Origin of the sequence: Shewanella vaxholmensis (assembly GCF_031932135.1) — a bacterium.
In the GTDB taxonomy this organism is placed as follows: Bacteria; Pseudomonadota; Gammaproteobacteria; order Enterobacterales; family Shewanellaceae; genus Shewanella; species Shewanella hafniensis.
This window is the reverse complement of the sequence record NZ_JAUOEV010000003.1, coordinates 227,498-285,168: the sequence shown is the minus strand read 5'-3', so window position 1 is coordinate 285,168 and position 57,671 is coordinate 227,498. Positions and strand designations below refer to the sequence as shown.

General features: G+C 46.5%; 51 protein-coding genes, 8 tRNA genes, 1 pseudogene and 1 riboswitch (2 of these 61 running past the window's edge). Of the genes and pseudogenes, 31 read left to right on the top strand and 29 right to left on the bottom strand.

The annotated features are described in order from the left end of the window. From alaS to Q4Q46_RS04925, 11 genes are all read left to right on the top strand, one after another. Positions 1-757, top strand: the 3' portion of a protein-coding gene (gene alaS, locus Q4Q46_RS04975; protein ID WP_311905368.1) for an alanine--tRNA ligase. The gene continues 1,868 nt to the left of window position 1, outside the view; the window shows 757 of its 2,625 coding nt (coding positions 1,869-2,625); its start codon lies off the left edge, out of view; its stop codon occupies positions 755-757. A gap of 9 nt (positions 758-766) precedes the next feature. Next, complete coding sequence (locus tag Q4Q46_RS04970; RefSeq protein WP_311891867.1) at positions 767-2,023, top strand: aspartate kinase; 1,257 nt, start codon at positions 767-769, stop codon at positions 2,021-2,023. Between the two features lie 118 nt (positions 2,024-2,141). Continuing rightward, a complete protein-coding gene (gene csrA / locus Q4Q46_RS04965) occupies positions 2,142-2,339 on the top strand; it encodes a carbon storage regulator CsrA (RefSeq protein WP_006082602.1) in 198 nt (65 codons plus the stop codon). A gap of 205 nt (positions 2,340-2,544) precedes the next feature. Next, positions 2,545-2,636 (top strand) — tRNA-Ser (locus Q4Q46_RS04960). Between the two features lie 22 nt (positions 2,637-2,658). Then, a tRNA-Arg gene (locus tag Q4Q46_RS04955) sits at positions 2,659-2,735 on the top strand. 35 nt (positions 2,736-2,770) lie between these two features. Beyond that, positions 2,771-2,847, top strand: a tRNA-Arg gene (locus Q4Q46_RS04950). Positions 2,848-2,934: 87 nt separating this feature from the next. Further along, positions 2,935-3,011: transfer RNA gene (locus Q4Q46_RS04945), tRNA-Arg, on the top strand. 48 nt (positions 3,012-3,059) lie between these two features. Next, a tRNA-Arg gene (locus tag Q4Q46_RS04940) sits at positions 3,060-3,136 on the top strand. Positions 3,137-3,194: 58 nt separating this feature from the next. Beyond that, positions 3,195-3,271, top strand: a tRNA-Arg gene (locus Q4Q46_RS04935). A gap of 45 nt (positions 3,272-3,316) precedes the next feature. After that, a tRNA-Ser gene (locus tag Q4Q46_RS04930) sits at positions 3,317-3,408 on the top strand. A gap of 103 nt (positions 3,409-3,511) precedes the next feature. Next, positions 3,512-3,588, top strand: a tRNA-Arg gene (locus Q4Q46_RS04925). Between the two features lie 625 nt (positions 3,589-4,213). Here Q4Q46_RS04925 and Q4Q46_RS04920 read toward each other — a convergent pair. From Q4Q46_RS04920 to pepA, 3 genes are all read right to left on the bottom strand, one after another. Further along, positions 4,214-7,105 carry a valine--tRNA ligase gene (locus tag Q4Q46_RS04920; protein WP_311905367.1) on the bottom strand — a complete coding sequence of 964 codons (2,892 nt, stop codon included), beginning with the start codon at positions 7,103-7,105 and terminating at the stop codon, positions 4,214-4,216. A gap of 20 nt (positions 7,106-7,125) precedes the next feature. Beyond that, on the bottom strand, positions 7,126-7,629 hold the full coding sequence (locus tag Q4Q46_RS04915) for a DNA polymerase III subunit chi (protein WP_311905366.1): 504 nt from the start codon (positions 7,627-7,629) through the stop codon (positions 7,126-7,128). A gap of 343 nt (positions 7,630-7,972) precedes the next feature. Then, positions 7,973-9,481, bottom strand: a complete 1,509-nt coding sequence (gene pepA / locus Q4Q46_RS04910; RefSeq protein WP_006082597.1) for a leucyl aminopeptidase — start codon at positions 9,479-9,481, stop codon at positions 7,973-7,975. Positions 9,482-9,724: 243 nt separating this feature from the next. On the opposite strand from pepA, the gene lptF reads away from it, so the two are divergent. Further along, the gene (gene lptF, locus Q4Q46_RS04905) at positions 9,725-10,837 is read left to right on the top strand and encodes an LPS export ABC transporter permease LptF (protein WP_220592352.1); all 1,113 of its coding nucleotides are present in this window, start codon (positions 9,725-9,727) and stop codon (positions 10,835-10,837) included. After that, positions 10,834-11,892 carry an LPS export ABC transporter permease LptG gene (gene lptG / locus Q4Q46_RS04900; protein WP_220592353.1) on the top strand — a complete coding sequence of 353 codons (1,059 nt, stop codon included), beginning with the start codon at positions 10,834-10,836 and terminating at the stop codon, positions 11,890-11,892. The genes lptF and lptG overlap by 4 nt, the downstream gene beginning before the upstream one ends. A 121-nt stretch (positions 11,893-12,013) precedes the next feature. On the opposite strand, the gene Q4Q46_RS04895 is transcribed toward lptG, so the two are convergent. From Q4Q46_RS04895 to Q4Q46_RS04875, 5 genes are all read right to left on the bottom strand, one after another. After that, positions 12,014-12,523, bottom strand: a complete 510-nt coding sequence (locus tag Q4Q46_RS04895; RefSeq protein ID WP_311905365.1) for an RDD family protein — start codon at positions 12,521-12,523, stop codon at positions 12,014-12,016. A gap of 53 nt (positions 12,524-12,576) precedes the next feature. Further along, entirely contained in the window at positions 12,577-12,834 is a 258-nt protein-coding gene (locus Q4Q46_RS04890) for a DUF2960 domain-containing protein (protein WP_259527021.1), read from the bottom strand. A 29-nt stretch (positions 12,835-12,863) separates the two neighbouring features. After that, positions 12,864-13,214, bottom strand: coding sequence for a DMT family protein (locus tag Q4Q46_RS04885; RefSeq protein WP_006082592.1), 351 nt, complete (start codon positions 13,212-13,214; stop codon positions 12,864-12,866). Continuing rightward, the gene (locus tag Q4Q46_RS04880; RefSeq protein ID WP_006082591.1) at positions 13,211-13,708 is read right to left on the bottom strand and encodes a GNAT family N-acetyltransferase; all 498 of its coding nucleotides are present in this window, start codon (positions 13,706-13,708) and stop codon (positions 13,211-13,213) included. Before Q4Q46_RS04880 ends, Q4Q46_RS04885 begins: the two co-directional genes overlap by 4 nt. A gap of 180 nt (positions 13,709-13,888) precedes the next feature. After that, entirely contained in the window at positions 13,889-15,394 is a 1,506-nt protein-coding gene (locus Q4Q46_RS04875) for a carboxypeptidase M32 (RefSeq protein WP_311905364.1), read from the bottom strand. 63 nt (positions 15,395-15,457) lie between these two features. Between Q4Q46_RS04875 and Q4Q46_RS04870 the strand changes: the two genes are divergently transcribed. The 3 genes from Q4Q46_RS04870 (at position 15,458) to Q4Q46_RS04860 (ending at position 18,581) form a co-directional block, all read left to right on the top strand. After that, positions 15,458-16,024, top strand: coding sequence for a DsrE family protein (locus tag Q4Q46_RS04870; RefSeq protein ID WP_259589636.1), 567 nt, complete (start codon positions 15,458-15,460; stop codon positions 16,022-16,024). Positions 16,025-16,130: 106 nt separating this feature from the next. Next, entirely contained in the window at positions 16,131-16,766 is a 636-nt protein-coding gene (locus Q4Q46_RS04865; protein ID WP_006085764.1) for a YqiJ family protein, read from the top strand. Between the two features lie 36 nt (positions 16,767-16,802). Continuing rightward, positions 16,803-18,581, top strand: coding sequence for a flotillin family protein (locus Q4Q46_RS04860; RefSeq protein WP_107402360.1), 1,779 nt, complete (start codon positions 16,803-16,805; stop codon positions 18,579-18,581). A 200-nt stretch (positions 18,582-18,781) separates the two neighbouring features. On the opposite strand, the pseudogene Q4Q46_RS04855 reads toward Q4Q46_RS04860, so the two are convergent. The 4 genes and pseudogenes from Q4Q46_RS04855 to Q4Q46_RS04840 form a co-directional block, all read right to left on the bottom strand. Continuing rightward, positions 18,782-18,967 (bottom strand): annotated as a pseudogene (locus tag Q4Q46_RS04855) (multiheme c-type cytochrome); the annotation flags it as partial. 10 nt (positions 18,968-18,977) lie between these two features. Then, a complete protein-coding gene (locus Q4Q46_RS04850; protein ID WP_311905363.1) occupies positions 18,978-19,730 on the bottom strand; it encodes a substrate-binding periplasmic protein in 753 nt (250 codons plus the stop codon). A gap of 159 nt (positions 19,731-19,889) precedes the next feature. Continuing rightward, positions 19,890-20,525: a DUF2913 family protein gene (locus Q4Q46_RS04845; RefSeq protein WP_012197426.1), complete on the bottom strand. Its 636-nt coding sequence runs from the start codon at positions 20,523-20,525 to the stop codon at positions 19,890-19,892. A gap of 99 nt (positions 20,526-20,624) precedes the next feature. Beyond that, the gene (locus Q4Q46_RS04840; RefSeq protein WP_311905362.1) at positions 20,625-21,272 is read right to left on the bottom strand and encodes a peroxiredoxin-like family protein; all 648 of its coding nucleotides are present in this window, start codon (positions 21,270-21,272) and stop codon (positions 20,625-20,627) included. 347 nt (positions 21,273-21,619) lie between these two features. Here Q4Q46_RS04840 and Q4Q46_RS04835 point away from each other — a divergent pair, with 347 nt between their 5' ends. Further along, positions 21,620-22,510, top strand: a complete 891-nt coding sequence (locus tag Q4Q46_RS04835; protein ID WP_311899179.1) for a hypothetical protein — start codon at positions 21,620-21,622, stop codon at positions 22,508-22,510. 232 nt (positions 22,511-22,742) lie between these two features. On the opposite strand, the gene Q4Q46_RS04830 is transcribed toward Q4Q46_RS04835, so the two are convergent. Then, a complete protein-coding gene (locus Q4Q46_RS04830; RefSeq protein WP_011847413.1) occupies positions 22,743-24,044 on the bottom strand; it encodes a DEAD/DEAH box helicase in 1,302 nt (433 codons plus the stop codon). Between the two features lie 406 nt (positions 24,045-24,450). Next, positions 24,451-26,019 (bottom strand): methyl-accepting chemotaxis protein, encoded by a 1,569-nt coding sequence (locus tag Q4Q46_RS04825; protein ID WP_259562213.1) that lies wholly within the window; start codon positions 26,017-26,019, stop codon positions 24,451-24,453. A 594-nt stretch (positions 26,020-26,613) separates the two neighbouring features. On the opposite strand from Q4Q46_RS04825, the gene Q4Q46_RS04820 reads away from it, so the two are divergent. After that, on the top strand, positions 26,614-27,879 hold the full coding sequence (locus Q4Q46_RS04820; RefSeq protein ID WP_311905361.1) for an HD-GYP domain-containing protein: 1,266 nt from the start codon (positions 26,614-26,616) through the stop codon (positions 27,877-27,879). 261 nt (positions 27,880-28,140) lie between these two features. On the opposite strand, the gene Q4Q46_RS04815 is transcribed toward Q4Q46_RS04820, so the two are convergent. Then, complete coding sequence (locus Q4Q46_RS04815; protein WP_311905360.1) at positions 28,141-29,928, bottom strand: aminopeptidase P family protein; 1,788 nt, start codon at positions 29,926-29,928, stop codon at positions 28,141-28,143. A 407-nt stretch (positions 29,929-30,335) separates the two neighbouring features. Here Q4Q46_RS04815 and Q4Q46_RS04810 point away from each other — a divergent pair, with 407 nt between their 5' ends. Further along, the gene (locus Q4Q46_RS04810) at positions 30,336-31,121 is read left to right on the top strand and encodes an ROK family protein (protein ID WP_311905359.1); all 786 of its coding nucleotides are present in this window, start codon (positions 30,336-30,338) and stop codon (positions 31,119-31,121) included. 312 nt (positions 31,122-31,433) lie between these two features. Continuing rightward, a riboswitch (cyclic di-GMP riboswitch) is annotated at positions 31,434-31,522 on the top strand. A 112-nt stretch (positions 31,523-31,634) separates the two neighbouring features. Further along, positions 31,635-34,241: a glycosyl hydrolase family 18 protein gene (locus tag Q4Q46_RS04805; protein WP_311905358.1), complete on the top strand. Its 2,607-nt coding sequence runs from the start codon at positions 31,635-31,637 to the stop codon at positions 34,239-34,241. A 102-nt stretch (positions 34,242-34,343) separates the two neighbouring features. On the opposite strand, the gene bamJ is transcribed toward Q4Q46_RS04805, so the two are convergent. Then, positions 34,344-34,814, bottom strand: coding sequence for a BamJ family beta-barrel-assembly machinery protein (gene bamJ, locus Q4Q46_RS04800; protein ID WP_106649891.1), 471 nt, complete (start codon positions 34,812-34,814; stop codon positions 34,344-34,346). A 235-nt stretch (positions 34,815-35,049) separates the two neighbouring features. On the opposite strand from bamJ, the gene Q4Q46_RS04795 reads away from it, so the two are divergent. Further along, on the top strand, positions 35,050-36,405 hold the full coding sequence (locus Q4Q46_RS04795; protein WP_311905357.1) for a short-chain fatty acid transporter: 1,356 nt from the start codon (positions 35,050-35,052) through the stop codon (positions 36,403-36,405). 80 nt (positions 36,406-36,485) lie between these two features. Here the strand turns inward: Q4Q46_RS04795 and Q4Q46_RS04790 are convergent, their stop codons facing one another. Further along, a complete protein-coding gene (locus tag Q4Q46_RS04790) occupies positions 36,486-36,965 on the bottom strand; it encodes an HPP family protein (protein ID WP_263142423.1) in 480 nt (159 codons plus the stop codon). Positions 36,966-37,279: 314 nt separating this feature from the next. Here Q4Q46_RS04790 and Q4Q46_RS04785 point away from each other — a divergent pair, with 314 nt between their 5' ends. Further along, positions 37,280-37,891, top strand: coding sequence for a TetR/AcrR family transcriptional regulator (locus tag Q4Q46_RS04785; protein ID WP_311905356.1), 612 nt, complete (start codon positions 37,280-37,282; stop codon positions 37,889-37,891). On the opposite strand, the gene Q4Q46_RS04780 is transcribed toward Q4Q46_RS04785, so the two are convergent. The 4 genes from Q4Q46_RS04780 to Q4Q46_RS04765 form a co-directional block, all read right to left on the bottom strand. Continuing rightward, positions 37,888-38,349, bottom strand: coding sequence for a DUF1294 domain-containing protein (locus tag Q4Q46_RS04780; RefSeq protein ID WP_106649895.1), 462 nt, complete (start codon positions 38,347-38,349; stop codon positions 37,888-37,890). The two genes, Q4Q46_RS04785 and Q4Q46_RS04780, sit on opposite strands and share 4 nt — an antisense overlap. 29 nt (positions 38,350-38,378) lie before the next feature. Continuing rightward, entirely contained in the window at positions 38,379-39,584 is a 1,206-nt protein-coding gene (locus tag Q4Q46_RS04775; RefSeq protein WP_311905355.1) for a DUF418 domain-containing protein, read from the bottom strand. A gap of 168 nt (positions 39,585-39,752) precedes the next feature. Further along, entirely contained in the window at positions 39,753-40,190 is a 438-nt protein-coding gene (locus Q4Q46_RS04770) for a nucleoside deaminase (protein WP_071938312.1), read from the bottom strand. 65 nt (positions 40,191-40,255) lie between these two features. After that, the gene (locus tag Q4Q46_RS04765) at positions 40,256-41,173 is read right to left on the bottom strand and encodes a LysR family transcriptional regulator (protein WP_311905354.1); all 918 of its coding nucleotides are present in this window, start codon (positions 41,171-41,173) and stop codon (positions 40,256-40,258) included. 135 nt (positions 41,174-41,308) lie between these two features. Between Q4Q46_RS04765 and xapA the strand changes: the two genes are divergently transcribed. Then, a complete protein-coding gene (xapA, locus tag Q4Q46_RS04760) occupies positions 41,309-42,136 on the top strand; it encodes a xanthosine phosphorylase (RefSeq protein WP_311905353.1) in 828 nt (275 codons plus the stop codon). A 260-nt stretch (positions 42,137-42,396) separates the two neighbouring features. On the opposite strand, the gene Q4Q46_RS04755 is transcribed toward xapA, so the two are convergent. Next, positions 42,397-42,897, bottom strand: a complete 501-nt coding sequence (locus Q4Q46_RS04755; RefSeq protein ID WP_006085741.1) for a hotdog fold domain-containing protein — start codon at positions 42,895-42,897, stop codon at positions 42,397-42,399. A gap of 224 nt (positions 42,898-43,121) precedes the next feature. Between Q4Q46_RS04755 and Q4Q46_RS04750 the strand changes: the two genes are divergently transcribed. Both Q4Q46_RS04750 and Q4Q46_RS04745 read left to right on the top strand, forming a co-directional pair. After that, positions 43,122-44,036, top strand: a complete 915-nt coding sequence (locus Q4Q46_RS04750) for a polyprenyl-phosphate transporter (protein WP_311889359.1) — start codon at positions 43,122-43,124, stop codon at positions 44,034-44,036. A 203-nt stretch (positions 44,037-44,239) separates the two neighbouring features. Further along, entirely contained in the window at positions 44,240-45,829 is a 1,590-nt protein-coding gene (locus Q4Q46_RS04745) for an RCC1 domain-containing protein (protein ID WP_311889358.1), read from the top strand. Positions 45,830-45,880: 51 nt separating this feature from the next. Here the strand turns inward: Q4Q46_RS04745 and Q4Q46_RS04740 are convergent, their stop codons facing one another. The 3 genes from Q4Q46_RS04740 to Q4Q46_RS04730 are packed head-to-tail and all read right to left on the bottom strand — an operon-like array spanning position 45,881 to position 48,273. After that, positions 45,881-46,540: a helix-turn-helix transcriptional regulator gene (locus Q4Q46_RS04740; protein WP_311889357.1), complete on the bottom strand. Its 660-nt coding sequence runs from the start codon at positions 46,538-46,540 to the stop codon at positions 45,881-45,883. Positions 46,541-46,590: 50 nt separating this feature from the next. Further along, the gene (locus Q4Q46_RS04735) at positions 46,591-47,865 is read right to left on the bottom strand and encodes an L-cysteine desulfidase family protein (RefSeq protein ID WP_311905352.1); all 1,275 of its coding nucleotides are present in this window, start codon (positions 47,863-47,865) and stop codon (positions 46,591-46,593) included. Between the two features lie 24 nt (positions 47,866-47,889). Beyond that, positions 47,890-48,273 carry a RidA family protein gene (locus Q4Q46_RS04730; protein ID WP_220592380.1) on the bottom strand — a complete coding sequence of 128 codons (384 nt, stop codon included), beginning with the start codon at positions 48,271-48,273 and terminating at the stop codon, positions 47,890-47,892. A gap of 256 nt (positions 48,274-48,529) precedes the next feature. On the opposite strand from Q4Q46_RS04730, the gene Q4Q46_RS04725 reads away from it, so the two are divergent. Continuing rightward, on the top strand, positions 48,530-49,801 hold the full coding sequence (locus Q4Q46_RS04725; protein WP_311905351.1) for an SLC5/6 family protein: 1,272 nt from the start codon (positions 48,530-48,532) through the stop codon (positions 49,799-49,801). Positions 49,802-49,977: 176 nt separating this feature from the next. Here Q4Q46_RS04725 and Q4Q46_RS04720 read toward each other — a convergent pair whose 3' ends face one another. From Q4Q46_RS04720 to Q4Q46_RS04710, 3 genes are read right to left on the bottom strand one after another with little or no spacing between them, the layout of a single operon-like run. Then, positions 49,978-51,597, bottom strand: a complete 1,620-nt coding sequence (locus tag Q4Q46_RS04720) for a methyl-accepting chemotaxis protein (RefSeq protein WP_311905350.1) — start codon at positions 51,595-51,597, stop codon at positions 49,978-49,980. Positions 51,598-51,641: 44 nt separating this feature from the next. Further along, the gene (locus Q4Q46_RS04715) at positions 51,642-52,052 is read right to left on the bottom strand and encodes a type 2 periplasmic-binding domain-containing protein (protein WP_311905349.1); all 411 of its coding nucleotides are present in this window, start codon (positions 52,050-52,052) and stop codon (positions 51,642-51,644) included. Between the two features lie 9 nt (positions 52,053-52,061). Beyond that, complete coding sequence (locus tag Q4Q46_RS04710; RefSeq protein WP_311905348.1) at positions 52,062-53,138, bottom strand: porin; 1,077 nt, start codon at positions 53,136-53,138, stop codon at positions 52,062-52,064. A gap of 706 nt (positions 53,139-53,844) precedes the next feature. Between Q4Q46_RS04710 and Q4Q46_RS04705 the strand changes: the two genes are divergently transcribed. Genes Q4Q46_RS04705 through Q4Q46_RS04695 form a run of 3 tightly spaced genes read left to right on the top strand, consistent with a single transcriptional unit; the run spans position 53,845 to position 55,602 of the window. Next, complete coding sequence (locus Q4Q46_RS04705; RefSeq protein ID WP_259520082.1) at positions 53,845-54,987, top strand: transglutaminase-like domain-containing protein; 1,143 nt, start codon at positions 53,845-53,847, stop codon at positions 54,985-54,987. A 16-nt stretch (positions 54,988-55,003) separates the two neighbouring features. Next, a complete protein-coding gene (locus Q4Q46_RS04700; protein WP_011847392.1) occupies positions 55,004-55,321 on the top strand; it encodes a membrane protein in 318 nt (105 codons plus the stop codon). Then, a complete protein-coding gene (locus Q4Q46_RS04695) occupies positions 55,318-55,602 on the top strand; it encodes a heavy-metal-associated domain-containing protein (RefSeq protein ID WP_311905347.1) in 285 nt (94 codons plus the stop codon). Before Q4Q46_RS04700 ends, Q4Q46_RS04695 begins: the two co-directional genes overlap by 4 nt. Before the next feature lie 24 nt (positions 55,603-55,626). On the opposite strand, the gene Q4Q46_RS04690 is transcribed toward Q4Q46_RS04695, so the two are convergent. Beyond that, positions 55,627-56,133, bottom strand: coding sequence for a hypothetical protein (locus tag Q4Q46_RS04690; protein WP_259527803.1), 507 nt, complete (start codon positions 56,131-56,133; stop codon positions 55,627-55,629). A 301-nt stretch (positions 56,134-56,434) separates the two neighbouring features. Between Q4Q46_RS04690 and Q4Q46_RS04685 the strand changes: the two genes are divergently transcribed. Together Q4Q46_RS04685 and Q4Q46_RS04680 are read left to right on the top strand one after the other, a co-directional pair. After that, a complete protein-coding gene (locus Q4Q46_RS04685) occupies positions 56,435-57,388 on the top strand; it encodes a YbgA family protein (RefSeq protein WP_006082548.1) in 954 nt (317 codons plus the stop codon). Positions 57,389-57,448: 60 nt separating this feature from the next. Continuing rightward, on the top strand, positions 57,449-57,671 hold the 5' portion of the coding sequence (locus Q4Q46_RS04680; RefSeq protein WP_311905346.1) for a MerR family transcriptional regulator. The gene runs 788 nt beyond the window's last position; 223 of the gene's 1,011 nt are visible here — the first part of the coding sequence; it begins with the start codon at positions 57,449-57,451; its stop codon lies off the right edge, out of view.

Here is a 57,671-nt window from a genome sequence, read left to right as displayed (position 1 = left end):
GCTGAAAACCGCTGAAATGGGTATAGACGAAGCCAAAGAGAAAGGCGCAATGGCGCTCTTTGGTGAGAAATATGACTCACAAGTGCGTGTTGTGACTATGGGTGATTTCTCTATCGAATTGTGTGGTGGTACCCATGTGGGCCGTACGGGCGATATCGGCTTATTCAAAATCACCTCTGAAGCGGGTATTGCTGCAGGTGTACGTCGTATCGAAGCCGTTACTGGCGCTGCTGCTATGGCCTATGTGGCGCAGCAACAAGCTGAACTGGAAGAAGCTGCAGCCTTATTGAAAGGCGATGCCAACTCAGTCGTTGCTAAGTTAAAAGCCCAGCTCGATAAGATGAAGCAACTCGAAAAAGAAATGGCGCAGTTGAAAGATAAGCTAGCTGCCGCAGCGAGTGCTGATTTAGTTGGTGATGCTATAGTGGTTAATGGCGTTAACGTACTGATCAAAAAGTTAGACGGCGTTGAGGCAAGCTCGTTACGCGGTCTGCAAGATGAATTAAAACAAAAATTGAAATCGGCCATTATCGTTCTTGGCACTGCGCAGGAAGGGAAAGTTAACCTGATTGCCGGTGTGAGTAACGATCTGATCGGCAAAGTCAAAGCGGGTGAGCTAGTCGCTATGGTCGCTGCACAAGTGGGCGGTAAAGGCGGCGGTCGTCCTGATATGGCTCAAGCGGGCGGTAGCCAGCCAGAAAATCTGGATGCGGCATTGGCTCAAGTATTACCTTGGATTACTGAGCGTCTAGCTTAAGAGGTTGCTGTGCCCCAAAAACGAAAGCTTAGTGGTAGCAAGCTTTTTGTGAAAAAGTTCGGCGGCACTTCGGTGGGTTCTATTGAACGTATCGAAGCGGTCGCTGAGCAGATTACAAAGTCAGCTCACAATGGTGAGCAGCAAGTCTTAGTCTTATCTGCGATGGCGGGTGAGACTAATCGCCTATTTGCACTGGCAGCACAAATTAATCCGCGGGCCTCGGCGCGCGAATTAGATATGTTAGTGTCAACGGGTGAGCAAGTGAGCATTGCCTTGATGTCGATGGCGTTACAGCGCCGCGGTATTAAGGCGAAATCCCTTACGGGCGATCAAGTGCAAATTCATACTAATAGTCAATTCGGCCGTGCCAGCATCGAGCGCGTCGATACTGAGTATTTGCAATCCCTGCTAGCCGATGGTGTTGTGCCGATCGTTGCAGGGTTTCAAGGCATCGATCCTCAAGGCGAAGTCACAACCTTAGGACGCGGTGGTTCAGATACCACAGCTGTAGCCTTAGCGGCGGCGTTAGAAGCCGATGAATGCCAGATTTTTACCGATGTGGCAGGGGTATTCACCACAGATCCGAATATTGATAGCAGTGCTCGTCGCCTCGATGTGATTGGGTTTGATGTGATGCTCGAAATGGCAAAGTTAGGCGCTAAAGTACTGCATCCCGATTCTGTTGAATACGCCGAGCGTTTTCGTGTGCCATTGCGAGTCTTGTCGAGTTTTGAAGCAGGGCAGGGGACGTTAATCCAATTTGGCGACGAGTCTGAACTCACTATTGCCTCGTTAGTCCAAGGTATTGCGATTAATAAGGCGCTGGCAACGCTGACGATTGAAGGGCTGTTTACCACCAGTGAACGTTATCAAGCGCTGTTAGGCTGCTTAACGCGATTGGAGATCGATGTGGAATTTATTTCCCCATTGAGGATCCAAGAGGATGATCCTTCGGGTCGAGTTAGTTTTATTCTCGCTGAAGCTAAGGTTGATACTCTGCTTAATGAGCTCGAAGGCTTAAGCGAAAGCCTTGCTCTCGGACCATTGATTATCGAACGGCAACGTGCAAAAGTATCTTTAGTTGGCAAAGGTTTACAGGCAAAAATGGGATTATTGACTAAGATGTTAGAAGTCTTGGGTAATGAAACTATTCATGCTAAGTTACTCACGACGTCAGAGAGTAAATTGTCAACCGTTATCGATGAAAGGGACTTACACAAGGCGGTTCGGGCGTTACATCACGCTTTCGAGCTAAATAAGGTGTAATTAAATAACCGTTTGAGTATTGAATACTATTAATTTGTACTAAGCTGACCTTATAATAAGCCCATCTACCGGATGAGTGCCGTGTGTAAGCTGAATTAAGAAATAAAGGAGCTATCGAATGCTGATTTTGACTCGTCGTGTTGGCGAAACACTGATGATTGGTGATGAAGTCACAGTTACAGTGCTAGGGGTAAAAGGCAATCAAGTGCGTATTGGTGTGAATGCACCAAAAGAGGTTTCTGTTCACCGTGAAGAAATCTACCAACGCATTCAATCTGAAAAATCAGGTACACCATCGGAAGGTGGTAACTTTTAGTACCTTGTCTTGGCAAGAGTATTACGGCAACAGAAGAGTCAGTTTTTTAACTGGCTTTTTTATTTTTTAGACCGAAAGATTGGCGCAAATCAATACATTGGCTTGATATAACAGCAATGTGATTAAAAACAGTTCAAATGGAATCTGTTTCGGAAAAAGGGTTTGACTTATTTTCGTCAAACAGTAATATGTGCGCCAAGAAAACGGAGAGGTGGCCGAGTGGCCGAAGGCGCTCCCCTGCTAAGGGAGTATGGGCTTTAACTCCCATCGAGGGTTCGAATCCCTCCTTCTCCGCCATTTCTTATCGATAAAAAACAGTGCGCGTGTAGCTCAGCTGGATAGAGTACCTGGCTACGAACCAGGCGGTCGGAGGTTCGACTCCTTCCACGCGCACCATTTTTTTATTGAAAAAGTAAACTTAGATACAAGTCGCGCGTGTAGCTCAGCTGGATAGAGTACCTGGCTACGAACCAGGCGGTCGGAGGTTCGACTCCTTCCACGCGCACCATCTCTGCATTAGTTAATCTTTAACTCATCAGTTTTGAATTTCAGTTAGAAATTTTGTAGATAATTGCTTATAGCAAAATGTTAAAATGCGCGTGTAGCTCAGCTGGATAGAGTACCTGGCTACGAACCAGGCGGTCGGAGGTTCGACTCCTTCCACGCGCACCAATTTAAATTAATATGATTTCGGTCGTATTAATGTTTACCGTTTTAAATGCGCGTGTAGCTCAGCTGGATAGAGTACCTGGCTACGAACCAGGCGGTCGGAGGTTCGACTCCTTCCACGCGCACCAATTTAAGCTAATATGATTGCGATTGTTTCAATTAAATTAGTGTTTTACCGTTTAACATGCGCGTGTAGCTCAGCTGGATAGAGTACCTGGCTACGAACCAGGCGGTCGGAGGTTCGACTCCTTCCACGCGCACCAATATAGTTAACGAGACACGTCTTGTTGATTTAAAGCGTTAAACGCGGAGAGGTGGCCGAGTGGCCGAAGGCGCTCCCCTGCTAAGGGAGTATGGGCTTTAACTCCCATCGAGGGTTCGAATCCCTCCTTCTCCGCCATTTTATTCTCTTAGTCGAGGGGAATAGAATAAAGTTGCGAGATAAAAGTGCTTATCCTAGACTCAATCATGATTGGATCTGTTAGAAGTACAAAAACGAGTTTGCGCGTGTAGCTCAGCTGGATAGAGTACCTGGCTACGAACCAGGCGGTCGGAGGTTCGACTCCTTCCACGCGCACCATATAGATAAGCCCTGCAAGCAATTGCAGGGCTTTTTTATTTTTAGTCTGTAGTGGTTTAACTCATTATTGCTTTATCCGTTTAGGCTTACCTCTCTTTACCTCTCATCTCTTGGTTTACTTATCCTTCGGCTGATCATTCTATGGCTTAGCTATCTTCGGTTTAGCTTTCTTCAGTCATTTCGCTTTTAACACTTCTCTTTCTAGGTTCTACTCACTAAATAATCTGTTTTTGCCAGTGTCCAGAGTTTATGACGACATTGGATATCCATGTCAGCACTCAATATCAGCTCTCTCAGTGCTGCCTAGGGAGGTATTAGCTGCTCTTTGGTCTACATGTGTATTGTTTGCTCATGCAGGCAGTGATGGGCTACTTGTGAGCTTATGAGCGAGAGACCACGGTGTGATTAAGAAGAACGATGAAGTAGTTTCAATACAGTGCAGTAGGTTAAAGGGCAGTGTTTAGAATGGGTTTGGATTTAGTACTGCATCTGGCTCAAGAGCGTAGATGAAGGCTCATAATCGCTCATAGATTGCAGCGATATAGATACAAGAAGGGCAGCCTAGTGGCTGCCCTTCATTCCGTTAGAACCAATCATAACAAGTGAATCAGAGTAAATGAGAAGCTTAAGCTTCTAACTTAGCGAACTCTGATTTTTGTTCGTTGAGCTTGTCCATGTCACGCTTGAGATCGGTCATCTTAGCGCGCTCTTTGTCGATAACCTCGGCTGGAGCTTTTGCCACAAAACCTTGGTTCGACAATTTGCCTTCGATGCGAGCGATCTCTTGGCCGAGCTTTTCAAGCTGTTTATCGATACGGGCCATTTCGGCGGCGACATCGATCAAGCCTGCCATAGGGATCAGCAGCTCCATTTCGCCAATCAAACCTGTGGTCGACATAGGCGCAGTTTCGCCATCGGCTAAAATGGTCATGCTTTCTAAGCGGGCAAGTGTGGTGAAGAAGGTTTGGTTGGCTTCAACACGGGCTTTATCCTGCGCGCTAACACCACGAAGTAGGGCATTTAGTGGCTTAGATGGGGCAATGTTCAGTTCGGCGCGAATGTTACGCACAGCGACGATCACTTGCTTAACCCATTCTAAATCGGCCATTGCTGCGCTATCGACTTTAGCGGCATCAAATGTTGGGAACGGTGCCAGCATGATGGTATCACCAGCGACACCAGCTAACGGTTTAACGCGCTGCCAGATGGTTTCTGTGATATACGGCATCATAGGGTGCATCAGGCGTTGCATCGCTTCGAGTACTGTCACTAAGGTGTGACGGGTGCCGCGCATTTGTGCTTCAGTGCCGTTTTGCAATACCGGTTTAGTTAATTCTAAGTACCAGTCACAGAACTGGTTCCAAGTGAACTCATACAGGGTATTGGCTGCTAAGTCGAAACGGTAGGCTGTCATGTGATCGTCAAAGGTCTTAACGGTTTGATTGAACAAGCCAATAATCCAGCGATCGGCCAACGACAGTTCTAGCGCTTTATTACTAGATTGGCCGCCTTTGTGCTCTGGTGAGCCTGGGCCGCAATCTTGATCTTCTGTGTTCATCAGCACGTAGCGTGAGGCGTTCCATAACTTGTTACAGAAGCTACGGTAACCGTCTAAGCGCTTCATGTCCCAGTTGATGTCACGACCCGTTGATGCCATTGCCGCAAGCGTAAAGCGCAGTGCATCTGTGCCGTGGGCTTCGATACCGTCGGCAAATTCTTTGCGAGTGCTCTTTTCAATCTTGGCGGCCAGTTGTGGCTGCATCATGTTGCCGGTACGTTTTTCAACTAAATCTTCAAGTCCGATACCGTCGATCATGTCTAATGGATCGAGTACGTTACCCTTAGATTTTGACATCTTGTTACCCGCTTCATCGCGGATAAGGCCAGTCACGTAGACAGTTTTGAACGGGACTTGTGGCTTGCCGTCTTCATCTTTGATGAAGTGCATGGTCATCATGATCATACGGGCAACCCAGAAGAAGATGATGTCAAAGCCTGTCACCAACACGTCGGTTGGGTGGAAGGTTTTTAAATCTTCTAAATTGTCAGGCCAACCTAAGGTTGAGAACGTCCACAGGGCTGAGCTGAACCAAGTGTCCAGTACGTCTTCGTCTTGGCGCAGTGTTATTGAGTCAGCGATATTGTGCTTAGCACGCACTTCAGCTTCGTTGCGGCCGACATAAACTTTACCGTTTTCGTCGTACCATGCAGGGATGCGGTGACCCCACCACAATTGACGCGAAATACACCAGTCTTGAATGTCACGCATCCACGAGAAGTACATGTTCTCGTATTGCTGCGGCACAAATTTAATGCTGCCATTTTCAACGGCTTCGATAGCGGTTTTCGCCATTGGCGCAACAGCCACATACCATTGGTCGGTCAGCATAGGCTCGATAACTACACCTGAACGATCGCCGTAAGGCACTTTCAAAGCGTGCGGCGCGATTTTTTCGAGCAGCCCTAAAGTGTCAAATTCAGCGACGATAGCATCGCGCGCTTTAAAACGGTCAAGTCCGGCAAAACGTTCAGGCAGGCTGCCATCGAGCGTTTTGTTAAAGGTACCGTCAGAGTTCACCACTTCGGCGCTTGCACGAATGGCGGCATCTAAGGTCAGCACGTTGAACATTGGCAGGTTGTGACGTTTACCGACTTCATAGTCGTTAAAGTCATGGGCAGGGGTGATCTTCACACACCCTGTACCAAAGGCCATGTCGACGTAATCGTCGGCCACGATAGGAATGCGGCGGTTAACAATCGGCAATAGAATAAACTTACCGACTAGCGCTTGATAGCGTTCATCATCGGGATGCACTGCAACTGCACTGTCGCCGAGCATGGTTTCTGGACGCGTGGTAGCGACTTCTAAATAGTCTTTACCATCGGCAGTCAGTTCACCGTCGGCCAGTGGATAACGCAGATGCCACATGTGGCCCTGTTTTTCTTTGCTTTCCACTTCTAAATCAGAGATAGCTGTGTGCAGCTTTGGATCCCAGTTGACCAAACGCTTACCGCGATAAATCAACTCGTCTTCGTACAGACGTACAAACACTTCTTGCACGGCCTTAGATAAGCCTTCGTCCATAGTGAAACGCTCGCGGTCCCAATCAACAGAAGCGCCCATACGACGTAGCTGCTTAGTGATAGTGCCGCCCGATTGCGCTTTCCATTCCCACACTTTATCCATAAAGGCATCGCGACCTAGGTCATGGCGATTTTTGCCTTCTTCGGCTTCAAGCTTACGCTCAACCAACATTTGGGTGGCGATACCCGCATGGTCAGTACCGACTTGCCATAGGGTATTTTTGCCTTTCATCCGTTGGTAACGGGTCAAAGTATCCATAATGGTGTCTTGGAAGGCGTGGCCCATGTGCAAGCTGCCCGTCACGTTTGGTGGCGGGATCATGATGCAATAATTGCCTTGGGATTCATCGCCGTGTGGCTTGAAGTAACCTTGCTCTTCCCAGTTTTGGTAAAGAGTTTGCTCGATGGACTGCGGATCGTATGTTTTTTCCATGGGAACGTGTCTGTCTCAAACTAATTAAGTGGATGTGTTGCTAAGTCTTGGGTCTGTAAATTGACCCCTAAGCCGCGATACTGTCGATAACGTTCGCGAGCGACCGCTTTATGCTGATCGTCATTGGCAACAAAATCGATAATGTGGCCAAAGTTTACCGCAAATGGGGGCGCTTGGTCTGCAAGATTAATCAGAACTTGGCGACTTTTGTTGGCGCCGAGGCGATCAAAACCAATTTCTACCGGCGATCCCGTCATCGGGCCTTCACCTTTGAGGTTATGAGGTACAAAGGCACTTGGCTCAAACTGCCATAAAAGTTCATCAATCGCATGGGCTTGCTGCTTATCTTGGCAATGGATATAGACCCATTGTTGTTTCACAAAAGCCTGCTGCGCCAGTTGGCATGCCAGAAGATGCATCTCGCAAAGTGCAGGGTTCGCATTCACGGTTTCAACAGGTGAATAAGCCTTGGCTTTGGCAGACGATGCCACTGGCGGCATAAGATAAAACAGCACTTGAGTCATGATTTCAATGCCTTGCTTCACTTGTTTTAGTGGCGAACGAAAGCAGCAGTTTACACTAAAAGTCAGTATGGGTTAATGCTTAGGGCAAACCTTACTGTGAGGTTTTATCTATCACTGTCTGGCGGGACTTAATGGGATGCTTTCAAACAGTTGGAGATGAAGAGGGTAGATCTATAACTCTTTGAAAAATGATTCTAAAACCATTAGTTTTTCAGTTTTTTTATTTTCTTAATTTATTCAGAAAATCGATTTTCTGATTAAATTAAGAAAATAAAAAAGGCGAAGATTTTCATCTTCGCCTTTCATTTATCGAGCCTTTAACACACTAAGGCCGGATAGTTGGTTATTCGCCGAGTTCAACGCCAGCACGATTGATCAGGAACTGAGTCAATAGTGGCACTGGACGGCCAGTAGAACCTTTGTTAGCACCGCTATTCCAAGCTGTGCCTGCAACGTCTAAGTGAGCCCAGTTGTACTTTTTAGCAAAGCGCGAAAGGAAACATGCTGCTGTGATAGCTCCAGCAGGACGGCCACCTAAGTTGGTCATGTCAGCAAACGGGCTGTCGAGCATATCTTGATACTCATCCCACAATGGCATGCGCCATGCGCGGTCACCACTTTGCTCACCGGCACTTAATAGCTCGTGTGCTAGAGGGTTATGCGATGAGAACAGACCCGATGCGTGTTTACCAAGGGCAATCACACACGCGCCAGTCAGGGTTGCAGTATCGATAACTAATTCAGGATCGAAACGCTCAACATAGGTTAATACGTCACATAGGACTAGACGGCCTTCCGCATCGGTATTTAACACTTCAACGGTTTGACCTGACATAGTGGTCAGAATGTCACCTGGACGGTAAGCATTACCCGATGGCATGTTTTCACAGCCAGCCAGAATACCCACAACGTTGATAGGTAACTTCATGTCACAGATGGCTTTCATGGTGCCGATAACACCCGCTGCGCCGCCCATGTCGTACTTCATTTCGTCCATGGCTTCGCCAGGTTTCAATGAAATACCACCCGAGTCGAAGGTTAACCCTTTACCGACTAATACTATGGGTTTTTCAGTGCTATCGACAGCGCCCTTGTATTCCATCACAGTCATGATGGATTCGTTGGCACTGGCGCGACCGACTGCAAGGTATGAGTTCATGCCCAGTTTGGCCATTTGCTCTTCACCGATAGTGGTGACATGCAGAGTGTCGTGTATTTCGGCCATTTGGCGTGCTTGAGAAGCTAAATAGGCTGGATTACAGATGTTAGGTGGCATGTTGGCTACATCGCGACATAAATGCATGCCAGCAGATACAGCCATACCATGCTCAATAGCGCGCTCACCTAAGGTTAACTCACGGCGAGTCGGGACATTGAACACTAATTTACGCAGTGGACGGCGAGTTTCACCTTTGCGGGTCTTCAGGGCATCAAAGCTGTAAAGACTGCTATTGGTGGTTTCAACCGCCTGACGTACTTTCCAATAAGTATCGCGGCCTTTCACGTGCAGTTCAGTCAAGAAGCAAACCGCTTCCATTGAACCTGTTTCGTTAAGGGTGTTGATTGTCTTAGTGATGATTTGTTTGTATTGGCGTTCGTCTAATTCTCGTTCTTTGCCACAACCCACTAATAATACACGTTCACTCAATACGTTAGGAACATGGTGCAGCAATAACATCTGGCCAGGTTTACCTTCCAGATCGCCGCGACGCAGTAGGTTACTGATATAACCTTCGCTAATTTTATCTAATTGCTCCGCGATACCCGACAGACGACGGGGTTCATAAACACCGACCACGATACAGGCTGAGCGTTGTTTTTCGGGGCTACCGCTCTTTACGCTAAACTCCATGAGCACTCCTAGATTCTTAAAGACAAATTTTTATATTTATTGGATAATGTCTGCTTGTCCCGAAAAGGGCCTAAGTTATTACTCCAAAGGTGATTTATTCTCGGCGCTTGAGTCACGCATTTCGTGACGTTAAGTTTACCTAGAACCCCTGAAGCTGGTCAGAAAACTATCAAAAGTAAACAGTTTACATGAAAGTTAGTCTGTTACCAGCAAAAAGATAAGTTTAGAGACCGGATCCTGCCTGTGATTGTATTTAAATACCTTATTCGAGAAGTTTTAAAGGCACAAATTGCGGTACTTTTAGTGCTGTTAACTATTTTTATTAGCCAGCATTTCGTGCGTATACTGGCCGATGCCTCCGACGGCGATTTTCCCGCCTCTTTAATCATGACCCTGATTGGGCTTAACTTGCCTTATCTAGTGATCTTAGTCCTGCCGTTAAGTTTGTTTTTGGGTATTTTAATGGCCCACGGCCGTATGTATTCTGAAAATGAGATGGTTATTCTCCACGGTGTTGGGGTTAGTGAGTGGTATGTTACCCGCGTGACCCTGATCCTTGCCGTGATCAATATGTTGTTTACCGGCTATTTATCCCTATATGTCGCCCCTTGGGCAGAAGAGCAGCAAAACCAAGTGCTTGAAAAAGCCCAGTCTGAAGCGGGTCTTGCGGCCTTAGTGCAAGGGCGTTTTCAGGCGAGTCCTAATGGCCGCGCGGTATTATTTGTCGAACGTATCGGTAAAGATAACGAGTTAGATAAAGTGTTTGTGGCCCAGTTGCCAGACCCTGATGATGAAACGGGTGTCACCAATGTGGTGGTCGCTAAAGGCGGGCGAGTGCAAGAAGATAGTACTGGCGCACAGCAATTAAACCTCAATGATGGCGTGCGTTATCAAGGCAGCCCTAAGGCGAAGGACTACCAAATGATCGAATTTGGTGGTTATAAAATGCAAATTAAAGAGCAGCAAGTCGACGAGCGTCGCCGTAAATTATCTGCACTGCCTGTCGATGAACTCGTGAAAATCGAAGGTGCAGAAGCCGTTGCCGAATTCCATTGGCGTCTTGCCATTCCGCTGGCGATTCCGATCATGACCTTGATCGCGGTACCACTCGCGCGGGTAAATGTGCGTCAAGGTAAGTTCGCTAAAATGTTCCCCGCAATACTCTTGTACCTTGGCTATTTTGGCCTCATGGTCGCCGGACGTAAGGCATTGCAAGATGAGATTATCCCTTTGTATCTTGGTATGTGGTGGATCCATATTTCGGCGCTTTTGATGGGGCTGTTCTTACTCGGTAAAGATAGACCTATGTTCAGTCGTATATCGGCTCTGTTTGCCCATAAGAAGGTGGCGGCATGATGATATTAGACTTTTATATCGCTAGGGTATTGCTAAGCACTTCAGCGTTGTGTCTGCTGGTTTTAACTGGCTTGTCGGGCATCATCAAATGGGTTGACCAGCTGCGTTTAGTCGGTCGCGGTACTTATAGCATGATGGATGCGGGTATCTATGTGTTATTTTTAGTGCCTCGTGATGTCGAAATGTTTTTCCCCATGGCCGTATTACTTGGCGCCTTGATTGGCATGGGAATGTTGGCATCTAACTCTGAACTTGTAGTGATGCAAGCCTCAGGTATGTCACGTCTACAGATCACTCTATCAGCGATGAAAACGGCTGTACCCTTAATGTTGATGGTCATGGTGTTAGGGGAATGGGGCGCACCGATTGCCGAGCAAAAAGCCAATCAGTTACAAGCCATTAAACTCTCAGGTGGAAGCTTAATTAAGTCCCACCGAGGCATTTGGGCGAAGGATGGTGATTTGTTTGTGAATATAGGTGAAGTTGAAGACATTAATAAACTCAACAACATTACCCTTTATAAGTTCAATAGCGAACTTAAACTCACCAACGTTGTGCACGCGACTCGTGCAGTATTCTTCCAAGACCACTGGCGTTTATTTGATGTTAAACGTACGGATTTAAGCTATGAGAAAGTCATGCTTGAGCACCTTGATGAAGACCAATGGCAGTCGAGTTTAACGCCAGATAAACTCAGTGTGGTTTCGATTAAACCTGAGGCGCTATCTATCCGTGGCTTGGTCGGTTATCTCGATTATCTTAAAACCAACAGCCAAGATCCGAGTCGCTATGAGCTTGCTTTATGGCGGAAGGTGATGCAGCCTGTGACGGTCGCTGTGATGATGTTAGTGGCACTGTCGTTTGTATTTGGGCCGCTGCGAACTGTGACTATGGGCGCGCGGGTATTGCTCGGGGTTGTGGCGGGTTTCAGTTTTTATATCAGTAACGAAATATTCGGCCCTATGAGCATAGTGTATGAGTTACCTGCCTATGTTGGAGCTGTGGCACCAAGTTTGCTGTTTACCGGCGTTGCTTTCTACTTTATCCGGCGATGATACTCATTTAGTTACTTCGAATTCCACCCATAAAAAAACGACGCATTGCGTCGTTTTTTTATGGGTGGATTTGGCTTGGTTTAAGCTCCGAAGTTTACGCTTCGAAACCTAAGCTTCAAATCTAAGCACCGTGCCAGTTACGCATTTGGTTAGCTTCCTTTGATAGAACAACCACTTCTGAGCGAGTCATTCTATCCTGCAGTGCGCGTTTATCATCATTGATTACAATCCATAAATTGCCAATGCCGAGCAGTGACCAAACGATACGCGCATAAGCTGTGACCATACTTAAGTTTTGGCCATTAGGATGTTGGATTTTAAGTCGCCAAGCGCGCATGCCTAAGGTTTGACCGCCTTTACTCCAGAATAATGCGTAGAAAGTGCCGACACATAAGAAGAGCCAGAGTTGATAAATACCGTGGTAAATCGGCGTGCCATTGAGCGCGTCAGAGACATGCTCAAAGCCATTCATGCCAGCCAATCCTGAAGCGGTAAGGCCGTAGAAAATGCCAAAGCCCACAGCGCCAGCAACCATATACACGGCCACGGCTAACATCGAATCGTAAACGGCAGCACCTAAGCGGCGAAAGAATCCCGCACGGGGAAAGTTAGCATGTTCGGTATTGAGCATCACAGTGTCCTGTTTTTAAAGTGCTTAAAGCGAATACAAATATGGATACCTGCCTAGGCTTCTGGTTCTTCGTCTCTAACAAAATGGATATTGCTAAAGCCAAAGCGGGCAAATTCTACTTTTCTGAATTCTTTTTCAGCCTTAGCCCCCTTGCGCGACGTCATGGCGACTTGTTGCTCCATGGCCAAAAAATTGGTCAGATCGATGCCTTCGGCTTCGGCCACGGCTTCATATAAATCATGGTGTTTATCGTAGCTAAAGGCGATGGTTTTAGTCTTACCTTTGAAGGTATAAGTGACTTGACGGGCCATGGGTGAGCTCTCCTGAAATAAGTCTGAAATTAATTAAATTCACTTCTAAAAATAAAATACACAGCACCTAATATGCACAATCCTGCCCACAAATAATCGAGCTTCAATGGCTCTTTCATATAGAAATAGGCAAAGGGGACGAACAGACTTAAGGTGATGACTTCTTGTAAAATTTTTAACTGGCCGACATTCATAACCGTGTAACCGATACGGTTAGCGGGCACTTGCAGCAAGTATTCAAATAGGGCGATGCCCCAACTCACTAAGGCGGCGATAATCCAAGGCTTTGAGCCTAAGGTTTTCAAATGCCCATACCAAGCAAAGGTCATAAAGATATTGCTCAAGCAGAGTAAACCAATAGTGGTCAGGGTTGGATTCATCTTTCATCTCTATGATTAAATTTATAAATCATATACATGGCATCGTCGGTATAGCTGCCAAGGCACTTGTCTATGGCCTGAGGCTTAAAGCCCATTTTTAGCCAATAACTGTCGGCGCCTTGAACGGCAACGAGGGACAAGGAATTGAGATTATATCGATCTGCCAGCAGTGTTAAGCGGGTGAGTGCTTTAGCACCGGCGCCTAAACCTTGGGCTTTGGCTGAAAGCGCAATATCGTGCAGATATAAAGTATCAGCCTTAGGTAAATGGGTAATGGGCTGATAGAGCGCTGGCGGCATATTGGTGGTCCAAGGGTGAGCCAAGCAATAACCGACAACTGAGCCATTTACTTCGAACACAAAACAGGACTGTGGCGATACCTGCCATTTACTTTGCAGCACGTGCAATGGCTCAGGGTCCAGTTGTGAGTAACACTCATCTTGGATTGCTAAAATGGCATCCCAATCCTGTGGGGTGATTGCTCGCAGTAACATGGCCGACAATTATCCTGTTTCAAAAGTCCTGTTGAAGGAACTCCGTTGAAAGAGTCCTGATTCAAATAAGCTCGGCATTATAACCTCAAGCGGCTTCAAAATGCAGGCTCCAGCGGCAATATAAAGCGCTTTAAAACCCGTATAAACTGAGCTTTCAGCGCTTTTAAGTGTCAGCAGCGGTTAAATGCCCAGATATCGTTGGCGCAGGTGACGCTCAAGATATTGACCATTCAAGGTTTCGCCCGTTGCTTGGCGGATCAGTTCATCGGTCGTGAGCAAGGATCCCTTTGACCAAATGTGCTCGCGCAGCCACTGGAATACCGAGTCCAACTTGCCTGCATCGATTAGGGCTTCAATCGGCCCTAAGGCTTTTTCCATCGCAAAGCGACATTGAGCGGCATACATGGCGCCTAAGGTGTAACTTGGGAAATATCCTAGTTCACCGACAGCCCAATGGATGTCCTGCATGCAACCGTCGCGGTAATTGCCATCAGCATTGATCCCCAGTAATTGTTGCATCTGCGTCGACCAAAAATCAGGTAAATCATCGACGGTTAAGCTGCCGTCGACAAAGGCTTTTTCCGCCTCAAACCGCAGCAGAATGTGGCAAGGATAGGTGACTTCATCTGCGTCGACGCGAATAAGTCCGGGATTTACGCGGGTATAATGCTGGGCTAATTCTTGGGCACTGAAATGACAGTTAAGATGCTGCGCGATTTTAGGCTGCAACTGACGTAAAAATGCCGGATTTGCCCCAAGCTGCATTTCGCAAAATAGACTTTGGCTTTCGTGGACGCCCATAGAACGTGCAAGCCCAGCGGGTTGACCGCGCCACGCTTGAGGTAAACCTTGCTCGTATCTGGCGTGGCCTGTTTCATGAACTATGCCCATGATTGCGCTACTGAAATCGGTCTCATTGTAGCGGGTCGTTATCCGCACATCGCTTGGCACGCCGCCACAAAATGGATGGCTACTCATGTCCAGCCTGCCGTGATTAAAGTCAAACCCCAAAAACGCCATGACGTCACGGCCAAGGGCTTGCTGCGCGCTGATATCGAAGGGGCCATTGAGCACAAGCTTAGGCTCGTTTGCCTGCTTAGACAGCACTTCTTGGATGAGTGTCGGTAGCCAATCTTTCAGGCCGCCAAAGGTTTGTTCCAGTTTTGCCGTGGTCATTCCCGGTTCAAATTTATTGAGCAGGGCGTCATAGGGCGTGATATTTTGCGCTTCGCCGCGGATCTGCGCTTCTTCCTTGGCAAGGTCGATGACCGCTTTTAGATTGGGCTTAAAGCCCAGCCAATCATTATTTTTACGCTGCTCGCGCCACGCATTCTCACATTGATAGGCCATCTTGGTTTTGGCTTGTACTAGGTCGCCGGGCACTAAGTTGGCCTGTTGATACTGGTACAGTATTTCCCGCAGATTGGCTTCTTGCTCTGTTGAGAGTGATTCATCCGCCGCGCCGTGTAAGTGCTCGGCTAAGGCGGCTGATGTTTTGAGACCGTGGATATGCAGCGCCAGTTCTGCCATAGCATCGCCGCGATCTTGACCGCCGCCCATGGGCATCATGGCCGCTTGGTCCCAGTCACCCAAAGCGCTGAAATGTTCAAAGTGAGAAATTTTCTGGAAATGTGCCGTCAGTTTGTCGTAACTTGGCGTTGGTACTTTAGTCTTAGGTGTGCCCATGGAATTTCCCTTCTGGCGCATAAAATCTGCGCGAATAAATAACAATAACAGGATGATAATACAATGAAGTCGAAATCATATAGCACTAAAACGCTAAAGGCTGCGCTGTGCCTGACCCTCGCCGCTATCGCTTCGACGGCGCAGGCGGGTGCCGATAAATTTGTGGCAGGGCCTGCTATTCCTGAGTTTGGTCAGATTGCCAAAGTCGACAGCATGATGCCCATTCCTAAGGACATGAAGTTTAAAGTGGCTTTTGATATGAGTAAGTCGGCCGATGTGGGCAAGGCAAATCGTCAGCTCGAAAGTTTAGTCCGTTTTATCAATATGCATGTGGCGGCAGGCGTTAAAGAAACGGATATCGAACTTGCCATGGTGGTGCACGGTGGCGGCATCAGCGATTTAGCTGATGATGTTTTTTATGCCAAGCAGCATTCAGGTGCCGTAAACGCCAATCGCGCTTTGGTTAAGACTCTGGTTGATCACGGCGTGAAGTTTTATATCTGCGGACAGAGCGCCGCTTATTTTGATTTGACCAATGCCTCATTATTACCTGGTGTTGATATGGCATTATCGGCGATGACAGCCCACGCTATTTTGGCGCAGCAGGGTTACAGTGAAAATCCATTTTAGGGTAAATTTTTAGTTTGGAAATAAGGCTTGGCTTGCTATTCTGTGGCGCATAAGTCGATAATTACAGTGAAATAAATGGAATGCTGTATTGTTCAAGGAGATGACTATGTGGGCGTTTTTAGTTGAGCAGCCTAATTTACCTTACACCATAGCTTTTGCCTGTGTTTTGGCCCTCGGTGTGTTTGAAGCCTTCGCGTTAGTCATTGGCTTAAGCATGATGAGTGCGCTAGACCAATGGGTGCCTATCGATGCGGATTATGACGCAGATGTCAGCCCTGGCGGACTTACTGGCATTGCCGGTTGGCTGTGCCTCAATCGACTGCCGTTATTGATTTGGTTTGTGCTCGCGCTGACCAGTTTTGCGATAGCGGGTTATATCGTCAATTTTATCAGTTTCAATGTCGCTGGCCTTTTACTGCCGCAATTGTTCACTTTACCCATAGCCATTGTTGCGAGTGCCTTTTCTTGCCGTTATTTCGGTCGAGTGCTGGCTGAACATCTGCCGAAAAATGAATCGAGCGCAATTTCGCTTGATGATTTGAGCGGCTATGTCGCGACTATTACCTTAGGCTGCGCCATCAAAGGCATGCCCTCTGAAGCCGTTGTGCGTGATAAACACCAACAAAAACATTACGTCTTAGTCGAGCCTGAAACCTCGGGCATCGAGTTTGCCTCTGGCACTCAAGTCGTGCTACTTAAGCGTGAAGGCCGTGTCTGGTCTGCTACGCGTTTTGATAATTAATCGTCCCCAGCCATAAATCAATTGAAAGGAAATCAAATGGATGTGTTAACTGATATCGGTTCATCCGGTAGTTTTATTTTGCTCGTTGCCGGTATGGTGTTACTTGGCTTTATCGTGATCGGGTTAATTTTTGCCAAGTTATACAAACGTGCAACCAAAGAAATGGCCTTTGTGCGTACCGGCTTTGGCGGTGAGAAAATCATTAAAGATGGCGGCGCTATCGTACTGCCAGTGCTGCATGAAACCATTTCGGTCAACATGAATACCCTGCGTATCGAAGTGGAAAAAACTCAGAAAGATGCGCTGATCACTAAAGACAGAATGCGTGTCGATGTGAAGGCCGACTTCTACCTACGAGTTGCCCCAAATTCCGATGGTATTTCGATGGCGGCGCAAACCTTAGGTACGCGCACAAACCGCGTTGAAGAGCTTAAAAAGCTGATGGAGTCTAAGTTTGTTGACGTACTCCGCGCCGTTGCCGCTGAAATGACCATGACAGAAATGCATGAGCAGCGTGCCGATTTTGTGCAACGTGTGCAAAATAACGTGGCTAACGATCTGGAGAAAAACGGTCTCGAACTCGAGTCGGTTTCGTTAACGGGTTTTGATCAAACTGATTTGCAGTTCTTCAATGAAAACAACGCATTCGATGCAGAAGGTCGTGCTCGTCTGGCGAAAATCATTGAAGAGAAACGTAAAGAAACCAACGATATCCAACAGGATAACCGGATTAAGATCGAGCAACGTAACCTTGAAGCCGAAAAAGAATCCCTAGAGATTGAAAAGTCGGAAGAAGAAGCGCGCTTGATCCAGCAACAGTCTTTGGAATTTAAACGCGCCGATCAAAAAGCGGAAATCATTAAGCAGAAAGAAAATAAGGCCCGTGAAGAACGCGAAGCCGAAATTGCTAAAGAGCGCGCTATCGAAACGGCTCAAATCGAAAAGACGAAAGACATCGAAACCCGCGAGATTGAAAAATATAAGTCGATTGAGCAATCGCGCATTCAACAGCAAAGGGATATCGAAGTTTCTGAGCAGGAAAAACGCATTGCGGTTGCGGCCAAATCTGAAGAAGAATCTGCTGCCCGTGCCCGTGCTGCTGAAGCCGAAAAACTGAAAGTTGAGAAAGAAGAAGCGGTAATCACAGCGCGCCAAGTGGCCGAAGCGAATCGTCGCAAAGAGATTGAAGTGATTGACGCCCGTAAAGAAGCTGAGCGTGATGCGGTAGGTGTAACTGTACAAGCCGAAGCCGAGAAACGTGCCGCTGAAGACAGATCGAGTGCGATTTTGATTGAAGCGCGCGCTAGCGCCGATGCGAAAAAACTGCAGGCCGAAGCAGATGAGAAAGTCTATGCCGTTGAAGCTGCGGGTAAACAAGCGCTTTACGAAGCTGAAAACGTCTTGAGTGATGAGCAAATTGCCCTGCAAAAATCCCTCGCGATTTTAAAAGCGTTGCCTGAAATTGTGGCACAAGCCGTTAAACCGTTGGAAAACATCGAAGGCATTAAAATTCTTCAAGGCTATGGCGCTGGCAATCAATTTGCCGCGGGTGGCGAAGGCGCTCACCATCAAGGTGGCATTGCCGAGCAAGTCACCAGTGCTGCATTAAACTATCGTGCTAATGCACCGGTGGTTGATGCCATGCTCAGAGAGTTGGGTTTAGTGAACGGTGATACAGGCACCTTGAATGATTTATTGAACGGCAATAACACGTTAACCGCCGAGGCGTTAAGTGGTGTGAAGTCGTCTCATGCTGAGCTTAAAGATTACAGCCAAACACAAGTGGTCGAGAGTCAAAGCTTGCCTAAGCTGTAAGGTCGATTTAGCTCACTCAATGAGGTTAGCTTAATGACTGAGCTTTATGAGATTAAATCAGCCAAGTAAGCTTTTGCGCTGAGTGAAGTCAGCACTGACTCATGGCTTGATAAATCAGCTTGATAAATCAACCTGATTAAATAAAACCGCTCGCATTCTTGCGAGCGGTTTTGTTTTTGGGCGAGATAAAATCTACCAGCCTATTGGTGCACCTTATCGACACCCGATGAACGACCTTCGGCGTGACAGATGGCGCAGGATTCTTGCCCAGCTTGGTAAATTCGCCCTCCGCTGGCATCGCTTTGATAAACCCCGCCAAAGCAGCGTGCATGGACGACTAAACCATCGATCAGCGTGTGACAAGCCGTGCAGGTTGCTAAGGTTGGCCGTATTGGATCAGCTTGTCAGTGTTTGGGTGTATTTTTTGACTATCGCATCAATCTTACCGTTGGCTTTTAGGGTCGCAATCGCTTGATTGATGGCAGGCAGCAAATCGGCATGTTCCTTACGTAACCTAAACACTAAGTCTCCATCGGAATGCACCGCCGCAAGGGCGACAGGGATCCGCAACTGAGTCGACCAATACAAGGCTGGATAATTACCGGAAATAATCGCATCGACTCTGTGTTTATCTAAGGCTTTGACTAACTCTTGCTCAGAGGTAAAGTCGGCACGGATAAAGTCCTTATCGTCGTGGTATAAATAACCGCGCACTGTCCCGATTTGTTTACCTTTTATCTGGTCGATATCCTTATATTTACTGACATTTTCAGGCAGTGTGACCACATATTCGGTGATTTGCATTATGGGAGCGGATTTAACAAACAGCGGCCCTAAATCCTGTTTTTCAAACCAACTCGGGCTGACGATATCAAAGTCGAGTTGACCGGTTTCCAGAGCGTTATTAGTGCGCTTTGGCGGCAAGGTGAGAATTTCACCGTCGATTTTAGCGAGGGATAGAATCAGCGGGATAAGCTCAGTGATCATCCCCGGCGCCTCGGCTTGATCGCCGATAAAATACGGATACCAAGAATAGGAGCCAGTGATATTGTATTTGAGCTGCTCCGCATAGGCGTGTGGTTGAGTAAAGCAAAGGACAAACAAGGCAAATCGAACTAAGTGTTTATACTGCAAACATCGCTTAACCATATTGCTTTTATCCTTGTTATCTCTGCTTTAGCCAAGGCCTATCCGATGGCCATTCTACCTAAACTGTGTGAATAAATTGTTTATTGGGTCACAATCAGTCACATCAGCCATAGTTAAACAGTTTTCACCTTTACGCCATTACACTTTACGCTATGACACCTAAGCCAATAGCTGACACAGGGCGGGCTGCTGATTATGCGGGAAAATTTGGTAGGTTTTATGGTGCTTAACCAAGCTGGTTTTCTTATTGCCTTGGCTGAGTAATAACCCATGGGATAGAGCGATACGCGTTAGCGTCTGTTCATCGGCGCGGACATATAAGTTGATTGGTTTGACCAGCTGATTATCTTTAATATGTTGATTAAATTCTTTTGCATCAATTACTAAGCTAGATTGACCATCACCATCAAGTTTGAGCTTGGCGCTGATTTCAGTGTCAGTAAAGACCAACCATTCGGCTTGCTTTAAGGTTGCTATCATGGCATTTAATGCCGTACCTAACGCTTGCTCTGATGTCTCAACTGTTTGATATTGATGCACAATCCTTTCTAGCAAACGCTTGAGTTCGGCGCCCGCACCTTGGCTGCGAGCCAAACGTATCCAAGCCGTGAGATCGTCGGCTACCAGTTTAGAAAAGCGTTTTTCCTTTAAGGACTCGACCATCCAATTACACAAAAAATGACTTTCCTGCGCAGAAGTGCGCTGGGCTTTCTTGGTCTGTGCTGAAGCGGTTAAATCGGCAAGACCCGCAAGGGCGAGTTCGAGCACAGCTTGGTTATAGGTTTGAGAATTCATTATGACTCCGCCGCGGGCTGAAGTGATGTTATCTATTTGAACTTGGACGATATTGATTGCGGCGGAGCTAGTTTAGCAAAGCGGTCGATAAACCGATATTTATTCTTGCGATCCCACCAAACTTGCGGCGGTTAAGATCAGCTTAGGTGCGGGTCTGACCTTGTAGTTAGGATTCACATATTGGAAATGAATCAAACCTTTATCATCGCTAATATAAATGGCGGGCACAGGTAAGACTAAACGTTTGGCTCCCTCGGGAGTCGTCCACATTGGATTATCGACATGAAGACGCGAAGTATAGATTTCAGTGACCTTTTCGCTTGTGTAAAAAGCTAAGCCAAAGGCTTGCGCTGCCAGCATTTTTTCATCGGAAAGCAGCAGATACTTAAGCTCATTTTTTGCCGCCGAAGCCTTAAGTTGAGCTGGTGTATCGGGTGAAATACCCACTAACTGAAAGCCCATTTTTAGTAATTCAGGCTCAATCGCTTTTAGTTGCCCCATTTGATTGTTACAAAATGGGCACCAGCCGCCACGGTAAAAAAAGAAAATGGTTGGTTTTTGTGCGGTTAATTTCGCTAAATCAACGCTTTGGCCATTCATATCTTGTAAGGTAATTGCGGGAATTTGTTCGCCATTGAGCAGTGGGCTAACCGAATATTCATCCTTAGCGATAGGTTGAGCTAGCGTGGTAAAACTGCCAAGCAGTAGGCTGGTGGTCAGTAAAAAGCGCTGTAGTAGGGACGGCATAAGTAATCTCTCTTTGTTATGGGTTATTCTATCAATTCAAGCGATTGGCTCTGGTTTGTACGCTTGTTGGGGCGTGAATGGGGAAGACTGTTATAAGAACGGCGAATGCTGCAATTTATTGCAGTGTGTATCCAGATTAAGTGGTGTTTTTAAAGCAATGCAGCTCAATCACCCAAAAGCTCGTTTTAGTCTCATATAAGTCAATGGTGTGAACCGATAATGTGGGCTAATCGAGTCAGCAGATCGAGTGAGCTAAGGTGGGGCGCCGAACGCGAAAGTGATAATATTGCCACAGCCTTGAAAGGCTGAAGTGATGTTTGGTAATTTTTTCAATAGGAAAGTGGTAAATGGATAAGGGATTATTTAAGGCGTTAAAGAAAGTCTATTATAAAAAGTCGTACCGCAAAGACGAGCATGGTTATCAACAAAGAATCGATAATGGCGATGTGTTTGATGTCGATACGGGAACTAATATCTACTCCTATCAAGGCCTATCTGATACCGAAATCGCATTGATTGAACAGAGTGGCTATCCGGTCAATAACAGGGTTAAGCTAAGCCATGATGAGGCCGTTCTTGCCTATAAAAAACTACTCCTAGAGCCTAATTTGTCACTGGAAAATCTGTTGGCGGCCTATTTATGTGGTTTTTCAAGTTTCCCGCGCGGTCGTCAACCCATTCTCAGCTATCTGTTTGCGAAGGCGCTACCAGAACATTCGATGGCAACCGCTAATGACATTTGTCCTGTGTGTTCCATCAAGCGCGTTAACTGGATTGAGCAGGGGCAAAAAATCTTTTCCTGTTACGCTGGCAGTGTGTGGAACGAGCGCTGGGCGCACAACCTCATAGAATTACAAGAATTTTGTACGCTATCGCCTTGTAAACCCAATGCAGAGGATGTGGCCATCTTCAGTGCATTAATTGAAGCTATCCGTCAGGCTCCTTTAGATGAAACACCCGGAAAACTCGAGCAAAGGGTGAAGAAAGCCAAGATTATCCCCAATTTTAATAAGTACAGTTTCCGTGGCCAACTGATGGTGTTAGCTGAGCTTGGCATCATGCCAAATTCCTATGTTGAGCCGCTTTATGAAGCATTTACGCCATTTGAGGAGATCTGCAATATCAAATACCCGGGCAGTATTCGCTCTGACATCATCTTACCGCTTGCGGGCTGGCGCGGCGAAAATCCCATTGATGAGCAAAGGCTTAAACAGTTATTTGGTGGTTTTTTGGAATAAGTGATCGGCCACAGTTCCGTGGGTTAAGTATTGTGCAAATGAGGTAGGGGATAACTTGCCGATTGAGTCCGTCACAGAGTTCGGACTGAGATAAGCCATCTTTAGAGCGAGTCACTCTTATAGCCTATGGCTTGTAGCTTATTATTTCGGCTCAATAAAAAAGCGCCCCTTGGGACGCTTTTTGCTTTAATAACGAGACTGATAGGCGAGGTGCATTGCCTATGTTAGTTGTTTATTTCAGCTTTTTCGCTTTGCTAGGTGCTTGACCCACCTTCATTTTTACGCGGCGGCCTTGCATGTTTTTCTCAGCAGTAACTTGAGCGCCGACGTTGTCGGTTCTTTGTTGTTTCTTGGCAAAGCTACGGCGGGTTTGCAATTGCTTTAATAGCAATTCGCGGCTGCCCACTTCATAACCTGGCACAGTGACACGGCGAATTTGTTGACCGATCAGTTTTTCGATATCGGCTAAGGTACGTTCTTCTTCGCGGCTCACAAATGAAATGGCTACGCCAGTTTTACCCGCGCGACCTGTACGACCGATACGGTGGACATAGTCTTCGGCGAGGAAAGGTAAGTCATAGTTGACTACGTATTCAAGGCTTGGGATATCCAGACCACGGGCGGCAACTTCGGTGGCAACCAGTACGCGTACATCACCTGCCACAAATTCACGCAGGGCGCGGCGACGACTGCCTTGGCCTTTATCACCGTGGACCACTTCAGATGGGATCCCATCTAAATTCAATTCTTTGACTAGCGTATCGGCGGCATCACGGGTCGCGGTAAATACTAATACCTGTTGCCAGTTTTTCTTGCCAATTAGCTCAGACAGCAGTTCGCGTTTACGGCGTTGTTCAACCGGATAAACCACTTGGCTAACCGTATCGGCCGTCGTGTTTTGCTTATCAACGCTGATCACTTGCGGTTTAACCATCATATCGTTGGCGAGTTTTTTCACCGCACTTGAGAAAGTGGCCGAGAACAACAGGTTTTGACGCTTCTTATTTACCGCTTGAAGGATCTTTTGGATATCGGCGCTAAAGCCCATGTCTAACATACGGTCGGCTTCGTCTAGGACTAAAAAGTCGACGTTCGACAGGCTTAAGTTACAGGCGGTAAGGTGCTCAAGTAAGCGACCTGGGGTGGCAACAATAACATCGGCGCCGCGTTTCAGCTTTTGCGCTTGTGTTTCTATCTTTACGCCACCATAAATGGTTAACACGCTGAAGTTTAAGTACTTGCAGTAAGCCGTAACGTTGTCAGCGACTTGAGCCGCAAGCTCACGGGTCGGCGTAAGGATTAATACGCGGGCATTCGACTTTAACGTTTCGCTTGGATTTTCAACCATCTTTTGCAGGATCGGCAGCGCGAAGGCGGCGGTTTTACCCGTACCGGTTTGGGCACTGGCTAAGACATCTTGGCCGCGGCGGATAGCAGGTATCGCTTGCTGCTGAATAGGCGTCATTTGTTGATAACCGCAATCTGAGATAGCGCGCAAAATCTCGGGGGAAAAACTAAAAGATTCAAATCTCATTTTGGATTCCTATCGTTCACTTATTCAAACATTCAAGCACCGCGAGCCTCTATTATTTACTCGACTAAGGAGAGAGGCGTGCCGACTGGCTCATTCTTCCACACAGATTTTATAAGAAAAATGGCGGGCGCGGAGTATAGCAAAAATTTCGGTTAAAACCTGAACTTTTTAGTGTTTTGGCATTTTATCTGCATCATTTTATCGCCAAGAGATAAAAGCCTTAGCGACGGCTCAGGCGGGATAGGGCCAATTCTGCAAGCACTGGGTTGGATCAGTACTGGATTGAGTATGCTCTTAGCTGAGTATGATTTAAGGTTGAGTGACGGCTGGCGCAAAGAATGGGCTAAATAAACGCGATAGAAAAATGCCGCAGTTTTGGCTGCGGCATTTTATATCTTGCTTATGACTAACCGAAGGTGCGTCTCAAGCCGAGGGCTTTCTCGGCATTATGCTTAAGCAGATGGGCGGCATCACCAATCAGATGGGTTGCGGCCAAGTTCTCTGCGCTTGAATGGGTGATGGAGTGTATGTTGCTGGCAATCTCGTTGACCACTTGACGCTGTTGATCCGCTGCGACCGCATTTTGCTGGGCAAAGGTGTGGATATCACTCACTTCTTGGTAAATGGTATTCACATTGTCGGCGGACAGTTGGATGTCGCTAGCGCAGCGTTCCGCGTGTTGGCGGCTCTGTTCCATTTCTTTGGCCCATGCGTTGAGCATAGTGAACATCTTATCGACACTTTTTGAAATACTGTTGGTCGACAGTTGGGTTCGGCTCGACAGCGCGCGCACTTCATCGGCGACCACGGCAAACCCACGGCCTTGTTCACCCGCACGGGCAGCTTCAATGGCCGCATTGAGGGCGAGAAGATTGGTTTGCTCGGCGATGGAGTCAATTTCGCCCATGGCATTAGCAACTTGCTCGGCTTCTTTATTCAATTGATGGGCATTGTTAGCGGCATCGGCAACAGACTTGGCCAGTTGTTCCACTTTTTGAGTATTGGCCTTCATATTGGCGCTGCTTTTAAGGCAAAGATCGTAGGCGGTATTGATGCTGGTGGACGTGAGATGGGTATTCTGCGCCACTTCTGTAATGGTTGAACTCATTTCTTCCATCGCGCCAGAGAGCTGTTCTAATTGACTTTTTTCTTGATCTAGGCTGACATAGGTTTGCTCGGTCGCGACCACTAATTGATCGGCAATTGCGTGCAATTGATTGGCTTGATCTTGTGTGCGTCCTAGTACGCCATTCATTTTGGCTTGCAGCATGATGAGCTGGAAATCGAGGATAGAAGACGTATCGGCACCCGAGTAGATGTAACGACTGATAGAGTCGTATTTGGTTTGCATTTCAATCAGTTTAGCGGGAATACGAAAGGCCTCATCGTAGAAAATAGCCAAGTTTAAACTCATCAAAACTGCCCCCGCGATAATCACGCCCCAGCCCCAAAAGTAGCCTGCGATCAGTAAGCCTGTCGAGGCGACAACCGCTGAGAGGATACGTTTCTGCATTAAGCTTAAGGGCTTAGAAATGGATTTATCCAGTTTAAGTCTTTGGTATATCTCATTTGCTTTGCTGACGTAGGCGGCCTGAGGCTGAATACGCACCGATTGATAACCGACAATAGTGCCGTTTTCAAACAATGGCGAGACAAAGGCATCGACCCAATAGAAGCCACCATTCTTACAGCGGTTCTTCACTATGCCGCGCCAAGATTGGCCCGACTTAAGCTTTTCCCACATTTCTTTAAAGGCGGCGCTTGGCATATCGGGATGACGAACCATATTGTGGGCACTGCCGACTAACTCTTGGGCGCTATAGCCTGAGACTTCGGCAAAACGGGCATTAACGTAAGTGATAACACCGCGAGTGTCGGTGGTGGAAATGAGTTCATCCTGTGGTGTTAAGCGGATTTCTTGATCTGATCTCTGTGCATTCAGTGTTCTGTTGGCAGACGCGTTACTCTGGCTCATTTAGTGTGTCCATTCAGGGCCGATATGATTCATTGGGGTTCAGGGGCGCGGTGTTAGGCGCTAATTTTCTTGCGCTTACTCTCATTGGGGTAAGCTTGTTATGTGATAAGACTATCATTTTTGTATGGGTATAGGAGAGCGCTTTTTGATGGCTCACCCATGAAAATCAATCGTTGGTTGTATTTATAAGCTATTGCAAAATATAAAAATTTTAAGTATTGCGAATACAGAATTAAACGAGCGTTTATCCTGCTGAAACGTAAATTTCAGTATTTTGTATAGGGTTATTTTCCCTCAGATATTGAGTGGATATTAGACGCTCATGTTATCGACTAAATCTGCTCGGCGATATTGGACTAATGTCCTTGATTCGGTTGGCATATCGCGGCATTCATTCGGGCGCTTTATTCGTCTTAGTCTATTCTTTAATGGGCAACAAACTATGACTTGCTGAGTGTGTGATTTATCTGGTTTTGCCTCAGTTTTGTCATCTCATTCGCACCCTTTAGTTTATTAACTCAGGTTCATTCGCTTAGGTTCATAAGATCAGCTTCATTAGCTCATAGCGGGAATGCAACATAAGAGGATTTTCCCATGGCGATATCACTTAGACGTGGCGTAGCTAAATTGGCTACCACGTCCTTGGGGACAGCAGCGGCACTGCCCCATTGGCGACGTTTGATTTTTGGACGTCTATTTGGCTTTCTTGCACTTCTCTGTGTGCCTGTATATATCACCAGCGTGTATTTATGTGTCATAGCCGATCTGTGGTCTATGGTGGTATTCGATACGCTCGCTTATGTGTTTTTACTGTTTCTGCTGTATTTTCCTAAGCTTGCTGATAGCACGCGTTTTGGCTGTGGTTGTTTGTTAGCGTTTGCTATCGGCGTTGGTTTTTTGATTGCGATTGGTCCATCGGGTGCGGGGTTCTTTTGGTTATTTATCTTTCCGCCATTAGTGGGCATTTTTTTAGGCCGTCGCGCGAGCTTATATGCCCAATATTTGAATGGGCTGAGTCTGGTAATGATTGGGCTTGCCTATCATTTTGGTTGGTTAAACTGGCCCGATATTCGCGGTTACAGTTTGGGTATTTGGGCCGTTGTTGTAGTTAATTTTATTGTAACCAATGCCATGCTGACCTTAACCATCACTTATTTATTAGGTAAGTTGGCTGATTCACTCGATTCAACCTTAGCCTCGCGCCAAGCGACTGTATTAGGGTTGGCCAAACTTGCTGAATACAGAGATAACGAGACGGGTGCGCACTTACTACGTATGCGGCAGTATTCGAAAATGCTCGCGGCGCAGCGGTTGCAGGCCGACAATCCACCTGCTGAATTAAACGATGATTTTATTCAAGATATTAGTCTATCGGCCATTTTGCACGACATAGGTAAAGTCGGTATTGCCGATGCGATTCTACTCAAACCGGGTAAATTAACCCCGCAGGAGTTTGAGCAGATCAAAGCTCACCCTGTGATTGGTGGGCAAGTGTTACGCAGTTTGTTGGAATATGCGCCCCAATGTACGTTTATTCGGATGGGCCAAGATATCGCGTCGGGTCACCATGAAAAGTGGGATGGTAGTGGTTACCCCTTAGGGTTGAAAGGTGAGGATATTCCGCTTTCGGCACGCATAGTTGCCTTAGTGGATGTCTATGATGCGCTGACTTCGCCGCGATGTTATAAGCGACCCTTTAGCCACCAAGAGGCTATCGACCTAATTATTGAAGGTAAAGGTAAGCATTTCGATCCTGAGTTAGTCGATTGTTTTATGGTAATTCATCACGAGTTTGAAGTGTTATCTAAGGCATCGCTGGATGATGCTTATCAGCCTATGGCGCAGCCTACTATGGTCTAGCAGCTCATGTTTACAATCGTGTTTTGAAATTGAAAATGTGTTTTGAAACCATGTTTCGAAACTATGAGCTGAAAGCATGCTATTGAAATACGACTAGGCCTTGAAAATACAGAAGCAGTGCTAAAAAAAACGCCCAAGGCTCATAGCCTTGGGCGTTTTATTTTGTAGCATATAACGGATGTAGAAGATGATTTAAATGACGACTTAAATCGCTACTTATCCGCAGGAGTGCTAAATCGCTCTAAATCGCTCTAAATCGCTCTAAATCGCTTTAGTCACTTGCGTTAACCACGCGAGTTCATCCCCGGACATCAGCGGCGAAAGTGTATGGAACACTTGCTGATGGTAAGCATTGAACCAGTCGATTTCCCCTTGCGTTAGCAAGCTCTTATCGATTAGGCGGGCATCCATAGGGATCATAGTCAGTGCATCGAACTCATACATCTCGCGCTCTGCGCCTTTCAGTGCTTCACAGTGTTGCACTACGACTAAGTTTTCTAAGCGAATGCCAAAACTCTCAGCGCGGTAGTAACCCGGCTCGTTGGAAAGCACCATGCCGGGCATCAGTGCGATACCGTTGACATTTTTACCTATGCGCTGTGGACCTTCGTGCACACTTAAAAAGTGGCCCACGCCATGGCCTGTGCCGTGGTCGTAATCAAAACCATGTTGCCATAAATACTGACGGGCGAATGCATCGAGCTGCTGGCCTGAAGTACCTTTAGGGAAGCGAGCTTGGTCCAGTGCGATATGACCTTTTAGCACCAGCGTGACCATTTTTTTATGTTCATCAGTCACTTTGCCAATCGCAATAGTACGGGTCACATCTGTGGTGCCATCGATATATTGCGCGCCAGAATCCACTAAGTAGATGCTGTCCATCGTCATCATCGCAGGTGTGCCATTGTTATGATTGTAATGGCACATGGCGGCATTGGGGCCCGCTGCTGAAATGGTGTCGAAACTTGGCTCGCGATAGCGCTCATCCTGCAGGCGGAAGCTCTCTAATTTATCGGCAAGTGTGGCTTCATCGTGCATACGCTTGGCGGCAACTTCGGCATCTAACCATGCAAGGAAGCGACTCACAGCAACGCCATCACGAATGTGACAAGCGCGCATGCCAGCAAGTTCAGAAGGATTTTTCTGCGCTTTAGGTAAAGAAACGGGATCAATTCCAGCAATCAATTTTGCTCCCGCTTCACGGGCGAGATTTTGTGCCCAAGCGTTAGCCGAGTTTGGATCGGCCAGCAGTTTGACGCCCTGCAAACTGGCAAGGGTATCGGCGAGCGTGGCCTCGTCCTTAAAGCTTACTCCTGCACCGACATGTTCCTCAATGCCCTCAGGGAGTTTGCTTAAATCGGTAAACAGCTGCATATCGCTATTAGCATGAAGCAGGGCACTGCCGAGCACGACAGGCAGACGCGGAATATCGTTACCGCGAATGTTTAATAGCCAGCAGAAAGAATCTAAGGCGGCGATCAAAGCAACATCAGCACCGGCTTTTTTCACTAAGGCGCCAATTTCAGTACGTTTTTGCAGACTGGTTTTACCGGCACTCTCGTTACTGAATAACGTGATTGGCGCACTCGAGGGTGCGGGGCGATCCTGCCAATGTAAATCGATAGGGTTTTGCTCAACCGCCACTAATTCGATTTGGGCTTTGTTTAAGGTCGCTTTGGCATTTTCAAACCAAGCTAAAGTATGCAAGCGTGCATCGAAGCCAACGCGTGACCCCGCTGGTAGCGTGTCACATAACCATTCAATTTGTGGCGTGTCTGTCAGGCTTTCGTAGCTGAAAAGTGCAGCATCCACTTGCAGACGAACTTGCACCGTATAACGGCCGTCGGTAAATATTACGGCTTTATCTTTCAATACGATAGCCATGCCTGCCGAACCGGTAAAGTGGGTTGCCCAGTACAAACGTTCGTTGTGTTCTGGCACATATTCGCCCAGATACTCGTCGGCGCGGGGAATGATAAAAGCATCGAGATTGGCAGAAGATAATTCGCTGCGAATAGCGTCGAGGCGGCTGGCGATAGAATGTGACATATGGGCTCCAAGTGAGACTGGCACGCTGTGCAAGTCGGTAGGCAAAGCTTGCCTAAGGATACGTTTATTTGAGTTCTAACCAGCTCGGATTATCGCAAGCCTAACGCGCGAGATGCAAGGGGAGCGAATAAAGGATTTTGTATACAATCGTGAATTTGTGCTGACTGCGATGAGCAAGCTAAGCTTTTAAATCCTTAATTTATTTGTGTGACTCTTAGCATAAAATATTTGTGTGACTCTTAGCATAAAACTTGAGTAAAACAAAATGTCAGTCATGTTTTTTTAGACTTGTTCCTTACAAATTAGCTACTTAAGTTTTATTCAATCGCTAACATTTGGACCCTATGCTAACATTTGCCATCTCCGCTCGGGGTCAGAGTGGGGCGCATGTATCAGTGGAGTAAGCGATGCAAATACTAACAATAGATGTGGGCGGTACGACAGCCCTGTTCGAACTTCAGCTCGCGGGACATACAGAACAATATAAAATTCCCACAGGCGAAGGTTTTAAAATTGAAGAGTTAAATAATCAAATCGCTGCGCTTGAATGCGATTACGACTTACAGCATTACCAATTAGCGATTGGCGTACCTGGACTGGTACAAAATAATCGTCTGGTTGCCTGTAAATCATTACCCGGGCTCAATGGCTTGAGCTTCGATACAGTTAAAACCCAAGGTGAGCTTAAGTTTATCTGCAACGATATGGATGCGGGTATGCAAGCCACGTGCGATGCCAAATATGCCTGTGAGTTGTTGGTCATGTGCGGTACTGGGATAGGGATGTCGATTGCGTTTAATGGGCAAGCCTTTACAGGTGCGACGGGGGTTGCAGGCGAGTTGGGGCATTGCCGCGTGATGACAGAATCAGGTGAATTTAGCTTAGAGCAACTCGCCAGTGGCGATTCTGTGCGCAGCCGTAACATCACCACTCAGGATGATTTATACCGTGCGGGCAGTTACCTTGGTATGGGGCTGGCGTGGACCGTGAATTTATTTAATCCCAATCGGATTTGGCTCGCGGGTAACATGATGAACAGTGCTCCTTACTACAAAGGCTGCCTCGAAAGCTTAAAGCAAATGGCATTGAGCGCGCCCTTAGCTGAGATGAAAATCAACCGCGTCGATGATATGGAAACCTTAGTGTGCCGAGGTTTATCTGTGATGCTCGCAAGGGATTATCCTCGCGCATAAGGATCATAGATGTTGTTCGCTTCTGGTTTTGAACTATTAGATTACAGTGGCTTAGTCCTAGCAATTTAAGCAGTATTAGCAGCATAAATAGTGAAATTGAGAACAGGACAGATGATGCCTTTGGCTTATCGTGTCCTGTTTTTTTATGGCTAAAATAGTCAGCAAATCATTAATTATCAAAGTAAATATTAGAAATAGTTGAACTGTATTTAATTGCTTTCTTATCAGACCACTACCTTAGTTGATAATATTTTGTTGCAATTTTATTGTGCTTACGTCTATGCTGATTATCGCAATGACAACGTTGTCATTGTGTGTAAAAGGCAAACCAGTTGAAAAACTGGGACGCAAAGCCTCCGGTCTAAGGGTTCGTCTGTACCTATGATAGCGGGGATACCACAGGTTTTTCTTCGTGCAATCGTTAATCGTTTTGCATGGTCTTAAGAGTGTTGTTTCCTGTCTACGCTTTGTTTGCCTTATTGATTCATATAAAAAATTCAATAGGGATATCTCATGTTCAAGACTCAAATTTCAACATCAGCCTTGCTGGTGGCCTCTGCACTGGCATCTACCGTGAGTGCCAATGCATTTGCCGCAGCGCCCGGTAAACCGACTATAGGTTGGGGCGAAACCAAGTTCGCGATTATCGAAGTGAATCAAGCCGCTACGGCTTACAATCAGTTGGTAACCATTAAAGATGCTGCCGATGTGTCAGTTAGCTGGAACCTCTGGAGTGGCGATGTGGGCAACAAAGCCCAAGTGCTGCTCAACGGTAATGTCGCTTGGGAAGGTCCCTCGGGCGCTTCTGGCACCGCTAACTTTAAGGTGAATAAAGGTGGCCGTTATCAGATGCAAGTGCAACTTTGTAACAGCGACGGTTGTACGGCAAGCGATGCCAAAGAAATCCTTGTAGCCGATACCGATGGCAGCCATTTAGTGCCACTCAATGCTCCGCTTAAAGAAAACAATCGTCCATACGCTAACAAGTCGGGAAAAGTGGTTGGCAGTTACTTTGTCGAGTGGGGTGTGTACGGCCGTAAGTTCCCAGTTGATAAGATCCCTGCACAGAACTTAACTCATATTTTATATGGCTTTACCCCTATTTGTGGTGGTGATGGCATTAACGATAGTTTGAAAGAAATCGACGGCAGTTTCCAAGCGTTGCAACGTGCCTGTAGCGGCCGTGAAGATTTTAAAGTCGCTATCCACGATCCTTGGGCGGCGGTCCAAATGCCACAGGCGGGCGTGAGTGACTACTCCGATCCCTACAAAGGTAACTTCGGCCAATTGATGGCGCTCAAGCAAGCCCACCCCGATCTAAAGATTTTGCCTTCGGTTGGTGGCTGGACGTTATCTGATCCCTTCTTTTTCTTTGGCGATAAAACTAAGCGCGATACCTTTGTCGCATCGGTGAAGGAATTCCTGCAAACGTGGAAATTTTTCGACGGCGTGGACATTGACTGGGAATTCCCCGGTGGCAGTGGTGCTAACCCCAATTTAGGTAATGCCAACGACGGTGAAACCTATGTGACCCTGATGCGTGAACTGCGCGTTATGCTTGATGAGTTAAGTGCTGAGACGGGTCGTACCTATGAACTCACATCGGCAATCAGTGCGGGTGATGACAAAATCGCTAAAGTCGACTACCAAGCTGCGCAGCAGTACATGGATTACATCTTCTTGATGAGTTACGACTTTAATGGCGGTTGGACAAACACTGAACTCGGTCATCAGACCAATCTTTATGAGGCGAGTTGGGATCCTGATACCCGCTACACCACTGACAAGGGCGTAAAAGCCCTGTTAACTCAAGGCGTAACCCCAGGGAAAATTGTGGTTGGTGCCGCTATGTACGGCCGCGGCTGGACAGGCGTGAATGGCTATACGGGCAATAACCCATTCACGGGGACAGCAACGGGCAAAGTGAAAGGCACATGGGAAGATGGCGTGGTGGATTATCGCCAGATAGTGAACGAGTACATGGGGAGTGGTTGGACTTACAGCTATGATGAAACGGCAGAAGCGGCATCAGTGTTTAAAGCATCGACGGGTGATTTAATCACTTTCGATGATGCGCGTTCCGTTAAAGCCAAGGGCCAATATGTGCTTGCCAATCAGTTAGGTGGTTTATTTGCATGGGAAATTGATGCCGATAACGGCGATATTCTTAATGCGATGCACGAAGGTTTAGGTCATGGCGAAGGGACAACACCACCAGTGAATAAAGCGCCGATTGCCAATGCGGGCGCGGATGTGAATGTCACTGGTCCAGCCGATGTGACGCTCAATGGTAGCGGATCGCGGGATCCTGAAAATGAGGCGCTGACGTATCTTTGGACGCAAGTGTCTGGCCCAACTATTGCCATCGCAAACGCCGATATGGTGAATGCGGCGATTCAATTGGGTGCAACGCAAACTGATATTGCCTATAGTTTTAGTCTCAAAGTGACTGATCCAGAAGGGCTATCTGCCACAGATTCAGTGACAGTGACTAACAAGGCAGATACTCCGAACCAAGCACCTGTGGTGAGTGTTGCAGCCACTGCAACAGTGGAGGCGGGTAAAACTGTCAGCATAGTGGCGAGTGCCTCTGATGCCGACGGTGATGCCTTAACTTACGCTTGGACTGTGCCCGCTGGCGTGTCGGCAACCGGACAAAATAGTGCCACCTTAGTGGTCACTGGGCCTAATGTCACCGAAGCGACCAGCTATGGTTTGAGCGTGCTGGTTTCCGATGGTGCCTTGGATGCGAGCGCATCGACGAATCTCACCGTGACGCCAAAAGTAATCGGTGGTGGTTGTGATGCAACCGATCCTAATGCCGGTAACTATCCTGCTTGGCAAACCAGTGTGGTGTACAACACGGGCGATACTGTGAGCCACAGTCAGTTGGTATGGAAAGCCAAGTACTGGACGCAGGGCAATACGCCATCTCGCACCGCTGATCAATGGCAGCTACTTAGCCAAGTTGCTCTCGGTTGGGATGCGGGTGTCGCCTATACTGGCGGGCAAACCACCAGCTATAACGGCCGTCAATGGAAGGCGAGTTACTGGACTAAAGGGGATGTACCGGGCGTTGCGGCGGTATGGGTTGATATTGGTGTTGCAAGCTGTCCTTAATTATTCAACATACTAATATTATTTGAGTTGTACAAAAAAGCCCTGCGATAACGCAGGGCTTTTTGTTCAGTAATTGACCTTACTGGCTAATTGAAGACTGATTTAATCAATCTTAAGCAGTTCTACATCAAAAATTAACACAGAACCACCGCCAATTTTGCCCGTGCTGCGATTGCCGTAGGCGAGTTCACTTGGGATAAAGAAACGCACTTTATCGCCAACGACCATAAGTTGCACGCCCTCGGTCCAACCTTTAATTACGCGGTTAAGCGGAAATGCGATGGGCTCACCGCGATCAACCGAACTATCGAACACAGTACCGTCGATCAAAGTGCCATGATAATGCACTGTCACAGTATCGCTGGCTTTAGGGTGAACAGTGCCATCGCCTTGAGTTAACACTTGATATTGCAAACCCGAAGCTGTGGTGATAACACCTTCTTTAGTTTTGTTTTGCGCTAAAAATTCATTGCCTAAACGGATATTCTCTTGGGCGGCTTTTTGGCCGTTCATTGAGGTAAAGAAGTAAAAAATCACCCCAGCAATCACAGCAACGGCAAGTAACATTTTCATATAAAGAGCACCTTAGTTAATTTTGGCCATATTATCAGTTTTTTTAGCTTGAGATGCTATCGGCACTCGCGTGTGCGTAGGGCTTGCTATCTGGTGCTACCAGTTCAACGCTTTAAAAAAAACCTCAAGACTTTATCCCGCTTTAGAGATCGCTTAACCTGTGGGCTTAAGACTCAATAAAAATTCAATAAAAACAGATAAAAACTAGAATTTAGATAATAAACAAGGAAAGTCTATGTTAAACAAAGCGGCAAAACCTCTGGTCAAACTCGTCGACCGATTCCTACCCGATCCCTATATATTCGTGCTTTTACTCACCTTAGTGGTGTTAATTGCTGTCGTGGTCGCAGAACACAAAACGCCACTGGAAGTCATTAATTATTGGGGCGATGGCTTTTGGACCCTGCTGAGTTTTTCGATGCAGATGTTGTTAGTGCTGGTGGCGGGATTTATGCTGGCAAGCTCCCCGCCAATTAAAAAGCTGCTCGATGCGATTGCGGGTTTAGCTAAGTCGGCACCGCAAGCCATTATGTTAGTGACCTTAGTATCACTGGCCGCCAGTTGGATTAACTGGGGTTTTGGGCTAGTGGTGGGGGCGTTATTTGCCAAAGCTTTAGCGCGTAAAGTGAAAGTGGATTATCGGCTGCTGGTCGCCAGCGCCTATTCTGGCTTTGTGGTTTGGCATGGTGGGCTCGCGGGTTCTATCCCGTTAACCATAGCAACTGCGGGGCATTTCTCCGAAGCACAAATTGGCATTATCCCCACTAGTGAAACCATTTTCGCGAGCTTTAACTTATTGTTAGTGGCGATTCTGTTTGTGGTTATGCCCTTAGTGAATCGCTTTATGCTGCCTGAAGACAAGGACAGCATTTATGTCGACCCAAGTGCCCTTGACGACAAAGGCAGCGAACTCGCAGCTTCGGCGCTGGAGCTTAACCCTGCCAATGTGAGCGAGTGTCAGCTTGAAAGCCGACCTGCGGATAAGTTAGAAAATAGCCGCTTACTCGGCTGGAGTGTCGGTGGCGCTGGGCTTGTGTACTTAGGCTATTACTTTTGGGTACAGGGCGGCAGCTTAAACCTTAACTTAGTGAACTTCTTATTCTTGTTTCTCGCCATCCTCTTACATCAAACGCCACGCAGTTTATTAACCAGCTTGAATGAGGCCATTAAGGGCGGCGCAGGGATTGTGATCCAATTCCCTTTCTATGCGGGCATTATGGCGGTAATGGTGCAGTCGGGTTTAGCCCAAAGTATTTCGGAAGGTTTTGTGGCCATAGCCAGTGCCGAGAGCCTGCCATTTTGGAGCTTTATTAGCGCGGGAATTGTAAATATTTTTGTGCCATCGGGAGGGGGTCAATGGGCCGTGCAGGCGCCGATTATGTTACCCGCTGCCGAAGCCTTGGGCGCCGATGTTGCTCGGGTGGCTATGGCCGTAGCTTGGGGTGATGCTTGGACTAACCTAATTCAACCTTTTTGGGCACTGCCCGTGCTGGCAATTGCGGGCTTAAAAGCGCGGGATATTATGGGCTTTTGTTTAATGCAACTGATGATCACAGGCGTGATTATCAGTATCGCGTTGAGTTGGTTCTAAAGGCAAAGTACAGCCAATTTTGCATTTTAGAGAAAGTGTAGGGCAATTTAAAATTGCCCTTTTTTATTGGCGATGAATGATTAAAACCACTTTTGTGGGTATTGCCGGCGGCAAAGTAAGTTGTGATACAGCCAACCAAAAGCCAGAATGAGCGCAACACCACTGGCGACGGGCATATACAGAAAATCCCAGTGCTGCGCCGTGAGCATAACGACCAGAGGATTCGCTCCCGCGGGTGGATGCACAGTATGAGTTAACATCATGACCGCTATGCCTAATCCGACCGCAAGCCCTAAGGCTAGCGGGGATACTCCTAAAGTATTTAGAATGATCAGTCCAACCAAACTTGTGAGTAAGTGGCCGCAGAAAATGTTTCTCGGTTGAGCGAGTGGACTTTCTGGCAAGGCAAACAACAACACCATAGTGGCACCAAAGGGGGCCATCAACCAAATGGTTTGCGGTATTAGCTGTTCAAGCGTCGCTAAACTACTGATACACAACGTGGCTCCACACCCTGCGAGCAAGGCCATCTTTAGATTCTGTGGATTGATTCTTTGCATCTTTCTCCCATTGATGGCTTGTGTTAAGCCCTTATTTTGATAATGATCTGTGGGCGCGAATGCTCAGGCAAAGCGTTGCCGTTAACACGCTGCGGTGTCCCGTGCTCCCTTTTGATTTCACTCTCGATTTCACTCTTGATTCCACAGTTAACCAAATTCAACTTTTAAGGTAGACCAATCTGTCTACTTTCGAGTATCTTCTCATGGGTAGACCGACTTGTCTACTCGTGAGAAGATACGGCTGACATTTGCTAGCTAATGTTTGCTAACGAATGTTTACCAGCTAATGTTTGCCAAAGAAGAGGAATAAGTTGATGCAGGGCACTGATATTCAGGCGGGGATGCCACCGGATAAACGGCAACAATTGGTCATGACCGCCTTTAAATTGTTTTATTTTCAAAGTGTTAATGGAGTGGGGATCAACCAGATCCTGCAGGAATCGGCGATTGCCAAGAAAACCCTGTACCACCACTTTGCCAGTAAAGATGAGTTAGTCGAAGCTGTGGTGCGCTATCGCGACGAGGTTTTTTATCAATGGCTTAGCGAGCGAGTGAACGCATTGCCAGCGGGACGAGAGGGCATTTGTGGGTTATTTAGGGCGCTCGATGATTGGTTTAATCAAAAGGTGCCGCAGCTGTGTGAGTTTCGCGGCTGTTTTTTTATCAACGTCAGCGCTGAATTTACTGAGCCGAGCCATCCTGTACATCAACTCTGTGTCCAGCATAAACAGCGAGTGGCCAGTTTAATTGAGCAGCAAGTCTCAGCATTGGGCTTGCCTGAAGCTAAGACCCAATACCTAGCTGCTGCGATAGGTTTACTCAAAGAGGGCGCGATAGTGTCGGCCCAACTAAAGGGCGACACTCAGTCAGCACTGTTGGCATTATATGTGGTTGAGCAGCTAATCGATGCCGCGACTCATGCTTAGATAAACATATCTACGGCGCCGGTTTTTATGCCATAACCCAGCACGGCTAAGTTAGCGACAACGGTGAGCCAGAAGACGTTTCTAAATGAGGCTTTAACTGACTTGTGCCTTAACACGTTTTGGGCAAACAGGGCGCCGGGCCAACCGCCCATGAGCGCCAGCAGATGCAAAGTGCTTTCTTTAGTGCGCCATTTACCGCGTTTTGCGGCTGATTTATCGATGGCATAGGCGATAAAGGTCAGCAGGCTCAGTGTGAGGTACATGCCCGCAATGCCGTAGGGAAGCATATGTTGCTGGGCCGCGCCGATTAAGCCAGCAAGAAAAATCAGCACTAATAACAGCGGCATAAGGCTTGAACCTGATGCGGCTGTATTGGACTTTTGAGTGCGACTATTTTGGGCACGATTAGTTTGAGGTGAAGCTCTGTTGCCCGTTTTGGCTGGTTTTGAATTCGTCATTATCTAGTATCAATCTCGTGTCAGTGTTTTTAAGCTTGCTGGCGTTCTTGTGATGCAGCGTATTTTTTAAACGCGAGGTGGCGCCAAAGTTTTTCCAATGGCCCTTGCTTGAAATAGCGTAAGTACAGGCTGGCCAACAATAATTGCACTACTGAATAAACCAGTGCCATGGCCATGTATCCCCATCTATCTAAGCTCAATAGCAATTCGGGAGCTAAGTGTCTAAACACTAACACGCCAACGATGGATTGCAGAATATAGAGACTAAAAGCAAGCTTGCCAACATTTTGCAATGGAGTCAGTCTATTAGGATTGTTCTGGCAAATTTTAACCATAATATGAATGTAAATCAGCGCCATTGGAATAGCGCTTAGCATGATCAACACATCTGAAAACGTCACTAGAATAGGATTATTGCTAAAGTCTAAACCGATATCGAGTAGCGATACCGTCACACTGGCGAGCACTAATTTCAGCAGTTGTGGCTTGCTAAACCCCCGCTCAAAAGTTCCCTGTTGATACAAGGCCATGCCGAGCAACATTAAGCCCGCCGTAAACCACATTATGGTAAAAGGGATCACCAACGCCATATAACCCACTTGTATCAAATGCAGGAACAATTGGTCGGCATAGCTTGAGGTCCATGCTCCGTATTGCTCTGCAAATAGACTCGATTCTCGAGTGAAAGGTTCATCGCTGCCCGTAAAGCTAATCAGCGTGATGATCACTAAGGCGCTTAAAATAAAAATATTCGCTTTGCGCTTAAGGGCTTCAATACTTAAATCTTTGTAACACAAAGCTAAAAATCCGCTGATCCCATAGGTTAATAAAATATCACCTGGCCAGATAATGATGCCGTGGAGTAGGCCAAACACCATTAGCCATTTCAAACGTGAACGTAGAAGTGGATATGCTTCTAGGCCTTTGGCGCTAAATCTCTGATATTGAATAAAAAGCCCGACACCAAATAAGATGGAAAACAGACTGATAAAGCGCGCCTCGATGAAAAAGCTGCTGAACACTTTGATTATGTGATCCGACAGCGGCGGCGTTTCGTGGGGGGCATAGCCAAAAAAAGTAATGCCCATAAAATAGATATTCATAAAAAATATCCCCAACACGGCTAAGCCGCGAATAGCATCGAGATTGGCATTACGTTGTGCGGGTATCGCCATGACGACTGGCTGCGTGGCGTTTGTTCTTGACCAAGGGTCTTTAGGTAAATTGGCTGGCACGTTAGCTGAGTTCCTTTCGCTAGTAGGCATGTTCGACTTTTCACTGGGATTTGGGAGGGCTAGCCTAGCAGGCACTAGCCTCCAATGAAATACAGCCAATACAAAAAGTGAAATACAAAAAAGATAGCAAGTGAAATATAGAAAGTGACTGAGAAGAGTGAAGATCCACTACTCGCCGATATCTTCGTTCCAGAGTGTGGGATGGCTAGCGATAAAGTCGTGCATCAGTTGTTTGCACTCGGCGTTATCGACCACAGTGACATCCACACCGCGGGATTTAACATAGGCTTCTGGTCCTTGGAAGGTGGTGTTTTCACCGACGATGACTTTAGGTATGCCATAAAGTAATACCGCGCCGCTGCACATGTCACAGGGCGATAGGGTGGAATACAAGGTCGCTCTTTGATACTCGGCGGCGCTAAATCGGCCGGCATTTTCGAGGCAATCCATTTCGGCATGCAGTACTGAACTGCCTTTTTGTACCCGTTTATTGTGGCCGCGCCCGACGATTTTGCCATCTATCACTAATACTGAACCAATGGGGATACCGCCCTCGGCGAGTCCTTGTTTGGCCTCTTCAATGGCTGCCGCTAAAAATTCATCCATCTTGATATCCTTAAAATATGAACCCTGAATATTAAACTCAGCATAGCACTCGTTTGATGGACAATCTAAATGGTTTTGATTTGTTGCTTTAATAAGTCCCTCAGGCTATCGAGAATTGGCTGCGAAGCTATTTCTGGTCGAAAAATCAGGCAGATATCGGCGGGGATGGTTTGTTTTAATTTAATAAACTTTACCCTAGGCCAAGGTTGTGAAGCATAACTTTGCGGCACTATGGATACCCTATTATCGCCAGCGATGATGGCCATCAAGCTATTGGGCTCGACCATTTCCTGTACTAATTTCGGCATAAATCCTGCGGCCTGACAGCTGGCGATAATCAAATCACTAGAGGCGGAGTTGGCACGGCTGAGTAAGGTGAAGGGCTCATCTTTGAGTTCACTCAAGTCGATGCTTTTACGTCTGGCTAAGGGATGTTTATTTGCCAGCGCTAACACCATAGGTTCGCTGGTGATGGTTTCGGCGATGAGGTGCGGCAGATTTAAGGTGTCGGCGTAGCGCACTAGGCCAAAATCGATTTCTTGATGCGCTAAGGCGACTTTTTGAGTTTCAGGTGATAACTCTTGAAAGATCAGCTCATTTTCAGGGCATTGCTTGCGAAAGCTTTTCAGTATGTCACCAAATCCCATCCAAAAAAGCGAGCTCATGATGCCAATTCGAATATGGTTTCTATCGAGTCGCCCAAGCTGAGCCACTTGCTCCAATGAGGTATTCACCAGCTCGAATATTTGCTCGCACTTTTCTCTTAACAATTGGCCATAGGGTGTGAGCTCCACTTGTCGAGTGCTGCGGGTGAACAGCTCAACGCCAAGGAGTGATTCTAACTCTTTGATTTGTGCGCTCAGCGGAGATTTCGATAGATGAAGTTGCTCGGCAGCAGCGGTAAAGTTTTTCACTTCAGCCACTCGATGAAAATACCGCAGCATCTTCAGGGTGACGAGTTCTGGTGCGTTTATCTTGCTCATCTCAGGCTCACAGCTCTTTAGTTATTGTCCTTTTTATCAGCACAAGAGTGCGATTAATCGCGATTATTTGCAACCCTAAGCCCGCTTATACTGAGGGCGTTTACTCTTTCACTCCTTTGCTATGAGGTACCTTGTATGAGCCATGATCCTGTTATTAATGCCCTTGCGACTATTCGAGCCCGTAAATCGAACTTCTCTCCCCGTGCTGCTATGATTTTGGGCTCAGGGCTTGGCGCGTTTGCCGATAATTTAGATAACAAAGTGGTGATCCCCTATGAAGAGTTAGACGGCTTTCCCGTGAGTACCGTCGTCGGGCACTCGGGAGAGCTAGTGCTCGGCAGCTTACATGGCATCGATATAGTGTGCATGAAAGGCCGCGGGCATTTTTACGAGCACCAAAGCATGAAAGTGATGACGACGCCGGTGCGTACTTTCAAACGCTTAGGTTGTGAATTATTACTTGTGACTAACGCTGCTGGGTCATTACGGCCAGAGCGGATCGGCGTGGGATCATTAGTGATTTTCAGCGATCACATCAACACTATGCCGGGTACGCCCATGACGGGCGCAAACGATGAAAGTTACGGTTCACGTTTTTTTAGCCTAGCCAATGCTTATGATAAAGACCTGAGAGTAGAAGCCTTAAGTGTCGCAAAAGCCGAAGGCATTGAAGTGAATCAAGGGGTCTTTGTGTCCTACTCTGGCCCGTGTTTTGAAACCGCGGCCGAAATCCGCATGATGCAAATCATCGGTGGCGATGTAGTGGGAATGTCTGTGGTGCCAGAGGTTATTTCGGCGGCGCATTGTGGTTTGCCCGTCTTGGCTGTGTGTGCCATTACCAATATGGCAGAGGGATTGGGGGACGTGCAGTTATCCCATGAACAAACTTTAACATCCGCTAAGCTTGCCGAAGCTGACTTTATCCGTTTAATTGAGCGTTTTACCGCCAGCCATTTTGCTTAATATCTGGTTTAACTGGGCTGCTGTATAACGATAGGGCGCGATAAAGGGCTGCTATTTTAAAAGCTCGTATTTAACAGGTCGAATTAAGCTCTCGTATTTAAGAGTTCGGATTTAAAAATCCGCACTTAAAAGTGAGCGAGCAAGGCGGCGTGCAATTGCGCTATCTGAGTTTTTTAACGAAATACGGCTGAAGGCTAAAAAGGGAGCTTAGCTCCCTTTTTAGCTGCTGACATTAAGCCGCAGCGCTCGATGCAAAACGCTTATTTCTGCGGTTTTTCTGAAATCCACAGCTTGATATGGCCCTTAACCACAACTACACCTTGGGTGTCGTAGGCGGTAACGGGAACCAACATATCGCCCGGAGTCCATTGCTCTGGCGTCACTTCGGCGATACATAAAATATCGCTGCCCGCTTTAGCGGTATAATCCAAACTCATGCCCTTAGGGATCCAACGTAAATGCTTTGGAATTGAGGCTTCGGCCATCACGCCCATCGCCATTTCTAGGCCGTTACAAATCGCAATCACATGCACAGTTTTTATATGATTATGAACGGCATGGCGTTTTTTAATTAAACAGGCGCAATGATTAAGGCGTAATTCAGTGATCAGTGGTTTGATGGTGCCGAAATAGGGTGCCATGCGTGAAACCATGATTGAAAACAGTTTTTGGCCGAAGGGATAACGGCGAGTCTTGTGGTAGAGCGCGAGCACTTTATTTGGTTTTTGTTCTGCAGTGCTAGAAGAGTCTGTCTGGCTCATGGTCATCCTTAATAATGATGCAAAGGGGGATTGTTATCTTGAGCCTGTTCCAAGTTGGGTTTGGACCGCTCTGGTCGGATGAGTGTAACATTAGGATAACAACAAATACCAGTCGGCATAATTAAGCAAACTTCATTTCGCGGTTTTTAGTGTAACACCGTATAATTGCGGCCAATTTGTCGTTTAACGGCAATGGCATATTGATTTAACTACAAGGACTCACAGTGAAATATTTGCTGACGTATTTTAAGGGAATGGCCATGGGCGCTGCCGATGTGGTGCCAGGCGTTTCAGGCGGCACCATAGCGTTTATTACCGGTATTCTCGATACCTTGCTCGACAGTGTAAAACGTATCAATCCTTCCCTTTGGGGCGTAATCAAGTCGCAGGGCATAAAAGGGGCATTTGCCCATATTAATGGTGGCTTTTTAGTGAGTCTGCTGGCGGGGATCCTAACCAGTATTTTTACCTTTGCTAAGTTAATCTCTTGGTTACTGGTGACGCACCCGATCCCGATTTGGTCGTTCTTTTTTGGGCTTATTATTATCTCTGTCGTGCATATGCTTAAGCAAGTGAATGGTTTCACTGTGGCACGTTTAGGTTTATTTGCCTTAGGTGTGCTGGCAGCATGGGCGATAACTGTGTTAAATCCGGTCGCGGTAGAAGCCAGTTATATGAATATCTTCTTCGGCGGCGCGATTGCGATTTGTGCTATGGTGTTACCGGGGATTTCAGGCAGTTTTATCTTATTATTGTTAGGCTTATATCCCGTGGTTTTAGCTGCGGCTAAAAATATTCAGCTGGATATTTTGGCCTGTTTCGCCGTTGGCGCTGTGATGGGATTACTGACGTTCAGCCATTTATTGTCGGCATTGTTGCGTAAGCACCACGATGCCACTATCGTGTTTCTAACCGGATTAATGTTAGGCACCTTAGGTAAAATTTGGCCATGGAAAGAAACTTTAACTTGGCGGACCAACTCCCATGGTGAGCAAGTGCCGTTATTGGAACAGAATATTTCGCCGCTTAATTTTGAACAAGTGACCGGCCAACCTTCGCAACTCGCCTTTGCGATTGTGTGTATGCTGGCGGCGATTGCACTGGTATGGGGGTTAGAGAAAGTGGGCAAAAGAGATTAATCCTTTATTTAATACCCTTGATATAACGTTTCCCCTATCAAAGCAGCGAGCCTTCGCTGCTTTGTTGTTTTCGCCCCAAAGGCAACAGATATTTAATTTTCATGGTTTTTTTGTACAATACTTAGCCTTTGCAGAGGTGTGGCTTTGGTTGAAGGCACCTGTATAAATTCAGTATGAGTTTGTCGTTACGATAAGGATGTTTTGTGAATAAGAATACCGTTTCATGGGCGGGCGCCGCGCTCGCTTTCTTCGCGTTAACCCATGTGATTACCAATAGTATCAATAAGCAAGATGTCGGGCTCTCCCCAGAGCAACGCACGCAGATGGAAAACACCTTGCAGCAGTATGGGCCCAAGGGCAAGGCATCTCAGTATGGCCAATATGCTCCAGCCGATAATACCAATCTCACAACTGACAACTCCCTCAAGAATGTCCGGCATATCTACAGTAATAAAGGTGCTTTTGCGGCACTTCGGCAGGATGGCAGCGTGGTGACATGGGGCGATCGTCAGTGCGGCGGCGACCATAGCGCCGTGGCGGCTGAATTAGTCAATGTAAAAAGCATTTTTGCTTCGACAAATGGGTGTGGTTTTGCGGCATTAACCCAAGACCATCGACTGGTGATTTGGGATATGGGGGATGCGCCTGTATTACTTAGAGATCAGCTTACGCAAGTGGCAGATTTTGTGATGCGTGATGATCTGTTTGCCGCCATAAAACGAGATGGCAGCGTCATCAGTTGGTCTATCGTGGATGGGTCTTTGGATGAATTAAATCACGGAATTTATTCAGCGCCAGCGTTGAAGAATGTGCAGAGTGTGAGTATCAATGATGCAGCATTTGCTGCGTTACTACAGGATGGCACTGTGGTGACCTGGGGTTCGGCCTATCACGGTGGTAATAGTCAACACCTTGCCGCAAAACTTAAGAATATTAAAGCTGTTTATGCGGCGCCAAGTGCCTTTACTGCCGTGACTCAAAACGGGGAGCTAATGTCTTGGGGGAGCGTCAATGATGGTCAAGAAAGCCAAAGACAACTGGCTAGACTCAGTGAGTTTACGGCAGTTACCAAAGTTGTTCATTCAGTATTTGGTTTTACTGCATTAATGGCCGATGGAAGAGTCTATGCGTGGGGTGAAGGTTTTTTGCCAGAGAGTCGTGTACTTTTTCCGTTAGCCTTAGCGAACTCGCCCGCTAATAGCCAAGAAAAAGTCATTGATATTGTAGCTAATGATGGCGCTTATGCTGCGTTAAAAGCGAATGGCGATGTTGTAGTTTGGGGTCATAAACGCCATGGCGGTAATGCTTCGGCCGTGCAAAACAAGTTGCAACATGTACGCGCACTATATGCGATAGATACGGGGTTTGTTGCGCTGCGAGAGGATGGCACATTAATAGGTTGGCAAGGAGCAGAGGATTTAAGTGGTGAACCTATGATGCAAGAGATTACAGATGTAGTTCAAGTGGTTACGTTAAATCAGGGGTATGCAGCGTTGAAAGCGGATGGCACTGTAGTAGAGGATAGCGCGGGACCTAAGCTTGGTGTCTCTGAGGTTATCGAGCTTATCCCAAGTGTTATGGGATTTACCGCTAAGCGACGTGATGGGAGCCTTTCTGTTTGGCAATTTGGCGGGCTGAGTTGGCATGCTAAAAAACAAGATATTGATCTAACCGATGTCATTGAGGTGCGTGGCAACATATCAAACATGATAGCGCTCACTTCTGATGGTAAAGTTTTGACGTGGGATCTGTTAGGGAGTGGCGGTGAAGCTGATGCTGATATGTCATATTAAAACGAGGCTGGAATATTTCATTTCAGCCCGTTGATTCAATCATGCACGCAATTAAGCTTGATTGGCTTTGATTTCCCGCAGATAGCGATAAATCGAATGCACCGAAATCCCCAATCGAGTGGCCGCGACTTGGGCGCTGTCCTTGAGTTCGAAAATCCCTAACTCATGCAATTGATTAACGATTTCGCGGTTCTTCTGTGAAGGGGAAATCCCAGAGTTTGAGCGCACTTCATGGTTGATACTGTCAATCGTGCTATGGAGCGCTTCATCGATATTGCGGGCAAACACCTCGGGCGAGCTGGTCAGTTCGCTGCCAAGGAGTTGCTCTGGCATCATAGTGCGCAGCACAGATTGCAGTGGTGCATCCATGTCGCTGTTAATACACAGCAAACCTATGGGTTGATTTTTACTGTTACGGATCACAGTCGTGATCGATCTTAGCGTCTTACCATTGGCGCATTTCGTTAGGTAAGAGTTAGAAATATCCTGACCTGTCTTGAGTTTAAGCAAGGCAAGGTTGGTTATCGGCGCACCCACTTCACGGCCTGTGACATGGCCATTGGCAATTTTGACCACAGACGGATGTTTCGCATCTAGGCTGTGCAATACCACTTCTGTGTGTTCACCATACATGGCAGCGATGCCATCGACGATATTTTCGACCGATTTCAAAATATCCAGATCACTTTGCGTTAAATCTTGCAGTTTCACAATTTCAACCTTTAGTTATTAACCCGCTATTATTCAGCGGGTTAAAATCATTATGCCGACATAATATCGATAATAGTGACATCTGTGGATGACATGCCATTGAGGATCATTTTGCCAATGTTTTTAATGGTTTTCTCAACATCGGTAGCAATAATACCTTGGCCTGAGACATTGTGACTACTGAGCGCCATCAAAAATGAGCGCACGGCCGCACTAGATGAAGTGCTAACCTTCATGGCACAGGAGGCTTTCGCGCCATCACACACCATGCCCGAGCTGTCGCTGATCACGTTTTGAATCGCGAAACAGGATTGTTCGAACGAACCTCCCGCCAAATACACCATAGCCATAGAAGCGGCTGCGCTGGTGACGGTATTGCCACAAAATGCCGACAGCGGTGGGTAATGGGACTTGATATAAATCGCTCCTAGATGGCTCATAATCAAGGCGCGGGCGAGTTTTTCTTCCGAAACCTTATAGCATTGTGCCGTCAATACCACAGGAATAGTTGCCGCTATGCCTTGATTACCACTGCCAAGATTGCTCATGGCGGGCAAGTTCGCTCCGCCCATGCGAGCATCGGATGCTGCAGCAGTTAACATGACGATTTTATTCAGTAAGTCTTCACCGATAATGCCGGCGGCTATGCCGCTTTTCATGGTGCGGCCGACTTCCAGCCCATAGGGATTCGCCATGCCTTCATCAGATAATTTGCCATTTAACTCAGAGGCTTCGAGAATGAATTTAATCTCTTCAAAGGGGACTTCTTGGGCGAAGCGATAAATAGACTCGATAGTGATATCCACTCCTTCACAGATGGAACCAGTGGCTTTGGCTTGCGTGCTGTCAAGGCTAAAGACGGATTCGCCGTTGAGGCGCTTCTCGGCGATCAGTGTATGCCCGCCGCAGATTTTCACTAGGGCTTCGCGGTCGCCTTTTTTCGCGATGACACAGCAATAGATAAACTCTGCCGTTTCAGTGCGCTCAACTGTGACTTTACCCGCATCGATCAGTGCCTGTGCTTTGGCGACTTGTTCCGGTGTGATCACTGCCAATACTTCTAAGCCTGCATCAGGATTGCCAGCAATGGCGCCTGCTGCAGCGGCAATTGCCAGACCGATTTTGCCTGTGCCAGGTACAAACACGCCCATAGAGTTTTTATAAAGATTGTCAGACACTTGTACCGCAATTGAATCGGGTTCAACACCAAGTAAGGCGCGGGCGACGGCGGCGGCGTAAGCTGCGGCGATGGGCTCAGTGCAGCCTAATGCGGGCTTAACGACTTGTTTGATGATGTTAATATACTGCTGCCATTGGGGTTTCATCAGCTTACAACCTTATGTTAATGCTTAAATGTTAACGTGTGCTATGGCTTCAACTTCCACTTTAACGCCCAGTGGAAGATCCTTCACCGCAAAACAGCTACGTGCAGGGCAGTCGGTTTTAAAATAGGTTTTATACACTTCGTTAAAGGCGGCAAAGTCACTGATTTCAGCAAGATAACAAGTGGTTTTGAGAACCGTGTCTAAGCTACCACCGCCCGCTTCAAGCACGTATTTGAGATTATCTAGCGATTGAATCGATTGTGCGGTGATCCCACCGTCAACCACTCCGCCTTTCTCTTTACAAACGGGCAGTTGGCCAGAGGTGAAGATGAGATTGCCATAGCTCGTACCGTGTGAATAAGGGCCAATGGCCGCGGGAGCACGTTCTGCATGAATAATAGTTTTCATTGTCTCTCCAACTTGCAAATAAAATTGAATGCCTAGGTCGGCGTATGTGCAACATTATTTGTATTTTTATGTTTTATTGCAATTATTTTTTAATGAATTTCATTTGTCACTGCGGTTTGTGCGCTATTTATCTCGTTTTCAGTCAAGTTGTGAGCTTTAACTCTTTGTTCAACAAAAGTTGAGTATATTGATTGCTGAGTTTGTTATGTTCAAATATATTTGCATAAAATAATAGCAACAAGGTAAAGGTGAAATAATGGATGCAACAATTACTGCTGCACAGTGGAAAGCAGATACCCGCTTCGATAGTACGGATTGGGGCTGGATTATCATGAGTATTGGAATGGCGATTGGCGCGGGGATCGTGTTTTTGCCTGTGCAGGTCGGTTTAATGGGGTTATGGGTGTTTTTACTGTCTGGCATTATTGGCTATCCTGCCATGTATATGTTTCAACGGTTGTTTATCAATACCTTAGCTGAATCGCCTGAGTGTAAGGATTACCCGAGTGTGATTTCGGGTTACTTAGGTAAAAACTGGGGCATGCTGTTGGGCGGCTTGTACTTCATCATGCTGGTCATTTGGGTGTTCGTTTATTCAACGGCCATTACAAACGACAGTGCTTCATTTTTGCAAAGTTTTGGGGTCACCAAAGCGTTATTGTCAGAAAATCCTTTTTATGGTCTAGCCTTAATCTGCGGCTTAGTTGCCTTAGCCTCCCGCGGTGAAAATCTACTGTTTAAGATCTCCACTTTTATGGTGCTGACTAAGCTGGGTGTTGTGGCTGTGTTAGGGTTATTGATGGTGGATAAGTGGGATATCAATAATATTGGCGCTATCCCAGCAACGGGTGATTGGTTAAAAGATGCGGTCGTCATGCTGCCTTTTACGCTGACATCGATTCTGTTTATTCAAAGCTTAAGCCCTATGGTGATTTCATACCGTTCACGGGAAAAATCTTTAGCCGTGGCGCGCTTTAAAGCGATGCGCGCCATGAATATTGCCTTTGGTGTCTTGTTTGTCGTGGTGTTCTTTTATGCTGTGTCATTCACGCTCGCTATGGGTCATGAACAAGCGGTGCGCGCATCGGAAGAAAATATCTCAGCCTTGGCCATGGTCGCCCAGGGCATGCAGGGGCAAACGCTGAAATTACTGAGTCTGACGCTGAATATTTTTGCGGTAATGACGGCTTACTTTGGGGTGTATCTTGGTTTCAGGGAAGCTTGCCAAGGGCTAACCATGAATATGTTGCGTCGATATATGCCTGAAGATCGCATCAATAAAAAGCTTGTCGGTTATGGCATCATGATTTTCACGATTCTACTGTCGTGGGGCGCGATTGTATTGAATGCGCCAGTGCTAAGTTTTACGTCAATTTGCAGTCCAATCTTTGGTTTAGTGGGTTGTTTAATTCCCGCTTATTTAGTGTATCAAGTCCCCGCACTGCATAAGTACAAGGGCATGTCGCTGTATATCATTATCATCACAGGTTTATTACTGTGTGTATCACCTTTCTTGGCGTTTAGTTAGCAGGGTTAAAATGGGGGGAAGTTAAGCTTTGATGCATAAAAACCGGTATTGAGTTACTCAATACCGGTTTTTGCGGGGAAAACGACCTTAGACAATCATTTCAAACAATTATTTCAAGCCATCATTTCAAGCAATCATGACAAGCCATGATCCCAAGTAATCATCATAAGTCGTCCTCAAAGTTTGAATTGTGAGGTGGCGTTTTTCAGTTCATCGGCAAAATCGACTAATCCCTCAGAAACATTGCGAACCTGCGACAGAATTTGCAATGTCTGTTCGAATGAAGCGTTCATATTGACGACGTTATCGACCACTTGAGAAGCAACCGAGGCTTGCTCTTCCGTTGCCGAGGCAATGTGGGTATTCATACTATTGATACTGACAATCTGCTGCTGAATCGATTTTAATGCACTGCCTGTGTTTTGGGCATTGGTTTCATTTTCTGATGATTTCGACATGGCCACATTCATGGTACTGACCGAAGAAATGGCCGCCGTTTTAAGGTTTTGTAACACATGACGAATTTCTGTGGTTGCATCTGCGGTTTTAGAGGCGAGGGCACGGACTTCATCCGCTACCACGGCAAAGCCCCGTCCTTGCTCACCCGCGCGGGCAGCTTCGATGGCAGCGTTCAGTGCCAACAGGTTAGTTTGCTCAGCAATCGAGGTAATCACATTTAAGATAGAGGTGACATTTTCAGTGTCTCTGGCAAGTTCATTAATCGAGTTAGAAGCAGCCTGAATCCCCGTATTTAATTCCTGCGAAATATCGATAGTACGTTGGACGACTGTCATACCTTGCATGGCTTCTTTTTCGGCAATCTGGGCAGCACTGGCGGCTTGGCGCGCATTTTGCGAAATTTCGATGACGGAGTGGCGCATGTCTTCCATTGAAACTTGCACAGCACTGGCATCATGGCTTTGTCTCTGAGTTGCATGCGTTGCATCTTCCATTCGCTGTTTGAGTGAGTGCGAGCTTGCAAGTAAGGGATCGGTAACATTCACTACTCTTCGAATCGAATCACCGAGTAACCCAAGGAATCGATTGAAGTTACTCGATACTTGGCCGAGTTCATCGCTACCTGATACGTTAAGTTTATGGCTAAGATCACCCTTACCATCGGCGAGCTCACTCAATGACTGGGCAACATTACGGGCAGAAGAGCTAATGGCGCGTGCAATGGCGATAGTGACAATAAACATCACGATCAGCAAAGCGATACCTATGGAGAGGGTGAGCCATAAACTTTGCTCCGATCTGTCGCCTGCTTCTTTTATTGATTGTTTAAATTCGAGTACTTTTTCTTGTTTGAAGTTTTGTATTTCATTGAGTACTGCTTCATAGGCTTGGGATTTTTCTTGGCTGATTTGGCCAATATTTGCCATATCAATCGTACCTGCCAGCATGCCTTTAGCTAGCTTAATCGTCATGTCGTTATAACGGGTTAATTTAGCCGATAGATTGTTGAGTTGATTGGCTTGTGAGGGATCGACCTTGTCTAACTGTTGGAGGTTTTTGCGTAAAGATTCGTACATATTACCGGCGTTGGTTAACAGGTCTTCGTCGGCAAAAGAAACGGATTGAGTATAAAGCTCATCGAGTCGTTGGATAAAAAACACGTTTTGATTGGCGAGTTCAACCCTTTGGTAAACTTGCTGCTCCATATAGTTAAGAGTGGTGCGATTTTTATTTATGGAGATAACACTAATGCTTAAGTTTAAAGCGAAAATGATGACTGCTAAAATAAATATCGCGATAACTTTTTTAAAAATAGAAATGTTATTAAAGAAATTCATTCCTTGCCCCCAAGTTGTGCCGAGCTTAAGCCCGGCACTCCAATCTAAAACTCGGCAATAACTTTTACCGAATCATTGGCTTCACTACTATCAATATAGCCAATAATATTAGGGTTAGATGCAACTAATTTTATCATCTCCGCCCCACTACTGACTTCCTTGGGTGGCGTTCCTTTGCCTGTAAACACTTTCTGTGACCAATATGACTTAAGTTGGCTGGATGACTTGCCCAGCACTTTAGTGTCAAATGTCTCCCTTAAGGGCATAGCGCTGTCAAGATTGACTGGTACTGCTTGGGCTCCTCCGGGGAAGGTCTTTGTTTTTCCTAAATAAATATTCTCGATTGATTTTTGATCTATTGCATCCGCATTACTGGGATTCACTATGACGACTACGTCAGCAAATAATGGCATTGAGAGCAAACTGAGTAGGATTGAGCAAAGTAATTTTTTCATATCTCTCTCCTAAAATACTAAATCAATACCAAGACTGATGGATTTAGAATCCCCCGCAATTTTCAAGCCTGGGCCACCGTCATCTTTAACATCATCATATTGAATTTTAAAGGCTGCCGAGGGATGGAAATCCCAACGTATTCCTACTGAACTCGTATGGTGCACTTCGAGATTTTTACCTTCATTGAAGTCCGAATAGGAAATGTATGGCATTACTGAATCGATACGGTAGCCGAAAGTGAGCAAGTAAGTATCTAGATTACTCCCATCGAGATCTAAGCGGTTCAGCTCAGATAAAAAAAGGAAATTCTCATAATCTATATTAATGGATAGCCCATAGAATTTGCCTGAACGTTGGGTGCTGCCATTCCATTCCTGCTGAATTCCACCAATATAACGTTCATTCGTGTATTGCATATGTGTTAGGCGAATATCTAACCAATCTTTGTTGAATTGAACAACAATACCGCCTATGTCCTTCCACACTTCTCGGGTATTTTCGAGGAAGAAAAAGTCAGATAACAGTTTATTGGGTTCACTATCTTCGCTACCGTAATAGACTTGCCCTGACATGGTCCAGTCGCCAATTAAATAGTTATATAGCGCGCTGACACCTGTGTAGTTAAATATTTGCCATGTGTAGTTATCTGCGGGTGGACGTATCCAAGGATAGGCATATCCAACATCAAAGAAATCACTGTAATAGTAGAGAGGTAGGCGTTTTTTACCGCCTTGTACTGTCCAATGATCATTGATCTCGTAGGATAAATAAGCCCATTCAAAACTTGCTGAAAAATCATCGGCACCGCGTGAGACGACCTGTGCAGTGGCTGTTAATCCTTCAAGTAAATCCGCTGAAAATTGGATTCCAAATAAGGTATCCGGTTTAAAGCTAATATCTTCATCGTAGGCACCAACGAGTGGATAGTCGGCGAGAAAGGTGGGACCTAAATCAAACTCAGCAACGCCAGAACCTTCGAGAACTTGACCCGCGACAACTGAGGCAAAACCTGAAATGTTCACTTCTGCATAAGCGGTGGAACTGAGCAAGAGTGAGCAAAGACCTAATGAAAACTTATGTTTCATAAAAAAGCCCTTTAAAGTGAGGTATATTCGTTTTTAAGCCTAGAACAGGTGTGAACATACGCAAACTTTTGCGTAACATTTCTGCAACATAGTGGTCTAAGTCACGTTTTGTACTATGAGTTTGAAATTTATTTTGTGATTATTCAGGTGAAATTGCTAGATGTGCCAAATCTCTATACCCGAATTCAGACAAGTTTAGAGGCTGCAATTTTTTACATATTCATATTGCAGATTTAAGCGTATAAATTTTAGTCACTAAATTTGAATTCTGTTTCATTTTTTGCAGATAAAATGGTGTAGAGCATATTTGTAAATACAGTTCGGCCATGCGAATGACTCATTTTTTAAATGAGACATTTGTACGTTTGCATTATAAATAACTGGGAATTATCTCCCTCATAAATATTAACAGTCGACTAATGTTGATATTTGTGCGGTGAGATTGTAGACGTAATACGAGTGATACTTGTTTTAGTCTTCTAAAATTGCTCTTCCAAGAAAAGTCGACATTTATCGCATTTTCACGAGTAGGTAAGCGCTGCGGCATATTTTACTGCGTCTTTTTCTCCGATTTACGGCCTTTGTACTGTATGGTGAGCAGCCTAAATTGGGCTTGATTGCTGCATAGGGCCATAGAACCTATAATCTTGCTCTGTGATGTTGAGTTCTCTTCTTTCTAATATGATCCAATAAAAGGAATGTCATAATGCAAAGACGCAATTTTTTAAAAAGTGCGGCTATTTTGTCGACTGCGGGTTTTATCACGCCGGTACTGGCATCTTCCTCTAAATCGAGTGTCGTTGAACCTAGCGCAAGCGATGGACGTCGCCATTTTATCTTAACAAACACTTACCATCTTGTTGCTCCTGAAGGCTCTGAGGGCGTGGTTAAGTTGTGGATCCCTTTGCCTGAAGACACGCAATTCCAATGGGTCAGTAAGCTTGATTTCACCGGCAGTTTTAAAGATGCCTATATCAGCTCAAACAACAGTTATGGCGCCAAAACGCTCTTTGCGACTTGGCCAGATGCCAAAGACAGCATGACAATGACCGTTGAGTTAAACATTGAAACCTTAGATTGGGAACCGCTTAAAAGCGGCGCTTTGACTCACTATCGCACACCAACACAGATCCACTATCCTGCAGAGGTAGAACGTTATTTACTGCCGACTAAACATATGCCGATTAACGGTATTGTGAAGCAAACGGCGGATAAAATCGTCGGTAGCGAAACTGAACCACTGAAACAAGCGCGACTGATTTACCTTTGGGTTAGCGCCAATATGTTCCGCGACAATAGTGTGATTGGTTGTGGCACGGGTGATGTGGCCAGCATTTTAGAAAGTGGTAAGTTAGGCGGTAAGTGTACCGACATTAACTCGGTATTTGTGGCGCTAATGCGTGCCGTGGGAATCCCTGCCCGTGAAATGTTTGGTATTCGCTTAGGTCAGGCGATCAAGATGGGTCATTACTCTAAAAAGGCCTTTGGGAGCGCCGATGACAAAGGGGCTGCCGATGTTAGTGGCGGTCAACATTGTCGCGCTATGTTCTATTTAGCGGGTTATGGTTGGTTGCCCGCCGATCCTGCCGATGTGACTAAAATGCGCTTAACAGAGAAAAAAGAGCACAGCGATCCTGCGGTTCAGGCAGTGAATGATTATCTCTTTGGTAACTGGGAAATGAACTGGGTTGGCTTTAACTATGGTCGCGACTTTGATTTATTTCCTGAAGCCGAGCAGACACCACTGAATAACTTTGGTTATCCCTATGCGGAAGTCGATGGCGATCCTGTGAATTATTATGAACCAAAAGTGTTTGCCTATGACTACCAGTCAACCGAACAACGCTAAGGGACTTTTAGCGACGATGGCCGCTGCAGTGATTGCTGCGGTTGCTTCAAGCCTATGCTGTATTGCACCGCTTATTTATTTGGTGTTCGGGGTGTCGGCCGCGAGCCTGTCGGGGATTGAGCAGCTGAGCTGGCTGCAAGTGCCGATGTTGGTACTGTCTACTGGACTTATCCTGATGGGATTTTGGCGGCTCTATTTTGCTAAAAAACCATTGTGTACTGCGACGTTGAGTCGTACTCAGATGGTGTGGCTGTACTGGTTAACTGTGCCTGTCGTGCTGGCATTTCAGTTATATCCTTTTGTATTACCTTGGTTATTAGAGGTGTTCGAATGAAGTTAGTGTTATTTTTCGCCTTGAGCTTGTCTTCAGCGTCGAGCTGGGCGGCAAACGTGCTGGTTACCTTGGATGTTAAGGGCATGACTTGTCCGCTGTGTGTCACTGTCGTGAATAAAGCCCTGCGTAAAACCGATGGGGTGATTAAGGCCAAGGCTTCGTTGAAAACCGAACAGGCAATAGTGACTGTGCCAGAGGATTTTAATCTTGATAATTTGCTCAAGGCCGTTGATGAAACGGGTTATAAGGGCAGTATTAACAAGATAGAGAAACAAGCTTAAGCGTCTTGGCCTACCATGGCTTTATTAGCTGTAATACACCTCGGGATCGACTCTGCGCTGCCTCTGTTCATTTTTCTCTGAAGACTCCTTTATCAGATCCATTTTTTGCGCTTGCAGTAATTCTAGCTGCTTGGCTTTTTCTTCATTAGACAGGCTTTCATCGTTGGCAATTTTTTCCATTTCAGCCTCTAGCTGCTTCAGTTTTTCCCTATCGATACCTGTACGTTTATCGAGGATCGTCTGCATGGCTTCAGCCAATTTGTCGGTGCTTTTATCTGACTCAGGGGTGCCAGCAATGGCTTGTACATTCCCCGTATAGCCTTGTTTGGCGTTAGGTGCGAGATGGCTATAGGTATCGGCTGTCGCGACAGGCGTAGAAAAGGAGAGGGTTACAGTATCTTGGCTTGCTGCGGGACTCGATGCCGCCATCAAAGTGGGATCATTGGCTTGGCTACTCTGACTCGACTTGAGTTGCGTGAGTGCCAAATTAGCATAGGGATTGGTATAGCTGTTGGGGTTGATTGTGCTCATGTCCGATTCCTTTTGGTATGGCCCAGTGGTTGCGATTGAGTCCCTTGGTCACCTTTGGCTTTAATGCTGTGCGGTTAAATGGTGCTACTGGGCGTTCAACTCAATCTAATGATGCTCGGTATTTTATTAAGCAAGTTAGAGGCCAACTCAGGCTTATGTGGGGTTTATGTGTGGTTCATTCGTGATTGATTCATCAGAAGTCACGCTTGAACAAGACTTTTAAAAAATATTTATACAAAAACTTGATCCTTGTACAACTATGGTCCGTAATTAAAGACATAGTGATACAAGGAGTCGACTTATGTACAAGTTTAACCCGCAGCGAATTCAGATTGGGATCAGTGCTTGCTTATTAGGGGAGAAGGTTCGTTTTGATGGCGGACATAAAAATTCTACCTATTGTAATCAAGAGATTAAGCAATTTTTCGATTATGTGCCTATCTGTCCAGAAATGGCGATTGGCCTAGGTGCACCCCGTAAAAGTATCCGTTTAGTCCGTGATGGTGAAACCATCTTAGTTCAGAGCGGTGACGGTAGCTTAGATGTGACCGATAAGCTTAATGAATACAGCGAAAACAAGGTTGAAGAGCTTGATTTCCTCGGTGGATACTTGCTTTGCGCTAAGTCGCCAACCTGCGGCATGGAGCGGGTGACAGAGTATAAAATTGGCACTAACAATGGCTCTAAGTCGGGGATTGGTGTGTTCGCCCGCAAGTTAATGGAGCGTTATCCACTATTGCCCGTGGAAGAAGAAGGCCGTTTGCATGACATGGTGCTACGGGAGAACTTTTTCACCCGCGTTTATGCCTATCACGATTGGCATCTGATGAAGCATGAAGGGCTGACTAAGCATAAGTTAGTGAAGTTTCATTCCCGCTATAAATACCTGTTAATGGCGCATAGCCCTACATGGTATCGCGAGCTTGGGCCGATAGTGGCCAATATTGAGGATCTTGAACAAAGCGCAACCCGCTACTTTGAAGGCTTTATGACGGCGCTGAAAATCAATGCGACCCGTAAAAATCACACCAGTACGCTGCAGCATATTCAGGGCTACTTTAAAAAGCATTTGAGCAAAGAGCAAAAGACAGAACTGTCTGAAGCGATTATGAAATATCGCGAAGGTTTATTGCCTCTGTTAGTGCCTATCACGCTTATCAACCATTATCTGCGGGAATTCCCAACGCCTTACATAGAAGAGCAAGTGTATTTGAATCCCCATCCAGAGGCGTTGAAGCTGCGCTATGCCTACTAGTATTGGCTTTGCCGTACTGAGTAGTTTTTAGCTTTGAATGTAGTGAGTTATTACTGATATATGAAACAAGATACCCAGTCCATAACCAACGATGAGCCCAATGATGGAGTATTACTCCCCATTGGTGAAGTGTCGGCCTTAACGGGCGTGAATGCCGTGACCTTAAGGGCATGGCAGCGCCGTTTTGGTTTAGTGATCCCTGCGCGCACGCCCAAGGGACACAGATTATATACGAGTGAAAATATCCAAGAAATCCATGAGATTAATGCATGGTTAGCTAAAG

Bases quoted from the DNA above. Each gene is read 5' to 3' on its own strand.
- csrA (WP_006082602.1), top strand. From the start codon at position 2,142: ATGCTGATTTTGACTCGTCGTGTTGGCGAAACACTGATGATTGGTGAT.
- Q4Q46_RS04920 (WP_311905367.1), bottom strand. From the start codon at position 7,105: ATGGAAAAAACATACGATCCGCAGTCCATCGAGCAAACTCTTTACCAA.
- Q4Q46_RS04915 (WP_311905366.1), bottom strand. From the start codon at position 7,629: ATGACTCAAGTGCTGTTTTATCTTATGCCGCCAGTGGCATCGTCTGCC.
- pepA (WP_006082597.1), bottom strand. From the start codon at position 9,481: ATGGAGTTTAGCGTAAAGAGCGGTAGCCCCGAAAAACAACGCTCAGCC.
- lptG (WP_220592353.1), top strand. From the start codon at position 10,834: ATGATGATATTAGACTTTTATATCGCTAGGGTATTGCTAAGCACTTCA.
- Q4Q46_RS04895 (WP_311905365.1), bottom strand. From the start codon at position 12,523: ATGCTCAATACCGAACATGCTAACTTTCCCCGTGCGGGATTCTTTCGC.
- Q4Q46_RS04890 (WP_259527021.1), bottom strand. From the start codon at position 12,834: ATGGCCCGTCAAGTCACTTATACCTTCAAAGGTAAGACTAAAACCATC.
- Q4Q46_RS04885 (WP_006082592.1), bottom strand. From the start codon at position 13,214: ATGAATCCAACCCTGACCACTATTGGTTTACTCTGCTTGAGCAATATC.
- Q4Q46_RS04880 (WP_006082591.1), bottom strand. From the start codon at position 13,708: ATGTTACTGCGAGCAATCACCCCACAGGATTGGGATGCCATTTTAGCA.
- Q4Q46_RS04875 (WP_311905364.1), bottom strand. From the start codon at position 15,394: ATGGGCACACCTAAGACTAAAGTACCAACGCCAAGTTACGACAAACTG.
- Q4Q46_RS04870 (WP_259589636.1), top strand. From the start codon at position 15,458: ATGAAGTCGAAATCATATAGCACTAAAACGCTAAAGGCTGCGCTGTGC.
- Q4Q46_RS04865 (WP_006085764.1), top strand. From the start codon at position 16,131: ATGTGGGCGTTTTTAGTTGAGCAGCCTAATTTACCTTACACCATAGCT.
- Q4Q46_RS04860 (WP_107402360.1), top strand. From the start codon at position 16,803: ATGGATGTGTTAACTGATATCGGTTCATCCGGTAGTTTTATTTTGCTC.
- Q4Q46_RS04850 (WP_311905363.1), bottom strand. From the start codon at position 19,730: ATGGTTAAGCGATGTTTGCAGTATAAACACTTAGTTCGATTTGCCTTG.
- Q4Q46_RS04845 (WP_012197426.1), bottom strand. From the start codon at position 20,525: ATGAATTCTCAAACCTATAACCAAGCTGTGCTCGAACTCGCCCTTGCG.
- Q4Q46_RS04840 (WP_311905362.1), bottom strand. From the start codon at position 21,272: ATGCCGTCCCTACTACAGCGCTTTTTACTGACCACCAGCCTACTGCTT.
- Q4Q46_RS04835 (WP_311899179.1), top strand. From the start codon at position 21,620: ATGGATAAGGGATTATTTAAGGCGTTAAAGAAAGTCTATTATAAAAAG.
- Q4Q46_RS04830 (WP_011847413.1), bottom strand. From the start codon at position 24,044: ATGAGATTTGAATCTTTTAGTTTTTCCCCCGAGATTTTGCGCGCTATC.
- Q4Q46_RS04825 (WP_259562213.1), bottom strand. From the start codon at position 26,019: ATGAGCCAGAGTAACGCGTCTGCCAACAGAACACTGAATGCACAGAGA.
- Q4Q46_RS04820 (WP_311905361.1), top strand. From the start codon at position 26,614: ATGGCGATATCACTTAGACGTGGCGTAGCTAAATTGGCTACCACGTCC.
- Q4Q46_RS04815 (WP_311905360.1), bottom strand. From the start codon at position 29,928: ATGTCACATTCTATCGCCAGCCGCCTCGACGCTATTCGCAGCGAATTA.
- Q4Q46_RS04810 (WP_311905359.1), top strand. From the start codon at position 30,336: ATGCAAATACTAACAATAGATGTGGGCGGTACGACAGCCCTGTTCGAA.
- Q4Q46_RS04805 (WP_311905358.1), top strand. From the start codon at position 31,635: ATGTTCAAGACTCAAATTTCAACATCAGCCTTGCTGGTGGCCTCTGCA.
- bamJ (WP_106649891.1), bottom strand. From the start codon at position 34,814: ATGAAAATGTTACTTGCCGTTGCTGTGATTGCTGGGGTGATTTTTTAC.
- Q4Q46_RS04795 (WP_311905357.1), top strand. From the start codon at position 35,050: ATGTTAAACAAAGCGGCAAAACCTCTGGTCAAACTCGTCGACCGATTC.
- Q4Q46_RS04790 (WP_263142423.1), bottom strand. From the start codon at position 36,965: ATGCAAAGAATCAATCCACAGAATCTAAAGATGGCCTTGCTCGCAGGG.
- Q4Q46_RS04785 (WP_311905356.1), top strand. From the start codon at position 37,280: ATGCAGGGCACTGATATTCAGGCGGGGATGCCACCGGATAAACGGCAA.
- Q4Q46_RS04780 (WP_106649895.1), bottom strand. From the start codon at position 38,349: ATGACGAATTCAAAACCAGCCAAAACGGGCAACAGAGCTTCACCTCAA.
- Q4Q46_RS04770 (WP_071938312.1), bottom strand. From the start codon at position 40,190: ATGGATGAATTTTTAGCGGCAGCCATTGAAGAGGCCAAACAAGGACTC.
- Q4Q46_RS04765 (WP_311905354.1), bottom strand. From the start codon at position 41,173: ATGAGCAAGATAAACGCACCAGAACTCGTCACCCTGAAGATGCTGCGG.
- xapA (WP_311905353.1), top strand. From the start codon at position 41,309: ATGAGCCATGATCCTGTTATTAATGCCCTTGCGACTATTCGAGCCCGT.
- Q4Q46_RS04755 (WP_006085741.1), bottom strand. From the start codon at position 42,897: ATGAGCCAGACAGACTCTTCTAGCACTGCAGAACAAAAACCAAATAAA.
- Q4Q46_RS04735 (WP_311905352.1), bottom strand. From the start codon at position 47,865: ATGAAACCCCAATGGCAGCAGTATATTAACATCATCAAACAAGTCGTT.
- Q4Q46_RS04730 (WP_220592380.1), bottom strand. From the start codon at position 48,273: ATGAAAACTATTATTCATGCAGAACGTGCTCCCGCGGCCATTGGCCCT.
- Q4Q46_RS04725 (WP_311905351.1), top strand. From the start codon at position 48,530: ATGGATGCAACAATTACTGCTGCACAGTGGAAAGCAGATACCCGCTTC.
- Q4Q46_RS04720 (WP_311905350.1), bottom strand. From the start codon at position 51,597: ATGAATTTCTTTAATAACATTTCTATTTTTAAAAAAGTTATCGCGATA.
- Q4Q46_RS04715 (WP_311905349.1), bottom strand. From the start codon at position 52,052: ATGAAAAAATTACTTTGCTCAATCCTACTCAGTTTGCTCTCAATGCCA.
- Q4Q46_RS04710 (WP_311905348.1), bottom strand. From the start codon at position 53,138: ATGAAACATAAGTTTTCATTAGGTCTTTGCTCACTCTTGCTCAGTTCC.
- Q4Q46_RS04705 (WP_259520082.1), top strand. From the start codon at position 53,845: ATGCAAAGACGCAATTTTTTAAAAAGTGCGGCTATTTTGTCGACTGCG.
- Q4Q46_RS04700 (WP_011847392.1), top strand. From the start codon at position 55,004: ATGGCCGCTGCAGTGATTGCTGCGGTTGCTTCAAGCCTATGCTGTATT.
- Q4Q46_RS04695 (WP_311905347.1), top strand. From the start codon at position 55,318: ATGAAGTTAGTGTTATTTTTCGCCTTGAGCTTGTCTTCAGCGTCGAGC.
- Q4Q46_RS04690 (WP_259527803.1), bottom strand. From the start codon at position 56,133: ATGAGCACAATCAACCCCAACAGCTATACCAATCCCTATGCTAATTTG.
- Q4Q46_RS04685 (WP_006082548.1), top strand. From the start codon at position 56,435: ATGTACAAGTTTAACCCGCAGCGAATTCAGATTGGGATCAGTGCTTGC.